The sequence below is a fragment of the Caballeronia grimmiae genome (assembly GCF_000698555.1).
GTDB lineage: Bacteria > Pseudomonadota > Gammaproteobacteria > Burkholderiales > Burkholderiaceae > Caballeronia > Caballeronia grimmiae.
Genome location: NZ_JFHE01000010.1, coordinates 57,672 through 114,927, shown reverse-complemented (window position 1 = coordinate 114,927; position 57,256 = coordinate 57,672). Strand labels below are relative to the sequence as shown.

The window sequence follows — 57,256 nt, the reverse complement described above, 5'->3', positions numbered from 1 at the left end:
CGACGCGTGCGTGCAGTTCGGCCCAGATGCGGTCGTCGGACCAGGCATCGACGGAATCTTTCGGGTCGCACTGGAAGTACATGCGCTGCACGCCCGGCGACCGCGTGCTGATCAGCGCGAAACCACGGTCGTGCCGCGCGTAGATCAGTTCCTCCGATGAAGGCGGCGCTTCGACCAGAATGCCGAACCAGCCGAACGGATACACGCGCTGATAATCCTGCCGCACGGCTTCCGGAATCGACTGCCGCGACACGCCCTGCGAGCCGTCGCAACCGACGATGAAATCGCACTCCAGTTCCTCGTCGCGTCCTTCGTGGCGATACTTGATGCGCGGCTTGCGGTCGCTGTTGTCCCCGAAGTCGTGCAGCGAGACATCCGACACGCCGAATTTCAACGCGCCGTTCGCCGCCATGCGCGCCGCGACCAGATCCTTGATGACTTCGTGCTGCGCATAAACGGTGATCGAATGGCCGGTCAGTTCCGTCAGCGCGATGCGCCGGCGCTGTCCTTCGAACGCCAGCTCGAAGCCGTGATGCAACGCGCCTTCGGCCTGCATGCGCGCGCCGAGGCCCGCTTCGTTCAGCAGGTCCATCGTGCCCTGTTCGAGCACGCCCGCGCGAATGGTGGACTCGATATCGAGCCGGCTGCGCGTCTCGAGCACGACCGATTCGATACCGCGCTGATGAAGCAGATGAGAGAGCAGAAGCCCGGCCGGGCCCGCGCCGACGATGCCGACTTGAGTACGCATGTGTGTCTCCGTTGCGTCGTGATGTTGTGCATACAGTGTCGGCAACGCGGCCTTATGTCGCAACGCGATACGGCGGATAGCGCGTATCGGCGATCCGGATAAAGGCCCGAAAAGCGGCTAAAAGCGGGTCCGGTGCTTGCTGAATGAGGGTAAATCCCGACTCTTCATCAATGAGGACACCCATGAACACAAACGCCTATCCCACCCCGCCTTTCCCCGATCAGCAGCAGGACCGCACGCCGGGCCTCACCGCACCGATGGACCCGAAGCCCGATCACGGCGAGCAGAGCTACAAGGGCAGCGGCAGGCTGGCAGGGAAGACGGCGCTCATCACGGGCGCGGACAGCGGCATCGGGCGAGCGGTGGCGATCGCCTATGCGCGGGAAGGCGCGGATGTCGCCATCTCCTATCTCGACGAACACGACGACGCGAAGGAAACCGCACGCTGGGTCGAGGAAGCCGGGCGCAAGGCGTTGCTGCTGCCGGGCGATATCACCGATCGCGCGTTCTGCAAGGAACTGGTCGCGAAGACGGTCGAGGCGTTCGGACGCGTCGACGTGCTCGTGAATAACGCGGCGTACCAGATGACCTACGACAGCCTCGAGGAAATCAGCGACGACGAGTGGGACAAGACCTATTCGACGAATATCGGCGCGATGTTCCGCATCACGAAGGCGGCGCTCCCGCACATGAAGGAGGGCGGGGCGATCATCAACACGACGTCCATCAACGCGGACAGTCCCAACCCTGGTTTGATCGCTTATGCCAGCACGAAGGGCGCGATTCAGAACTTCACCGGCGGCCTCGCGCAATTGCTGGCCGAGCGCGGCATCCGCGCGAATTGCGTCGCGCCGGGGCCGATCTGGACGCCGCTGATTCCATCGACGATGCCGCCCGAAAAGGTCAAGAACTTCGGCTCGCAAGTGCCGATGAAGCGCGCCGGCCAGCCCGCCGAACTCGCCGCTGCCTACGTGATGCTGGCATCGGACGAGGCGAGCTACATTTCCGGCGCGACAATCGCGGTGACGGGCGGCAAGCCGATCATCTGAGCGGCCTGCCGCATCGAGAGCACGTTACTCGGCCGCCGCTTCCTTCAACTGGTTGCGGCGGTACTCGCCTTGCCGCGTGAACATCCAGCCGGGGTATTCCGACGGCAACTGGCTGACTTCATCGAGCGCGGCGAGTTCGTCGCTATTGAGCTTCACGCGCGTCGCCGCGATGTTGTCATCGAGCTGCTCGACCCGCTTTGCGCCGACGATCACGCTCGTCACCACCTTCTGATGCAGCAGCCACGCAAGCGCGATCTGCGCGACGGACACGCCCTTGCTTTCCGCCATGCGGCGCATCACGTCGATGCAGTCGTACGCACGTTCGACGTTCACCGGCGGGAAATCGAACTTCGTGCGGCGGCTGCCTTCTTCCTTGCCGCCTTCGCGCGTGTATTTGCCCGACAGCAAGCCGCCCGCGAGCGGACTCCACACCATCAGGCCGACGCTTTCGCTTTGCAGCAGCGGCACGATTTCCCGCTCGAGGTCGCGGCCGGCGACGGTGTAATACGCCTGCAATGACTCGAAGCGCGCAAGGCCGAGGCGCTCGGAAATCCCGAGAGCCTTCATGATCTGCCACGCTGCCCAGTTCGACACGCCGATGTAACGCACGTGGCCATGCTGCACGAGCGTATCGAGTGCGCGCAGTGTTTCTTCGATGGGCGTTGCGGGATCGAATCCGTGAATCTGGTACAGGTCGACGTGATCCAGTTGCAGACGCTTCAGGCTTTCCTTCACGCCGTCGATGATGTGAAACCGCGACGCACCGCGCGAGTTCACGCCCTTGGTGCCCGCTTCGCCGAAAATCTTCGTCGCGACGACGACGTTTTCGCGCGGCACCTTCAGGTTTTTCAACGCCTGACCGGTGATGATTTCCGAGCGGCCGTCGGCGTAGACATCGGCGGTATCGATGAAGTTGATGCCCGCGTCCAGCGAGCGGCCGACGAGCGTGTCCGCATCGGCTTGCTGAAGCTGACCGATGTTGTCCCAGATGCCGCCTGTACCGCCGCCGAACGTCATCGTGCCGAGGCACAGCTCCGAGACGAACAGACCGGTATTGCCGAATTTCTTGTAGCGCATGCTTGCTCCTGTGTCCGCGTTAAAGGTCGGCGTAAAGCGCCCGCGAAAATTGACGAGCGTTCGCCAGCCCGTGCAGTATCGTCCGGCAACGCGGACCGTTCATAGCCTGATCCTGTCGGATCCTTGCCTTTTCCTGCAAACGGTGGCCCCTCGTGCGCGCACGATCGCGCTTGCGCGAGTAAGCTATCGACACTCTTCCACGCTTACATTTCCGCGGACATCATGGCGCTGAACGACACGCCCGGCCTCGCCGGTAGAGATGCTCACGATCCACCTCGCGACACCCGCCACGGCGGTTCCCTCGACGCTGCGCTCGACCAAGCGCGCGTCGACCTCGTCTCGCTGCTCGACCGTTTCACGGCCGGATGCGAAGGCTCGCTCGAAACGCCGGTGCCGGGCGTCTACCTGCATCGCATCACGAATCCGGGCGGGCCGAAGCCCGGCATGCAAACGCCCGCGCTCGCGCTGATCGCGCAAGGCAGCAAGCGCGTGATGGTCGGCGACGATGTCTACGTCTACGACCCGATGCACTATCTCGTTTCGTCCGTCGATCTGCCGGTGATCGGGCAGGTCACGGCCGCGAGCGAAACCGAGCCGTATCTCGGCATGCGGCTCGATCTGGATGTCGACGAAATCACCTCGCTGATTCAGGACCAGAACCTCCCGCCTGCAACGCAGACGGAAGCCTCGCGCGGCCTCTATGTGAACCGTCTCGGCAGTTCGATGCTCGACGCCGTGCTGCGTCTGTTGCGTCTCATCGATACCCCCGAAGACGTGCCGATCGTCGCGCCGCTCGTGAAGCGCGAAATCCTGTATCGCCTGCTGATGAACGGCTCCGGCGCACGCCTGCGCCAGATTGCGCTGCAGGACAGCCAGACGCAGCGCATCGCGAAGGCCATCTCGCTGCTGCGCCGGAACTTCGATCAGCCGCTGCGCGTGGAGGACATCGCGAAGGACGTGCATATGAGCGTGTCGTCGCTGCATCATCACTTCAAGGCGGTGACCGCGATGAGCCCGCTGCAGTATCAGAAGCAGTTGCGCTTGCAGGAAGCGCGCCGGCTGATGCTGCTCGATATCGCCGATGCCGCGACCGCGGCGCATCGCGTCGGGTATGAAAGCGCCTCGCAATTCAGCCGTGAATACAGCCGCCTCTTCGGCGCGCCGCCGCTGCGCGACACGCGGCGCTGGCGCGATGCCGCAGCCGGCGCATAGCGGCATGTGAAGGCGCGCAGGACGCCGTAAATTTATTTCATCGCTCGTGGAATAGAACGGCGACGCCGATCGTTCCACGAACACCCCACCGTAGCGCCACGAAAAGGAAGATGAGATGAACAGGCAAATCGTGTTGGCCCTGACCGCGGTCGCGGCCGTCGGTTGCTTCGCGTCGCAAGCGTTCGCGGCGGCGCCGAAGGAATCGAACGGCGTCTTCGTCGACGAAAACGGCATGACGCTCTATACCTTCGACAAGGACACCAAGGGCGGCCCGAGCGCATGCACCGGCGGCTGCGCACAGGCGTGGCCCGCCGCGATGGCGGCCGGCTCCGATCAGCCAGGCGGCAAGTGGACGCTCGAATCCGCCGACGGCGGCAAGCAGTGGGCCTACGACGGCAAGCGCGTGTACCGCTTCGCCAAGGACACCAAGCCCGGCGACAAGAACGGCGACAACTTCCGCGACGTGTGGCACGCGGTCAAGCCCTGAACGTCGTGATGCCCGCGCGAGACGGTTCGGCATGACCGCAAAGAGCTTCGAAAGCGATCTTCTCGCGCATCTTCCCCAGTTGCGCCGCTATGCCCGCGCGCTGGCCGGCGATCGCGCCTGGGCCGACGACCTCGTTCAGGACGCGACCGAGCGCGCACTGAATCGCGCGAGCGCCTTTCGTCCGGGCACGAATCTGCGCGCGTGGCTGTTCACCATCATGCGCAATCTCTATATCGATCAGTTGCGCGGACGCCGCGACATCGCCGTCGACGATGAAACCGCGCCCTGGCGGCATATGGCCGCGCCGCGCGGCGAAGTCGACGGCCTTGTGCTGCGCGACGTGCAGCGCGCGCTCTATTGCCTGCCCGTCGAGCAGCGCGAAGTCATGTTGCTCGTCTGTGTCGAGGAAATGAGTTATCAGGAGGCGTCGCAGGTGTTGAACGTGCCAGCGGGCACGGTAATGTCGCGTCTTTCGCGAGCACGCGAGCACATGCGCGTGATGCTCGGTGAAGATGCGGGACGCAAGGCGTCGTCGCTCAAGGTAGTGAGCCGGTCATGACGAATCACGAGCACGCATCTCACGGCAACGAGCGCGACCTTCAGGCGCTGTCCGCTTATATCGACGATGAACTCGGCGACGCCGAACGCGCCGCCGTCACCGATCGCCTCGCGAGCGATCCCGCCAGCCAAGCGGCGGTCGCCGCCTATCGCGCGCAGGACGGCGCCCTGCGCGCGCTGTTCGCCGCCGATGCACCGGAGCCGCAAGTCATCGTGATGCGGCCACGTGCGCGCGGGCGCTATCTGCTTGCGGCATGCTTCCTCGTCGTCGGCATTGCGTGCGGTTATCTCACGCATCTGCTGTTGCCGAATCTCGACGATACGCGCCCGCGTTTTGCCGAACGCGCGGATATCGCGTACGCGGTGTATGCACCCGAGCAGCGTCATGCGGTGGAAGTTGCGGCTTCGCAGCGCGATCATCTCGTGACCTGGTTATCGAAGCGCCTGAACCGCTCGCTCACGATACCGTCGCTCGCGGAATACGGTTTTCAGCTCGTCGGCGGACGCCTGTTGCCGGGCGAGAAAGGACCGGCCGCGCAGATTATGTATCAGAACGCGGCGGGTGAACGCCTCACGCTGTACATGACGACGGTCGCGCGCAACGACGCGAAAATCCGCTCGTTGCGCGACGGTCCGCGCACTACTTACTACTGGACCTACGACAGCGTGGGCTATGCGATCTCCGGGCAGATCGGTGAAACGAAGCTGCAGGCGATCGCCTACGACACATGCAAGGAACTCGGCGGCGATCCGGCGAAGTGGTAGCGCATGGTTCGATAAAAAGCCGCAACGGACTTAACACGCTGCGGCTCATGCATCAACGATGCGCCGGTTCCATATGACGCGGATGATGGCGCTCCCACTCCGTCCGCTCCCAGTAGCGATGGCCGTCCCAGTAACGCTCGCCGTGCCAGCCCAGCTTGACCGCGTGATGCGGTTCGTGATGCATTGCCGCCGATGCGACGTTCACGAGGCCAAGCCCCAGCGATGCGGCAACCGATGCGATCAGCAGGCTCTTCTTTGTCTTGTCGAACATGATTGTTCTCCTTCGATGGTCATGCGTTTTCGTGCGTGAGCGTATTGGCTGTCTTAACGGTAGTAGTCACGATGATGGTGATAACCGCCGCCATCCCCCGGCAGAATGATGCAGCCGGACAACGTGCTTCCCAGTAAAACGCTCAATACTGCAAGAATCGCTACCTTCTTCATGGGTTTCTCCCTGTGAATCCATGAAGCGAAATTTAGCCGCTCGCCAAATGACAAGCCGTGTTCCTTTGTAAGCAAACGTGTAGCGTGAAATATTTACGAAGGGAGGCTGTGAGCGACGAAGGCGCACATGTGGACAGCGCCCACATTAGAGCGGGCGCAGAGAGAAGCGCGATACGGAGATCGGCTCGCTAGCGAACGATCTTCGGCTTGAGATTGGGCGTGAGCGCTACGCCGACGACATGACCATCGCGGACGCCGCATCGGCTATCGACGCGCGTCCATTGCGCCTTGCCGCGCGCTTTCGCAAACGCGCGCATCACGATGACCTGATCGACCGGAATCGGATTGCCTGCATCGAAGATAGGCGTCTGGCTATCGATCTTCGCGGACAGCACGCGCCGGTCCGGAACGATCAACGTGTCGTACTTGGGCGCGTCTTCGACCCAGCGGTCGAATGCAGCGACGCATTGCACGACGGTGTCCGGAACATGGAGACGGGCGAGATACGAATAGTCTTCCGATGCGTCAGGCGTTTCTTGCGCCTGAACGAGCTGAAACGCAGAAGCCGAAAGCAGGAGCGCGGCGAGCGCCGAAGCGAAAGAGATTTTCATGTGATGACGATGAGGATGGCGGCAGACCGCGCGGCGGAACGAGGCGCGCATCGCGGCAGCACGGCGATGACGACGGCTGGCTCACGAAGCCACGCGCCTTTTCGAGATGGCGCGAAGTATACCGCGCGGCCTTTTTATGCGTCGAGTGAATCATGCATTCTGAATGCAAAACGAAAGCCCACGCGACGCGTTCTCGAAGTGCGCGTTGTATCCTTTCCGGCTGATGACGCAAGCCGGACTCTTTCATGAAAACAGTGCGATGGTCGCAGCAGGACGGGGCAGGGCTGGAGCATTTGCTGTTCGACGCACGGCCCGATGGCGTGCTCGTAGAAAGCGCGGTAGTGGGCGAGGACGATGGGCAGTCCTTCGGGCTCATGTATCGCATTGAATGCAATATGCAATGGCAAGTGACGCGGCTTGCGATTCGTCTTGCGGGCAGCACCGCGCTCGACCTGCGCCGCGAGGCCGACGATCACGGCGTCCTGCACGGATGGACCGACGCCGACGGCGCGCCGCAACCGATGCTCGACGGCTGCATCGACGTGGACATCACGGCAACGCCTTTTACCAACACGCTGCCGATACGCCGCTTGCGCTTGCAACCCGGCGAGCGGCGCGTGATTCGCGTCGTGTATGTGAGCGTGCCGTCGATGACCGTTCGCGCTGTCGAGCAGGCTTATACGTGCCTCGAAACGGGGCGGCGGTATCGCTTCGAAGGACTCGATACGGGCTTCGAAGCGGAGATCACGACCGACGGCGATGGTCTTGTCATCGACTATCCCGGCCTTTTCAGGCGCATCCGGTAAAGGCGCCCGAGGCCGAGAGCGGCGATAATGCAATACACCGACCGAACTTCTCGCACGACACACACGATGAACACCACGCACGACACCACGAACTTCCCACGCCTCACGAGCCTTTCGCATGGCGGCGGCTGCGGCTGCAAGCTCGCGCCCGGCGTGCTCGCCGAACTGCTGAAGCGCACGACGCCGATGGCCGCGTTCCCCGATCTCCTCGTCGGCAACGATACGGCCGACGACGCCGCCGTCTACAGGCTCAACGACGAGCAGGCCATCGTCGCGACGACGGACTTCTTCATGCCGATCGTCGATGATCCGTTCGACTTCGGCCGCATCGCGGCGACGAACGCGCTCTCCGATGTCTATGCGATGGGCGGCAAGCCCATCCTCGCGCTCGCGCTCGTCGGCATGCCAATCAACGTGCTGCCGCATGAGGTGATCGCGCAAGTGCTGAAGGGCGGCGAAGCCGTTTGCGCGGAGGCGGGCATCCCGGTCGCGGGCGGTCATTCGATCGATTCCGTCGAGCCGATCTACGGGCTCGCCGCGCTTGGCATCGTGCATCCGTCGCGGGTGAAGCGAAACGCAGCGGCGCGCCCCGGCGATGTGCTCGTGCTCGGCAAGCCGCTCGGCGTCGGCGTGCTGTCGGCGGCGCTGAAAAAGGACAAGCTCGATGCGGCCGGCTATGCCGCGATGATCGCCGCGACGACGAAGCTCAATCGTCCGGGCGCGGACCTCGCGCAACTCGACGGCGTTCATGCGTTGACCGACGTAACCGGCTTCGGCCTGCTCGGCCACACGCTGGAACTTGCGCGCGGTGCGGGTTTGACGGCGCGCATCCGTTATGCGGATCTGCCGTGGCTGCCGCAGGTGCGTGACTTCGTGAGCGAAGGCATTTTCACGGGCGCATCGGGGCGCAACTGGACGGCGTATGGCGCGGATGTCTCGCTCGCCGAGTCGATCGGCGGTTCCCTGGAAGCGGCCCGCGCATTGCTTACAGATCCGCAAACATCCGGCGGGCTGCTCGTCTCGTGCGCCCCCGAATCCGTCGACGACGTGCTCGCGATCTTCCATGCCGATGGCTTCGACCATGCGGCGGTGATCGGCGAAATGACAGACGGAGCGGGCCGCGTCGAGGTGAGATGAGCCGTCAACATCGACGACCAAGGTGGACATGAAGGAAGAATCGCCGAAAGCCATTTTTTACGCGCTGGCCGCGAACCTGGGCATTGCCGTGTGCAAGTACGGCGCGGCTGCCTACACCGGCTCGGGGTCGATGTTTGCCGAAGCCATCCATTCCACCGCCGACTGCTGCAATCAGTTGCTGCTGCTTTTGGGCCTTAAGCGGTCGCAGGCGCCGGCCAGTGCGCTGCATCCGCTCGGTTCGGGACGTGAGGTCTATTTCTACTCGCTGATCGTTGCGCTGCTGCTGTTCTTCGTCGGCGGGGCGTTTTCGGTGTACGAGGGCGCGCATCGCCTGATGCATCATGAGCCGTTGTCGAATCCGATCGTCGCGCTGGTGATATTGGGCGTGTCGGTCGTGCTGGAGGCGCTTTCGCTGGCGGGCGCGTTGCGGGAGATTCGCAAGGGCGCGCCGAACAAGACGCTATGGCGATGGTTCCGCGAGACCCGCGAGTCGGAATTGCTGGTCGTCGCGGGCGAGGACGTGGCGGCGCTGGCTGGACTGGCGATCGCGTTCGCGGCGGTCCTCATGACGATGCTCACCGGCAACGCGGCTTACGATGCGGCGGGTTCCATCGGCGTGGGCGTGCTGTTGATGGTGATTGCGTTTCTGGTGGCGCGTGAAGTGAAGTCGATGATCGTCGGCGAATCGGCGAGTCCGGAAGTGCGCAAGGCGATCGACGCGCACTTGAGAGGACGGCCGGAGGTGACGCGCATCATCAGCCTGATCACGTTGCAGTGGGGCAAGCACATCGTGGTGGCGGTGCAGGCCGAGATGATCGACTATCCGAGCGGCCGCGCGATGATCGATGCGATCAACGTCATCGAGGAAGACTTGCAGAATGCGTTTCCGCAAGTGCGATGGGTATTTTTCGAGCCGGACGTGGCGAACGAAGCGAGTAAGCGCGCGGCGGCGTGAATGTTCCGCAACGTCGTCTCAGCGTTTCGTGCTTCGGCCCCGATCGGGGCCTTCCAATGAACCGGCGCGATCCAGCGCCCAGGTGCGGTTAGTGCTATACCGACACGAGCGGTCACTGGCCGCCTCGTGCACCGCACGATGAGCCTTCAATCAAGTTGACCCTTACAGAAGCGCACCCGGAGTTCGCGCGAAAGCGCCTCCGTGCATGGCGACACCCATCGCGTTAGCCTGCAGCATGCACCCCCTCGCATCGAGTCCCCGAAATTTCGAGATCTTCATCCGACCCATGCGCAAACTATTTCTTGCTTTCTATCTGATCGTCGTCGCGATCAACTTTCAACAAGCCAACGCAGCCACATCGCAACCGGCCTCGCAGCCCGCTGTCGCGCTGACGCCGCAGCAAGCCCGCGATGCGCTCTCGGTGCTCAACGATCCGCAACGCCGCGCGCAAGTCGCCGACACGTTGCGTGCCGTCGCCGCAGCCGGCGCGCTGGCCGCACCCGCGAGCGCAGCGCAGCCGGCATCGGCGGCAGCGCCGGCATCAGGTGCTTCCGGCGTGCTCGCCAATTCATTGACCGCGAACGGACTCGCGTCGCAATTATCGCGTCAGGCGGGCAACTGGCTGGTGCATTTCGGCGCCGGTCTGCGGCACTCGGCGAGCGCGTTGCTCAACGTACGCTCGGTCGTGTACTGGTGGCGTGACCGCATCAACACGGAGCAGGAACGCGCGCTATTGGTCCACGTCGTATGGACCGTCCTGTTGTCGCTCGTGCCTGCGCTGCTGATCGAATTCTTCGCGTCGAGGCTCCTGCGCAAACCGCGCGAGAAGGTCGCGGCACGTGGAATCGCGGATACCAAAGCGAACGAGCCGCAACTCGTGCACGAACAACGCGCGGCCGAGCGCGCCGAAGACACGGCGCAGCGCACCGGCGATGAAGTCGCGATGCACGTCGCCGAGCGCAAGGTCGACGCGGCGCGCGGAAAGCGTCACGCCGCGCATCACTGGACCTTGCTGCAGCGCCTGCCGAACGCGCTTTTGTATCTGCTCTACAACGTGATTCCGCTCGGCGCGTTCATGGGCGCGGTGGCGATCCTGATGTCCATCTTCATCGACGACAACACGACCGAAGCGCACGTCGCAGGCGCGCTCATCGACGTTTACCTGGTTTGCCGCGCCGTGATGATCGTCTGCACGTTCCTCGTCGCACCGCGTGCGCGCGGACTGCGCCTGATCCAGATGCGCGACCAGTACGCCATTTACACAACGCGCTGGCTGCGCCGCATCGTGATCGTCGGCGGGGCGGGCATTGCGTTCGCGAACGGCTGCGAGCCGCTCGGGTTGTCCGATGCGGCGCATATCGCGATCCTCAAGATCGTGACGCTCGTCGTGCATGTGATGATCGCGTGGGTCATCTTCGAATCGCGCAATGTCGTGGGCGAGAGCATTCGCCAGCGCATGTCGGCGCATCGCTCGGTGGCGCTCGTCGGCAGTTGGGTCGCGGATGTGTGGGCCGGCGTCGCGATCTTCTTCGTGATGGCGATGTGGTTCGTATGGGCGCTCGGCGTGGAGAACGGCTACGCGACGCTGTTCCATCTGGGCGGCGTGTCGCTGCTGGTGCTCGTCGTGTCGCGCGTCGCGGCCATCGTCGCGTTCGGTGCGCTCGGACGCCTCTTCCGCGATAACGACGAAGAGGACTTCGCCAGCAAGTCCATTGCGCATCGGCACGCGTACCGCTACTACCCGGCGCTGCGCCGCATCGTGCAGACGGTGATCGGCGTGGCGACCGTGATCGCCCTGCTCGAAGTGTGGGGCGTGCACATCTTGCGCTTCTTCACCTCGGGCGGGGTTGGCAACCGGCTCGCGTCTGCACTGCTGACGATCGCGGTCGCCGCCGTGTTCGCGGTGCTCGTGTGGGAATCGGCCAACGTGTTCGTCGAACGGCGTCTGGAGCAGTGGAACACAACCGGCGATCGCGTGCGCGCGGCCCGCCTGCGCACGCTCCTGCCGATGATGCGTACCGGTCTGTTCATCATCATCGCGATGGTGGTCGTGCTGACCGGTCTCTCGGAGATCGGCGTGAACACGGCGCCGCTGCTCGCGAGCGCCAGCATCTTCGGCGTGGCGCTTGGCTTCGGCTCCCAAAAGCTCGTGCAGGATTTCATCACCGGCATTTTCCTGTTGATGGAAAACGCGATGCAGGTCGGCGACTGGGTGACGGTTTCGGGCGTTTCGGGAACGGTCGAGTATCTGTCGATCCGCACGGTACGCCTGCGTGGCGGTGACGGCTCGCTCTACACGGTGCCGTTCAGCTCGGTGACGACGGTGAACAACACCAATCGCGGCATCGGCAATGCGGCGGTGCGTGTGTCGATCGCGCTTGGCCAGGACGTCGATCTCGCCATTTCGACGCTCAAGGAAATCGGCGCGGCGCTGCGCGAGGACGAAGCGTTCCGCGACGGCATCTTGTCCGACTTCAGCTTCTGGGGCGTCGACGCCGTCGACGGTTCGACCGTCACGCTCGCCGGCCAGATCCAGTGCCGGGATAGCTCGCGCTGGCCGGTGCAGCGTGAGTTCAACCGCCGCATCCTGAACGAGTTCACGGCGCGCGGCATCGAGATCGCGAATCCGCAGCGCAATTTCGTGATCGTCAACGGCACCGGGCAGGATTCGACACTGGACATCCAGGACGACAGCGAGAAGGCGGGCGCGGATCAGCGCGCTGAGCCGTCGAAGGCGGCGCAGCATCCGACGAACGAAGCGGCCGCCGGCAACGATGCCGCGTCGAGCGCGCCGCCGCCGCGCGGCGCGCAGAGCGGGACGTGAGTCGATGGACCGCGCCGTTTGATAGAACGGCGCGGTTCGTACGGGCCGTGAACGTCTTGCAGACACGCTTGGATCGCTGCCGGTATCGGCGCGTTGCCGGCGCTCAGCGTACCCGCGTCAGGCCCAGTTCACCGCAATTTCCCGCTTCCGGCTCGTCTAGCTGAACAAGCGCACGACGCACATTTTGCTGAACCGCTGCCGCGCAACGCGGCTTTGCGCCCGCCATTCGGAATTTGTAACTGGGGGGCAGCCGCCTCGCACATGAAATCGTCATGTATGGCGAAGCGGCGTTCGAATGCACGGAGTCTGCCGAAACGCTCGGCATGGGACACATGTAACGTGCACAGCGAAAAAATTGCGCCATCTCCCGTTAATCGGTAAAACAGGTTTTCACGGCGTTTTTACCTGTTTTTTACCGTCGATATACCTCTCGAAAATACCCGCGAAACGTGTCAACGGAATCCCGCAATCGCCCGTTGATGCGGGCGTCAGGCGATTACTCCCATCAAAAACCAGCCTGTATCGCGCCGTCCTGAAAGTCCCATCATCCTACAAAACGACGCGGTCAATTTTGCAGGTCCAAAACTTACCGAGTCGAAGTGTTGTTTGCAACAAAATATTATTGAGATGGGCTTGCGTTCGTTTCAGGCCGTACTTAGAATCCGTTTCACAGAGTTTGTTACGAGTTGTAACGGCTGTATCAAAGTACGTAGCCGGTCCAAACCGGCACGGCGACGGAATAAAAAAGAAAGCGGCAACAAGCCGGCGGGATATTCGGGGATTTACTGGAAGCAGCAACCATGAACGGTCGCGAAACGCTGGAATCAATCCGGGAAATCAACTTGTCTTACATCATGCTCGCTCAGCGTCTGCTGCGCGAGGACCGGGCCATCGGCATGTTCCGGCTCGGGCTGTCGAAGGAACTGGCTGACTTGCTGTCCGGGCTCACGCTCGCACAGGTCGTCAAGCTCGCGCAATCCGACAACCTGCTGTGCGCTTTCCGCTTCAACGATCACACGATGCTGTCGGCACTGACGCAGCCGGCGAAGAACGCCGACATCGCGCCGACGCATGCAGCAATCCTGCTGGCTGGCCAGCCGGCTGAACAGTTCGCTTAAGTGATGACGGAGCGAGCCATGCTTAAGAAGAGCCTCACCGAAGACGCCCAGGAAGTATTCCGCGCCATCGCGCTGATCGAGCTTGGCGCGCGCATGCAAGTGCTGGAGAGTGAACTGACGCTCTCGCGCGACCGCATGATCCGTCTGTATCGCGAAGTGAAGGGTGTATCGCCGCCCAAGGGCATGCTGCCGTTTTCGGCGGACTGGTACATGACGTGGCTGGCCAACATCCACGCATCGCTTTTCTACAACACCTATACGTTCCTCAAGAACGAAGCCGGTTGTTCGCATCTCGATGCGTTGACCAAGGGGTATCGGCTGTATCTCGAGCACTGCAAGCATAGCGGCGCCGAGGCGGTACTCGATCTTACGCGGGCCTGGACTCTTGTGCGCTTCTTCGACGCGGGCATGCTGCAGATGACGCCCTGCTGCCGCTGTACCGGGAAGTTTGTCGCACACAAGCATGATTTGCAGAACAACGTGGTGTGCGGGGCCTGCCAGCCGCCGTCACGCGCGGGGAAGACCAAGAAAGCGGCGGCCGCGAAACAGGCCGTTCAAGAAGCCGCTCTGGAGGGTGTGTCCATCAAGAACGAAGTGCCGCAAGCGCCGGATCATCTGGAGCAGATCGCACTCGAGAACGTTGCGGCTATGCAGTCGCAGCGCGCGAGCCTGGTCGCACAGGCTGCTTAGGCGGTAGCGGCGCCGGTCGCCCAGCGAGGGCCATCCGCTGGATGGTGGACGACCGGCATGCCGCTACCGTTTTTTAGTTCTCTTTGCAACGCGCCATTCGTGCGCGGAGCAGACATCTTCCGGCCCCAAGTAAAATGCTTCGACAGCACGCGCTATCGAAGGAAACGCCTTGGCTCAGGCCGCACAGACATCAAAGCAAGGCTTCTTGCTGACGCGTCATTGGCGCGATACGGCAACCGGCACGGAGGTCGAGTTCTGGCTCGCCACCGATGACGGCCCGCGCAAGATCCGCATTGCCCCACAAACGCCAGTTGCATTCATTCGCGCGGAAGATCGCGAGCGAGCCGAGCCGCTCGTTCGCACTGTGCGCGATGCGCAACTGCGTGAACTGCCGCTCAAGGACTTTCGTCGGAAGCCGGTGCTTGGGCTGTATTGCCCTCAGTATCGCCAGTTGCTCGGGCTCGAAAAGACACTGAAGAATGCGGGCGTCAATGTCTTCGAAGCCGATATCCGCCCGACCGAACGCTATCTGATGGAGCGCTTCATCACCGCGCCCGTTTCATTCGATGGCGAAGCAAGCGGCGGTGTCGTTCATAGCGAACTGAAGCCTGCTGCCGCTTATCGTCCGTCGCTGAAGCTCGTCTCACTCGATATCGAAACCAGTGCCAAGGGCGCGCTCTATTCGATTGCGCTCGAAGGCTGCGGCGCGCGTCAGGTTTTCATGCTCGGACCGCCGAATGGCGATACCGAAGCCGAACGCGATTTCGCTCTCGACTATTGCGCGACCCGCGCCGAGATGTTGCAGCGTTTCAACGCGTGGATAGTGCAACACGACCCAGATGCGATCATCGGCTGGAACGTCGTGCAGTTCGATTTGCGCGTGCTGCAGAAACATGCCGACGATTACGGCGTGCCGCTTGCATTAGGCCGGGATGGCAGCGTCGTCGAATGGCGCGAGCACGGCATGAAGCGCAACCATTTCTTCGTGTCGATTGCAGGACGGCTCGTGATCGACGGCATCGAAGCGTTGCGTTCGGCGACGTGGAATTTTCCGTCTTTCAGTCTCGAATACGTATCGCAGTCCCTGCTCGGCGAAGGCAAGGCGATCGACAGTCCCTATGCCCGCATGGACGAGATCGAGCGGCGCTTTCAGGAGGACAAGCCCGCGCTTGCGCATTACAACCTGACCGATTGCGAACTGGTTACGAAGGTCTTCGAGAAGACGGAACTGCTGCCGTTCCTGCTCGAACGCGCGACCGTCACGGGACTGGCGGTCGATCGTAGCGGCGGATCGGTGGCCGCGTTCACGCATCTGTATATGCCGCGCATGCATCGGCTTGGCTACGTCGCGCCGAATCTCGGCGACGTACCGGAAGAAGCGAGCCCTGGCGGCTTCGTCATGGCCTCGCGGCCCGGTCTCTATGACTCGGTGCTCGTGCTCGATTACAAGAGCCTGTATCCGTCCATCATCCGCACCTTCCTGATCGATCCCGTTGGTCTCGCGCAAGGCATGAGCGAAACGGATGCGACACGCACCGTGCCCGGCTTTCGCGGCGCGCTGTTTTCGCGCGACAAGCATTGCCTGCCCGCGATCGTCGAGCAGGTATGGCAGGGGCGCGAGGCTGCGAAGCGTCAGCGCAACAAGCCGCTTTCGCAGGCGCTCAAGATCATCATGAATTCGTTCTATGGCGTGCTGGGATCGAGCGGATGCCGCTTCTTCGATCCGCGCCTCGCGTCGTCGATCACCATGCGCGGCCATGAAATCATGCATCGCACGCGCGAACTGATTGAAGCGCGAGGTTATGGCGTGATTTACGGCGACACGGATTCGACCTTCGTCTGGCTGCGCCGCGCACGCGATGAAGCCGACGCCGCGCGCATCGGCCGCGCGCTCGTCGATTACGTGAACGACTACTGGCGCAAGCATCTGCATGAAACATTCGGACTCGAAAGCGCGCTCGAACTGCAATTCGAAACGCACTTCACGCGCTTTCTGATGCCGACGATCCGCGGCACGGAAGAGGGCAGCAAGAAGCGTTACGCCGGTCTCACGCAACGTGCGGACGGCAGCGAAGAAATCATCTATAAAGGGCTTGAGACGGTACGCACGGACTGGACCCCGCTCGCGCAGCGTTTTCAGCAAGAGCTTTATATGCGCATCTTCAAGGGCGAGCCGTATGCGGACTACGTGCGCGATTACGTCGACCGCACGCGGCGCGGCGAACTGGATGCGCTGCTGATCTATCGCAAGCGCCTTCGCCGCAGCCTCGCCGAGTATCAACGCAACGTGCCGCCGCATGTGCGCGCTGCGCGCAGCGCCGACGAGTTCAACGCACGGCAGGGCCGCCCGTTGCAATATCAGAACGGCGGATGGATAAGCTATGTGATGACGCTCGGCGGTCCCGAGCCGGTCGAAGCGCGTTCCGCACCGATCGACTACGAGCATTACGTGAGCAAGCAGCTGCAGCCCGTGGCGGATGGCATCCTGCCTTTCATGCGCGACGATTTCGCCGCGTTGATGTCGGGACAGCAAGAGCTGTTCTGAGCGTAACCGTTGCTCGCCTGGAATGCGGGCGCGGCATTTGCTGCCGCATCTCACGTTGCCTGCATCGGGAAAATCGACAATGGAAGCACGCACATGATGATGGCGTCCACGGAAATCAGCCGCTCGCAACTGCGCAACCGCATCGTGAGCGATCTTGCGCAGGCGATCTGGAAGTATCGCCTGCAAACGCTTGCCGCCGTCACGCTGATGATCGCATCGCGGCTCGCCGTCGTGTCGGTCCCGCTGATGCTGAAGCATGTGATCGACGAATTCAGCCGGCCGACGGCCAACGCCGTGTTTCCGGTGTTCGTGATCCTGACGTACGTGCTGATGCGCTATCTCGGCGACGTGCTGAACGAAGCACGCGACATCATATTCAGCATCGTCACGCAGCGCACCGTTGCATCGTTCACCGAACGTACGTTCTCACATTTGCACGGCATGGGTGCGCGTTTTCATGCGCAGCGCGAAACGGGCGGCGTCGTGCGCGACGTGCAGAAGGGCGCGGATGGCATCGGCTTTCTGCTGGGCGTTGCAATCTTCACCATCGTGCCGACGTTGATCGAGATCGCCACGGTCGTCGCAATCATGATGAGCCAGTATGCGCGCACGTTCACCATCGCCATCGGCATCACTTTCGTGTGCTATGCGGGCTATACGCTGATTTTCACGCGCTATCGCATGCGCTTTCAGCGCGCGGTGAACCGGCTCGAAGCGCAATCGGACAGCCGTCTCGTCGATAGTCTGCTCAACTATGAAACGGTGAAGCTTTTCGCGAGCGAAGACGTCGAGCGCAAGCGCCTTTCGACGGTGCTCGACAAATGGGTCACGGCGCGCACCGCGAACCAGCGCGCGTTGACCATTCTGCACGTGGGGCAGAGCACGGTGATTGCGATCGGCATTGCCGCCGTCATGCTGCTGGCTGCGCAAAACGTGGTGGCGGGCACGATGAGTGTCGGCGATCTCGTGCTGGTCAACGCTTATATCGTGCAGGTGTGCGCGCCGCTCAATACGCTCGGCTTCGTGTTTCGCGAGACCAACGATGCGATCGTCAATGTCGAACGCATGTTCGAAATACTGCTTGCACGCGGGCGTCGCGGCGAGGATGTCGATGAAGTCGATGCCAAGCCGCTCGAAGTTACAGCGGGCGAGATCGAATTCAAGCACGTCGATTTCGGCTACGATCCGGCGCGTCAGATTTTGCGCGATATCGATTTTCGCGCGCATCCGGGCAAAAAGCTCGCAGTCGTGGGCGGTAGCGGCTCGGGTAAATCCACGCTGATGAAGCTGCTTTTCAGGCTCTATCAGCCGACTTCCGGCGTTATCACCATCGACGGTCAGGACATCCGGCACGTCACGCAAAAGAGCCTGCGTGAAGCGATCGGCATCGTGCCGCAGGACACCGTCCTCTTCAACGATACGATCGCGTACAACATCGCGTATGGGCGTCCGTCGGCCACGCGCGCGGACGTGGTGCGCGCGGCGCGTGCGGCACAGCTCGATAGCTTCATCGAACGCCTGCCGGATCACTACGAGACGCGCGTCGGCGAGCGTGGCGTGCGGCTCTCTGGCGGCGAACGGCAACGCATCGCCATTGCGCGCGCTATCCTGAAGGACCCGCGCATCATCGTGTTCGACGAAGCGACTTCCGCGCTCGATACACGCTCGGAGCGGGCGATTCAAAGCGAACTCGACAGACTCGCGCAAGGGCGTACGTCGATCGTGATTGCGCATCGGTTATCGACCGTGGTCAATGCGGACTGGATTCTCGTGATGGAGCACGGGCGTATCGTCGAGCAGGGGCAGCATTCGGAACTGATCGAACGTGGCGGCGTTTATGCGCGCATGTGGTCGCTGCAATCTCAACAGGGCGAACTCGCGCAAGTGCAGCGCAAGGTGTCGGCGCAACCGGTCCATCTCGGCGCGTTGATCGCGGGCGTCGTCGATGGCTTGCACGAAGAGATCGTCGAACATGGCGTGCATCTCTACACGATGCTGCCCGAAGACGATCTGCGCGTGACCGGCGATCCGGGCGTGCTGCAACTCGTGATCGCGGACCTGTGCCGCACGGAAATACATGCGGCGGATCGCGGCGAACGCGTTGAATTGCGCGTGGAGCGTGAAGCGAACCAGGTGCGTGTTTGCGTACTCGGCCGCCGCGCGCAGCCAGCGCCGCTATCGCAAGAGCAGGCGCGCAAGCTCGAACAAGCGTTGAGCGAAATGGGCGGCACGTTCACCGTCGGCTATGTGGACGGTCACCTCGCGTACGTCGCGATGATGCCTCTGCGTCCCGTCGTCGACGCCGATGGGCAGGCAAGCCCGCAAGCGGATGTCACCGGCAATCTCGACGGCCTCTGCGTGATGGTCCTCGACGATCAGGAAGCCGCGCGGGAAGCACTCGGCGCGGTGCTCGAAACGACGGGAGCAGGCGTGCGCCTCGTGGCATCGGGCAAGGAAGCACTCGAATGGCTCGCTGCTACGCCGACCGAACAGTGGCCCGATGCGTTTCTATGCGACATCGTGCTTGGCGAGGAAGACGGTTATCAGGTGTTGCGTCGCGTGCGGGAACTGGAGGCGAGCCGGCGCGTATCGCTCGATCAGCGCATGCCTGCGATAGCGTTGACGGGTCACACGCAGACCGAAGACCGCTTGCGCGCGCAGATGGCGGGCTTCCAGATGCATATGACGAAGCCTGTGCCTGCGGAACGGCTGATCGCCGCGATCAGGCAGGTCGCCGTTCGTACCGAAGCGTGAAAGATGACGAGGGCGCATCAGGTGGACGAGAAGACATCCGCACGCATCGATGAACTCAAGCCGACGCAAGGCGCATTAGGGATGGAGCATGTGCGCGAGAAGATGCGTTTGACGAGCGAGCAGCCCGATGACAGGCGTGCGGCCTTCATGGACGAACATGCGCTGCGCCTCGTGCGCGGCCCGGGCGGGACGCTCCATGTGATCGATCATCATCACTGGGCGCGCGCGTGGCATGAGCTTGGCATCGCAGTCGTGCCGGTATCCATCGCATGCGATTTCAACGATCGGGACCACGACGCCTTCCTTGCGGCGATGCGCGAGCACGGCTGGATTCATCCGTTCGATGCTCAGGGAAACGAAACATCGGTCGAAGCGTTGCCGCCTTCCATCGGCGCGATGCCCGATGATCCTTATCTGAGCCTTGCCGCCTTCGTGCGCATGGCGGGCATGTTCGAAGATTCGCCGGAGTTCAACGCGAAGTTCGCATGGGCCGAGTACTTCCGCGAGCGCATACAGGGCGATTTCGCATCGACTGCGGGCTTCGCCAAGGCGCTCGCTCAGGCAGTCGCGGCTTCGCGTGAGGACGAAGCGCGCGAGCTGCCGGGCTTCAAAGCGTAGCCATCGCGGAGCGCGTTTGCTGCGCCTCGATGATTTGCCGAAAGTACGCGGCGGTGCGCCGCAAGCCTTCATCGAGCACGGTCACCGGCTGCCAGTCCAGCAGCGTGCGCGCCTGCGTGATGTCAGGCTGACGATGCCACGGATCATCCATCGGCAGCGGACGGAACACGATCTCCGACTTCGAACCCGTCAGCGCCACGATGCGCTGCGCGATTTCGAGCATCGACAGTTCATGCGGATTGCCGAGATTGACCGGGCCGGTAATGTCATCGGGCGTGTTCATCAGGCGAATGAACGCATCGACCATGTCGTCGACATAGCAGAATGAACGCGTCTGCGAGCCTTCGCCATAGACGGTGATCGGCTCGCCGGCGAGCGCCTGCATCATGAAGTTGGACACCACGCGGCCATCGCTCGGATGCATGCGCGGACCATACGTGTTGAAGATGCGCGCGATCTTGATGTTGAGCCCATGCTGCCGGCGGTAATCCATGAAAAGCGTCTCGGCGCAGCGCTTGCCTTCGTCGTAGCACGAACGCGGACCGATCGGGTTCACGTTGCCCCAATACGCTTCCTGCTGCGGATGCACGCGGGCATCGCCATAGACTTCGCTCGTCGATGCCTGGAAGATTTTCGCCTTCACGCGCTTGGCGAGTCCCAGCATATTGATCGCGCCGTGCACGCTGGTCTTCGTCGTCTGCACGGGATCATGCTGGTAATGTACCGGCGATGCGGGGCACGCGAGGTTATAGATTTCGTCGACTTCCACATACAGCGGGAACGTCACGTCGTGGCGCATCAACTCGAAGTTGGCGCTGTCGAGCAGATGCGCGATGTTGTCCTTGGTGCCGGTATAGAAGTTATCGACGCACAGCACGTCGTGCCCTTGTGCGAGCAGGCGCTCGCACAGATGCGAGCCGAGAAAGCCCGCCCCGCCAGTCACCAGAATGCGCTTGCGAAATGCTTCTTTCATGACGATTCCCTTTGATGTGATTGCATCCTGATGCCCTAATTGCAGACGTGCCGCAACGTTGCTTCCCATTCGGCGGCGAAGCGGTCGATATGAAAACGCTCGAGCGCGAGCCTTCGCGCGCCTTCACCCATGCGTCGCGCCTCGGCGGGATCGCGCAGCAGGCGCTGCATTGCATCGACGAGCGCGTTCGTATCGGTATGGATGAAGCCGCTGTCGCCATTGCGAATGACGGTGGCAAGCTCCGTCGTCGCCAGGCCGATGATCGGCATGCCGATGGTCATCGCTTCGACGATCGCAAGGCCGAGACTCGTCCAGCGAATCGGATTGAAGAAGAAGCGATATTGCGCGGTGAATGCCGCGAGTTCCAGATTGCCGACTTCGCCGAGGCCGCCCGCCGATTCGGCGTCCATGCCAACGAGATCGAGCGGAACGCGTTGTGCCGCATCCGCGAACACGTCGTTGCCGAGCCTGCGCCCGCGTTGCCGCAAATGATTGATGACGACGATGCCGCGTTCCTTCTCGCCGCTATAGCGCACGCCTTCGGGCAAGACCACACCATGCTCGATCACGCGCGTGGGCGTCTCGCCGCTGTCCCACATCAGGCGGTTGAAGTGCGTCACGTGCACGAGCAGGGTATTCGGATCGTTGACCCAATGGCGCTGCTCGAAGGGATTTTCTTGCGGCGGATCATGTTCGATATAGACACGCGGCAAGCGTCGTTGCGCATCGGAAAGAAGGTTGATGCGATCGTCGTCCCAGTGCGTGCGATGCTGAAACAGCACGACATCGAACTCCTGTGAAGCCACTTGATCGGCGGGTACCTCATGCACGTTGTCGCCCCACGGCAGCACGCCGACCTTACCCGCATAGCCCGGCGGATGACCGGGCTTCGTCACGAGATAGAAGTCGTGCTTCGCCTGGCTCAGGTAATACATGTAATTTCCGTGGACATGCCACGTAAGCACGCGCAGGCGTTTTTGATTAGCAGTGGGCATCGGTTTCCAGTTTTTCTGCGGGCAATTGGATTCGAGCAGCATCGAGCACTTGCCCGACGGTGATGTTCAGTGCGCAGGGATGCCCATAAGGGCAATCGCGGAACGCACAGGGGCGGCACGGCGGGTAGTCCGCGAGTACGCGATGACGTTCATGATCGAGCGGCGCCCAGCGTCGCGTGTCGCTGCCCGATGCAATGACGACGCTCTTCGTGCGCATCGCCGCCGCGACGTGGGAAAGGCCCGTGTCGTTGCATACGATGAGCCGCGCACGCGCAACGAGCGCGGCGAGTCCGCCGAGCGATGTCTTGCCGGTCAGATCGATGGCGTGAACGCCAGGCGTGTTGGCGATGCTCGCCGTGATATCCGCCTCACCCGCGCTGCCGGTAAGCGCAACCTGCCATCCATCGTTTGCCAGCGCGGCTGCAACTTGCGCGAATCGTTCGGCAGGCCAGCGGCGCGACGGCAATTGCGAACCGGCATGAACGAGCACGAGGCGGGATGGTTCGAGTGCGTATCGGTCGATCAGGGCGTCGCACTCGCGCGTGTCGTCTCGCGTCAGCGGAATTTCAAGCTGCATATCGCTTGCATCGATGCCGAGCGCATCCATCAGCGCGTTATAGCGAGCGACCTCCTGCAACGCATCGGGCCACGCAATGAACACCCCTTCGCGCGCTGCTTCATCCGGCTTCAGAAAGCCAGCGTTGATGCGCGCAATCATCTGCTCGACGATGTCATTGGCCACGCCGCCGCTGCCATGCAACTGGATCGCCAGATCGAAACGGCGCGCACGCATCGCATCGTAAAAAGCGGGCAAGTGCGCGTCCGTTTCCTCTTGCTCGGGAAAACCGATCGCGCCGGGAAACACGATCAGTTCATCGAGCAGATGCGCATATCGTTCGACGAAGCTGCGCGCCCAGGGCAGGCCGATCAACGCGATATGCGCTTGCGGATACGCACGACGCAACGCGCGCAACGCTGGTACGGCGCACAGCATGTCGCCGAGCTGAAGCGCCCTGAAGATGGCGATGCGTTCGACGTTCGCGGGTCTCATACGAACAGCACGCGGAATTTCACCGCGCCATAGAGCCGCCAATAGATCGAGAGGAATGGAATCCATAGGGACGTCCACGCCATTTCGAGTATGTGCGTGCGGGTCAGCGCCGTTGTTTTGAGGCGCTTCAGGCAGAACCACGCACTCAACGCTAACCACACTTCCAGACCCAGCAGTCCCAGTGTGGCGTTGCCGTTGACGAATGCGAGCAAGGCGATCACGACCACCGCGAGTATCGCGTAATAGAGCAGAGGCGGCGTGCTTCTGATGCGTTCCTTGAAGAGCGTGCGATGCTTCTTGTAAAGCAGCGCGTCGAACTGGCTCTTCTTCTGCTGCGAAAGACTCACGCCCCAGCGCGCGGGACGCACGGGATGCAGCACTATCGCGTGTTCGGAACGCACGATGTCTGCGCCGGTGCGCATCAGCTTGAACTGAAGGTCGGAGTCTTCACGCCACGCCGACGTGAAGCGCGCATCAAAGCCGCCGACACGCTTCAACGCCGATCGCGTGACGAAAGTATTGGCCGTCGCGAACTCCGTATGCGCAAGTCCCGCGGCGTCCTGTTCATAATCGGTCGGTCGCGGGCCGAGCGGCACCACGATCCGGCCGGACACCGCATCCGCGCCCGCGCGCAGTTCTGCGACGCCACTGGCGAGCCACTGTGGATCGGGGATCGTATCGTCATCGGTGAATGCGATCCATGCGGCGCCCGACGCGCGCCATCCCGCGTTGCGTGCGCCGGCTGGTCCCTGCGTCGCCGTCACCGGCACATAGCGGATGCGCGGACCCTGCTCGCATTCGCGTGCAAGCGATGTGACGCGTGAGCGCGTTGCATCGTCCGGACCGTCGTCGCACACGATGATCTCGTAGCGCGTCTTGTCATAGTCCTGCGCGATGATCGCGCGCAAACAACGCTCGAGCATGTCGGGCCGCTGATACGTCGGCACGACGACCGACACGTCGAACGCAGCACCCGTCCCAGTGCTCGCATCTTGCGCTGCGGCGTCGCGTGCAGCATCGCCTGCGCCGTCGTAGGAAAACGAGCCTGAGATGGTGCTCATGCAGGCACCCCCGGCTTCTCGATGAGGAACGGGCCGATCACGAGCGCATCGAGCGGCGACGTCCAGAACGATTCGACCGCATCGCGCGGCGAGTTGACCATCGGCTCACCACGCGTGTTGAACGACGTATTCACGAGCACAGGCACGCCGGTGCGCGCATTGAACGCGGCGAGCAGGTCATAGTAAAGCGCATGCTGCGAGCGATTGACGGTCTGCACGCGAGCCGTGCCGTCGATATGAGTGACCGCCGGAATGCGCGCTTTCATGTCCTCGCGCACATCGAAGACGAAGAGCATGAACGGCGCGACGCGTGCGTCCACGAACCAGTCGGCTGCGTGCTCTTCCATCACGACGGGCGCAACCGGGCGGAAATCCTCGCGATCCTTGATTTCGTTGAGGCGCGCCTGCATCGACGGATCGATCGGTGAAGCGAGAATCGAGCGTGCGCCCAATGCTCGCGGACCGAATTCCGTACGGCCCTGATACCAGCCGATCACGCGGTTCGATGCAAGAATATCGGCGGTTTCACCGGCGATATCGTTGAGCCTGCGATACGGCGTCTTGGACCACTTGAGGAATGATTCGATGTCCTCTTCGCTATAGCACGGTCCGAGATACGCATGGTTCATACTCCAGCGGCGGCTGCGATCGCCTTGCTTCACGCGTTGCTGATAGTCGGTCCAGAGCGCGGCGCCGAGCGCGGTGCCTGCATCGCCCGCAGCCGGCTGGACCCAGATGTCTTCGAACGGGCCGCGATCTCGCAGGCGTGCGTTCATTACGCAGTTGAGGGCGACGCCGCCTGCCATCGCAAGATGCTTGAGGCCGGTGCGCTCATGCAGCCAGCGCGCCAGTTCCAGCGCGGTCTCTTCGAGCACCGCCTGCAGCGAATGCGCGATGTCGTAGTGATGCTGCGTCAGCGGTCCGCCGCGCTCGCGTCGCGGGCCGAAGCGTTCGACGAGACGCGGTGCATCGACGGTATAACTGCCGTCATTGCGATACTTGACGATCTCGCGGAACTGATCCACGTAGGCGGGCTTGCCGAAGGACGCCAGCGCCATCACCTTGTACTCGTCGGACGAGTGCAGAAAGCCGAGATAGTCCGTCACGGCTTCATAAAGCAGCCCGAGCGAATGCGGCAATTCCACTTGCTTTACGCGCTGATATTCGCCATCGACGAATTGACCAAGGCTCGTTGTCACGCCTTCGCCGCGGCCGTCCATCGTCAATACAGCGGCGTTTTCATAGGGCGCGGCGAGAAACGCGCTGGCTTCATGCGAAAGATGATGATCGACATAATGCCATTCGAAGCGCGGCGCACGGCCGCCGCTGATGAAGCGCTTCTTCAAATGATGCGGCGCGCCGTCGATCAACTGGCCGCGCGCATTGGCGATATAGCTTAGAAACAGCGGGTCCCACGGCGACTCGGAAGGATTGGTGCTGACATGCTCGGACGGCATGAAGGGCAACGTGATGGTCGCCTTCGCCTGCTTCGGCATGCCCGAGAACAGATGCGGATCATACGAGTAGGCAATGTGATCCACATCCGCCAGTTCGATGCCCGTTTCCTTGAGGCAGTAGTCGATGGCGTCGAACGGAAGCTGCCACGTCGAGAAGGGCACGGGACGCTTTGCGTGCTTCACATGCGTGAAGCGCTCGTCTTCCGCTGCCGCGATTACGACGCCGTCGTGAACCAGCGCCGCTGCGCTGTCGTGATAGACCGCATTGATTCCGAGTGTGTACATAAGGCGCGTCTCTCAGGGTAATGTCAGATGAGCAGGATGGTGTTCGGTGCGGGCATCGAGGAGCGAGAGGGCGGCATCGACGACTTCATCGACACTCACGCCAAGCAGGCAAAGATGATGCCCTTCGGGACATACGCTGCGATAGCACCAGCGGCAAGGCACATCGTGATAGAGCACACGATGCGTCGTCTGCCACGGCATGTGCTGCGGATTCGTCAGCGCGTAGAGATCGACGACGGGCGCGCCGAGCGCCGACGCGATATGCACCGGACCACTGTTGTTCGAAATCAGCACGCGGGCCTGCTTGATGAGCGCCGCGAGTTCGCCTAGTTGCAATGCGCCCGCCAGATCGACGATGCGCGCATCGCCCGCACTCACTGATTCGCACAGCGCCGCTTCGCTCGACGAGCCGGTGACGAGCACGGGCCAGCCGGTTCGCGTTGCGAGCTCGCGTGCGGCTTGCGCAAAACGCTCCGGCGGATAGCGGCGCGATGCGGCGGTCGCGCCGGGATGCATGACGAAATAGGGCGCGTCTATATCGATGCCGCGCTCGCCCAGCTTGCGTTGAAGCGAGGCTTCATCGGCTGTGCGCAAGTCGAATCGCATGCGCGTATCGCTTGCATGTGCGCCGACGCTTGCAACGAGCGCAAGCTGGCGCTCCACTTCATGCCGCGTACCTTGTTGCGGCTCGCATTCCGCCACCCAATCCGTCAGTAGCCCGTATGGATTCTCCCGGCAATGCGCCAGCCTTCGCGGTATGTTCGATAGATGGCACAGCATCGCAGCGGGCAGCGGATTCTGGCTATAGACGCTGAAGATCACCGCGGCATCGAAGCCGAGCGATTCAAGACGCTCGCGCATCGCGAGATCGGCGGTTGCGTCGATCGGCTTGTCGTGCTTGACCCACGGCGCGTGATATTCGATCACGTCATCGATATCGTCGATGAAACGCGCCGCCTGCGCGCCTGAACCCGACGCAAGCAGCGTGAGATGCCGTCCCGGATACGCATGCTTCAACGCATGAATCGCGGGCGTGGTCATCAAGACATCGCCGAGGTTGTCGGGACGAATGCAGAGAATGCGACGGACGTCCTCGCCCCACACGCGCTGCGCAGACGTGGCCGGCGCGCGTGCATGAGCGATGGCGGGCTGGATCGTGACCGGAACCTCGCGCTTCATGTCGACAGCTCCGTCTCGTGCCACGCCCGCTCGATGATGCGCGCGGCTTCATGCATGTCGCTCGCGACTGCATCCGGCTCGCGCAGCGGGCCGCGCTGCCACACCGTCTCGTTGCCGTTATCGATGAGCACCGCGCGGCAGCCCGCGCGATGTCCTGCCTCGATATCGTCGAGGATATCGCCGACGAACCAGCTTCGTTCGAGATCGAGTCCGAGCTCACGCGCGGCGCGTTGGATCATGCCGGGTGCAGGCTTGCGGCAATCGCACGCCAGCGCATAACGCGCCACCGTCCCTTGCGGATGATGCGGACACCAGTAGACGCCCGCGAGCGTCGCACCCGCCTCAGCGGCAAGCGCATGCAGCTTGTGTTCGACATCGATGAGCGCGGATGCATCGAACTTTCCCAGCGCGACGCCGCTTTGATTGCTGATGACGACGATCGGCGCCTTCATTCGCGCGAACGTCGCGAGCGCATCGAATGCGCCGGGCGCCAGACGCATCCTGGCGGGATCGACGTTATAGGGCACGTCGTCGAGCAGGGTGCCGTCCTTGTCGAGAAAGACAGCAGGCTTCATGCGCTCGCACCGCCGTAGGCCGCGCGGCGGCTTTGCACATCGCTGGCCGTATCGACATTCGCCACGCGCGCATAGACGCGCTCCAGCGATTGCGCAACGCTCGCCCATGTGAACATCGCACGTGCGCGTTCGAGTCCGGCCTCGCCCATGCGTTCGGCGAGCGCGGCATCGCGTTTGATGGCGGCGAGTGCATCAGCGAGCGCGGCCGGGTCTTTCGGCGGCACGAGCAAGCCCGTCTCGCGATGCGCGACCGAATAGCGAATGCCGCCCACGTCCGCGCCAATCACGGGCCGGCCGCAAGCCATCGCTTCGAGCGGGGTGATGCCGAACGGTTCATACCACGGCGTCGTCACGAATACGTCCGCCGCGTTATAGAAGATTTTGAGGCGTTGGCGTCCATGACGGCCAAGGAAGTTCACCTTGTCGGCGACGCCGCACTCGTCGGCGATGCCGCGCAAACGGCCGATCTCGGGCGTCGCGATCTCATTGGCTTCGTCGGAGTTGCCGCCGATGACATACAGATGCGCTTCTTCGTTCAGCTCACGATTGCATATGCCGATGCCGCGCACCACGTTATCGATGCCCTTGCGCGGAACCATGCGCCCGAGCTGCAGCACGATGAAGCGATCCTGCGGCCAGCCGAGGCGTTCGCGGGCTTCGGCCTTCTTCATCGGATGAAACTCGGTGCTGTCGAAACCGCACGGCACGAGATCGATGCGCGAGGCATCGGCGTGATAGAGCGAGAGCAGATCGGCTTCATCCTGCGGGCATTCCGCGATGACGGAGTCCGACTCGCGCACGAGCGCGTCTTCGATATCGAAGCGTTCATCGGGAAAGCCGTCGCCTGCGCCCTGATGAATGCGGCGCACGCGGCCAAGCGCATGGAATGTCGTGACGAGCGGCGTGCCGAGCGCTTCCTTGATGCGCATGCCGACGAGCCCGGACATGAAGAAATTCGCATGCACGACGTGATAAGGCGTCGCCTGCTTCTTGAAGTAGCCGATCATGAAGCGCGCGAATTCGTCCATGTGCGGCAGAAGCTGCTCTTTGGGCAACTGCACGGGCGGCCCCGCCGGAACATTGATCACGCGGATGTTCTGGATGCCTTCGAAGCGTGATACGAGCGGCAGCAGCGAGCGGTCGCGGCGCGTAAAGACATCGACTTCATGGCCGTTGCGCGCCAGATGACGCGCGACGTGCGCGACGTAAATATTCTGCCCGCCGCTGTCGACACCGCCCGCCACCGCAAGAGGCGACGCATGCTCACTGATTAGTGCGATCTTCACGTGATGGCCCCTTGATCCGCGTTGTTTGGAATGAGCCTGGAAGCGCTCGCGGCTCAAGGATTGCGGCGCGCTTCGAAGCCTTCACGGCTTTGAGCATTCGTTGTGCCACGCTCGGAAAAATGCGCAGAATCGTTTGTTCGTCGGGAGACGAAAGCAATTTCGTTGAAACGCTTCTTAGCCAAGGACGCGGTTTTACACGCTGCTTGTAGTTATGCGTGGTTTCGTGCGATGGCGCTCATCGTGGATCGCGGCGGCGGTCGTCATCACGAACGATCGCGCGCATCATCTGAACATGGCGGCCTACTACACGCCGCCGGGTCAAGGCCCACGGCAGCGCGCGCAGCATGTCCAGCGCATCGCGCGACAAAGTGCGTTCACGATGCATCACGTTCAACGCACGCAGGCTTGCGCCGATGGCTTCGCGCAACGGCAGCCGCAGCCATGCGACCCACGCCGCGTTACGCGCAAGCAGCCGTCGACGTAACGCGCTGTCGCGTATCGGCGAAGGATGATGATGAAGCACCAGCTCATCGGCATACACGAGCGCGTGGCCCTGATCGAGCATGTCGAGCGCGAGCAGGGATTCCTCGCCGCCGATGAAGAGGCGCGGTTCATAGCCGCCCATCGCTTTGAATATGCTCGTGCGAAAGACGCTTGCGCCGGCCATATAGCCGACGAGCGAGGGCCCCGGCAAACCACGCGCGCCGAGCGGGCTCACGCGCATGCGTTCGCATGTTTCGTCGGCAGCGCCGTCTTCACCGACGACCACGCGCGCACTCAGCACCGCGACGCGCGGCGCGGCATCGAGCATCTCGACTGCGCGAGAGAGCGAACCCTCGCCCCACCATGTATCGTCATCGCAAAAGGCGACGTATTCGGTACGCACGCGGTCCACGCCGAGATTGCGGCCAGCGGCACCCATGTTCGACGGCGCGACGACGAGTTCTACGAACGGAAAGGCCTGCGTGACGCGTTCGGCCGTGTCATCGGTGGACGCGTTGTCGACCACGATGATGTCGATGCGGTCCGGCAACGCGGCGAGTCTCGCCAGCGTGTCGAGCACCTGATTGACGCGGTTATACGTGAGCACGACGACGCTGATGCGGGCTGCCCGCGCGTCATGCGAAAGCGGCGACGGTTGCGGGACCGCGCTCATCGGCGGTCCTCTGCGAGTTTCAGTGTCCAGTAACGTTCGGGCATGAAAACGTCGTCGTATCCATCGTCGCCGAAGGCCTTCAACTGGCTGGCATAGACGCGCACCGCTTCGCGCTTGAGCGCATCGCGGCGCTGCATCTCGGCCGCTGCGGGAAGCGGCGGGTTGTACGGCGTGGCTTCGATGCCACGTTCGAGGAGATCGGCCATGCGTTGCTGCACGATGCCAGGCATCCGGCGATACAGCCCTTCCTCATATCCATAGCACGGTACATCGGGGCGCTTCAGCCATGCATCGCAAGCGGCTTCATGCACGAGGATATGATCGGAATGAAAGAGGCCGAGCGGCATCAGCAGTGCATCCGGGCGATGCTCGTCGATCGCATCGATCAACGCCTGCGCAATCGCGTCGCGCGTCGGCCTGGCGGACTCGGACGCATCGGGAGCGTATTGCGAATCGAGAAAGCCGAGATGGTAGGGCGCGGCGCCGAGGACGCCGAGCGCACGCTTGTCCTCTTCGATGCGCGCGGTCATCGCTTCGAGCGCGCCGGTAAAGCCGCATTGCGCGTCCCAGTCGGTATGGAGGTCGTTGGCGGGAAGGGCGGTGAAAACCGTGCAGACGCGCGGCCGGGACGCGCCCGCGAGCGACGCGCCGCAACCGAATACGGCATCATCGAGATGCGGGGAAATCACCAGAAGTCTGGGCGTGGCTTCGAACATGGGCGAGCGTCGAGTGCTGGGAACGGCTCGTTCTTGTGCAAATAACGGGCCACGTCCCGTTGCACGCGGAAGCCGGCGCGTTAGAAGCGCATGCCGACGCCCGCCGCGATGATGTCCGCATCGCGGTCGTATCGCGTCACCATGCGGTTCCACGTGACCCGCGCGAGCCAGCGGTTCGTGAAGCGATAACTCGCCGACAGCGATACCAGCCCCGCGAAGCGTCCGTCGCCGGTGCGGCTCTGCGGAAGATCGTCGTTTTGCGTGATGGACAGATACGGCCCCGCGCCGACGCCGAGCGTGAGGCGGTCGTCGAAGAATGCGCGCGTCGCCCAGAGTTGCGCCGCCACGCCATCGCGCCGCGACTGCACATGCCCGCTTTCATGCAGATACGACGCGGTGAAATCGACATAACGCCAAAGCCCGCGACGATACTCGATGCCTGCCGCGAGATTCGTTTCCGAGTCGAGGCTGTTCAGCACGGTTGTGCCGAGCATGACGGTGACTTCGTTGCCGGTGACGTTGGTCGTGCGCGAAGGCGCACTATCGCGCGGGCCGTGACCGTTCGGCGCATCGAGCTGATAGCCGATGCCGAAGAGCAGGGCCGTGGTGTCCGGGCCGCCGAACGCCTGCACGTGATTGAGCTTTACTTGCGCGATCCATCGATTATCGAAGTAATACGCCGCGCGCAGCGTCAACATCGCGCCCCAGCCGTGCGTGTTCGAATAGTCGCCGCCCGCCTGCGCCTCGCTGGTATCGAAGTACCGATACGGCCCCGCGCCCGCCGACAACTCCAGCCGGTTGTTCATCAGCGGCAGCCGGCCCCACAACTGTACCGCCTGACCATCCCGATGATGATTCGGAATATGGCCTTCGTTGAGCCACGAGAAGCTCCACGCGGCATAGGGTCCGAGGCCTTCGCGATAGTTCGCCTCCCATGAATACGTGTTCTGACTATTGCTCTTGAGCGGCCCGGCGAGGACGGAAAATTCCTGAGCGTGCGCGTTGGCGCTGATGAAGGCGACAGCGGCGCAGGCGAGTGCCCAGCCGATAATTTTATGTTGTCGTTGCGGTCGAATTGGTGTCATCGAGCAGGGATTCATGGCGAATGTGGAGCGTCCTCGTCCTGGACGCTAGGTCGAGCTTAGCGGCTAAATGAGAAGCATGCACAAACGAGCCTGTCCGGTCGCGGCGAATGTTCGTCGACGCACGGGCGGATCACGCGATCAGCGCTACATATGAGGCTTACCGACCCGCTTCGCGAAACCGCGCAGGCACGCTCGACCGACGAGCGGCTTTCGCGTCGAATGCCTGCATGGTTCGGCCACATCAATCGTAACGAGGTCAGCAATGGACTCCATTCCAGTCGACTATCAAGGCTGCGAGTTGTCGGCGGTCGTCGTGCATGCGGCGGGCGAATTCGTATCGACGGTATTGATCGAGCGACCCGGCGGCGTACGGCGCGCGGTCGGGCCGTTCCGGCCTTTCGACACGGCGCGGGCGGCCGAGCAGTTCGCCATCCAGTATGGGAAGGACGAGCTGGACGGCCGGCACGTGCCGAAAGAGCTGCAAATGGCGGCGGGGTGATCGCGGCGTCCACGTTCAGGCTCGACGGGCGCCGCCAAGGGCGCTGTCGAGCCACGCCATCAGCGCGACAGCCGAGCAGTCGCCGCTTCTGAAGCCGATATGTCCGTCGGGCCGCACGGCCCACATCATGCCGCTTCGTGCGCCGAATGCGCCGGCGAATTCTCCAGCAGAATCGGTGAGCACGCGATACGCTTCGCTCGCGTTGCACGCCGTCCCCGGCGCTGCGATCAGTACCGCATTCGATGCCGCGCCGAGCGCGCCGCGCCACGCATCGGCGACGGCGTCGAACGAAGCAGCGGCGCGGTCGCCCGTATCGTCCGCGCAATAGCCGATGAGCGTGTGTCTTGCGTGGCCGATATGCGCCGCAAGCCGCTGTCGATGGCCGATGAAATCCTCCAACAAGCCGCCGATCTCCGGCACGCGATCGCCCGGCGCGGGCAACTCGGGCGCGAGGTGGTCGCACGCATCCGCGACGATCGGGCTGCCGCGATAGCCAACGAGCAATTGCGTCTCGCGCATCGCGGGCCTCACTTCGCCATGAGCGAGTACGGTGTTGAGCGCGCGGCTCGTCGATTCCACCACGTCCAGCCCGACTGGACGCCGTTCCGCTTCGTAACTGTCCAGCAGCGACCGGCCCGCGAGTCCGCGCGCCGCGAGCGTCAGTTTCCACGCGAGGTTGTGCGCGTCCTGCACGCCCGTGTTCATGCCCAGGCCGCCGACCGGCGGATGAATGTGCGCGGCATCGCCGGCAAGGAAGACGCGTCCTTGCACGTAATGCGCCGCAATCCGATGACTCACGCGATACACCGACGACCAATGCATCGACGACAAGCGCGTGCCGCCGGGCAGGACCGGCAGCATGATGCGTTCGATCTCCGCGAAATCCGGCGCGGCGACGGCTTGGAGGCGGGCGGCGTCGTCGGGCGGCAGCACTATCGACATGCGATACCGGCGCGGCGATCCGCGCACCGGCACGGCTGCAAGCGTCGCCGCGCCGCGACCGTCGGCAGCCGCCGAGTGACTGATGCGGATCATCGGGCCGCGCGGCAGATGCCAGTCGACATCGAGATCGGCGAGCATGAACGTCTGCGGATAGCGGTCGCCGTCGAACGGGACATTCAGATGCCGGCGCACGGTGCTGCGCGCGCCGTCGCAACCGACGAGCCATCGGCAGCGCAACACGCTCGCCGCGCCATCGGGCGATTGCAGGTTGCATGTCACGCCGTCCGCATCTTCTGCGAAATCGATGAGCGTCGTGCCGTACTCGACGCGCCCGCCATGCCGCGCAAGCGCGCGCTCGAGGATGCGCTCCGTCTCATGCTGTGCAAGCGACAAGGCCCCGTACGGCAGACCTTCGCGCGGCACCGGCGTGCTCGACGCAAGCTCGCCGTCACGATAGGCGTCCGCGCCGGTCAGCCAGATGCCAGCATCGATCGCCTCGTGGACGACGCCCAGATCCTCGAACAGTTCGAGCGTGCGCGCAGTAACGCCCAGCGCCTTCACGAAGAAGGTGCGCCCGGTATGGGCGTCGATCACGCGGACATCGACGCCATCGCGGCGCAATTCGGCGGCGAGCATCAGGCCGACCGGGCCTGCGCCTGCAATCAACACGTCGGTCGTATCGGGCATGCGCGGGCTCCTTGTCGAATGGAGAAGGATGTCGTGTTCGAAGGATAACCGCGCGGCGGACCGGCGTGGGCGCTTTTTGATAGCCGGGAGGCAAGGCGCGGCGCAGGCCCGCGTCCGCTACCATGCGTTGCGCCGCAAGATGCGACGGAGAGGTCAGCGTGATCGCAGGAAACGGAAGAAGGATGAAGACTCAATGACGCTGCTTTGCGCGCCGCATCGCGTCCTACAATTCTGTGCGGGACGATTGCGCCGCTGACTATCAGTGCTTCGAATGACGCAATAATTTGCAAGTCGGTTCACGCTGACGGATATGCTGAGTCCCTCTTGCGCGGCGGCATGCGCCGCGCGTCACGCTTTCGCCTATCCGATCCTGATCCGACATGGTCACACTCCATAGCTGCTTCTCCAGCCGCCACGCGATCCATTCTCGCGACAATCACGTCGAGTTCTGCCGCAGGACGCATGCGGCTTACGTCGAAGAACTTATTTCCAGCAGCGCCGATTCGCTTGAACTGGGCGTGCTTTTCAAGTATCAGATGATCAGTGACCGTCTCGCCCGCGCGGCAGACGGCGAGATTCTCATCTTTGCGACCGAGCACGCGCTCTTTGTCCGATTCGAGGATTTCGCGCGAATCATGGAAGGACGCGACAGTCTCGTGACTCAGGGTCACTTCGGCATCAATACGGAAATATTCGTTATCCGAAGCAATGATGAAACGCGGCGCATTGCTCGCGACATGGCCGCGAAATGCCGCGCGTACTTTGAATTCGGCAAGTTCGTGACGGAGAAGGAACTGCTCGAAGCGTTTCCGACCGTGCCGGACTGGGACTATCTCAACGGCGTGATTCCGCTTGCATCGATGTGGTCGGGTCAGCATCCGGATCTTCTTGGCATGCCGGTCGTTGCGGTGTCGCTCATTTATACGCCGCAACTTTATAGCAAGTATGGTCCGCGCTGGCGTGCCGTGTTCGCGCGACACCTCAACGAGTGCCATGCGGCGGGCGATCTCCGGCTCTTCGACATGCCGCCGCCCGGGCACGTGACCGATGAGCCATTGACGGTGTATCAGCCGGGGAGACCAATTGCTGTCGTCTCGTTATACACGCCGAATATCGCGAGTTATGCGCGTTATGGAGAGGCCAGCCTCCGCGCCTATTGCGAACGAAACGGCTATACGCTCTATCAGCATCGCGATGTTCCCGCTGATTTCCCGCGCGAGGCGTGCGGCAACTGGTCGAAGCCATTTCTGCTGGACAAGTATCTGCCACATCATGAGTGGGTTTTCTGGGTGGACGCCGACATTCTCGTGACCGACCCTACGGTCAGGCTCGAACGGTTCACCGAAGGCCGCGACCGCATCTTGACGGCCGATATCTGCGGCTGGCGTTTCAACTCTGGCGTGATGGGTTTTCGTCGCACGGAAGCGAATCAGAACGTCTTGCAAAGCGTGCTCTCACGCGTGCTTCGAATCGACGACGTTAAATACACATTCTCAAGCCACGGCGACCAGTTCATATTCCTCGAGGAAACGCTCTCTCACGGTCTATGCCCCGAGCCGGACTCGCCCGACCTTCTGAGCTTCCACGAACTGAATACGCCGTGGTACTTCGCCAATCCGCGCACCTTCATGTGCCACTTTCACGGATTGAGCACGGAATTGCGGACGCTGTTCATGTCGATGGGCGCGGTGCCCGAGGGCGGCTTCGAAGCAATCGAGGACCGCGGTCGATAACGACGGGACCGAGGCTTGCTGCGCTATTCGGAGAACGTTGTCTCAACCGAAGGAGGTCAGCATGACTCGAACGCCGGGCGAAAACCCCGTGCCCCGCACGACAGCCGATGACATGGACGAACCGCTCAGCGAAGCGACTCCCGCGAGCGATAGGCGTCAGGAGAACCTCGACGCCGAAGAGAAGCGCAAGCACGAAGCCAGCGAGAATGCGCTGCCGTCATCGCAGGACAAGAATCCGGTCCCGCCAGATTCGACGCAACGATAACGCAAGGAGTGAATGATGAGCGAATACATCGACTGCATCGAGAAACTGGATCGCTGCGCGGCGGCCTGTCACAACTGCGCATCCGCGTGCATTGCGGAAGGGCATCTTCCGGAGATGGAGAAGTGCATCCGGCTCGATCTCGACTGCGCTTCACTGTGCCGCTTCACCTCAGAAGCGCTCGCACGCGATACCCAGTTCATGCGCGATTTCTGCGACCTGTGCGCGCGAATTTGCGATGCTTGCGCCGACGAATGCAGCCGTCATCCCGCCGATCACTGTCAGGCGTGCAGCGACGCCTGCCGTCAGTGCGCGGAAGCTTGCCGCGCGATGTAGCGGCGGGACGCGGCCGAAGTTCCGTCAGACTGCTTGCGCGATGTCTTTCAGCGCGGCGTCGGATGAGCCCTCGAACGCATGGCTGCGGGCGCGCACGCGTCTCGTCGGCCGCATACTCTGGCGCTTGCGCACGAGCGTTCGAACCGCGCGGGCGAGAGCGAGATCGATCGCGCCTCGCCAGTCCCGTGCAATGGACGTCGCGACAACCTTGTGGTCGCGAGTCACTTGCAGTTCGACCTGGCATCGCTTGTCGATTCCGCCGCGCGGTCCATTGATGTCCGACAGGCTGACTGTGGCCCGCGAGATGAGCCACGCCAGACGGCGAAACACGAATTCGCTGCGTGCCTTGGCGAGGTCGTGCATCGAAATGGCTTCGGGATCGCGCGATTTGAACAAGAGTTTCATGTATGCCTCCGTGTTGAACGTGAGTCCAGCGTAGGGGCAGGTGCGAATCGGAAAAAGCAGACGCTCTCGAAACGGTACTTCGAAAAAACCGAAGTTACCCATCCACGCCTGCAAGCACGCGCTGCGTCAGCGGATGATGCCGCCCACGACGCGATACGATCGCGTGCACTTCTTCCTTGACTTCCGGCGATCGTCCAAGCCAGCGCAGGCCGCGCAGCAGCGGGACATCGCCGGCGCCGAACTCCGCGAGTGGAAAGACGCCGAGACCGCGCGCGCCGAACACCGCCATGAGCGCGCTGTCTTCGAATTCGCCGACGACGCGCGGCGCGATGCGCTGCGTTTCGAGCCATCGATCGAGCCGTGAGCGCAACGATGAATGTCCTGTTGGCAAGAGAATTGGCAGCGAGGCGAGGCTTTTCGGGAAGTGATCGATGGCGCTCTTGCGCACGATCGACGCGGGGCCATACCAGTCCACGGGCGACGCAACGAGTCTTTCGCTCGTCAACCGCATGTTCTGGTTATGCGGCGCGGGCTGGCTGGCGAGCACGAGATCGAGACGATGCAGCGCCAACTCACCGAGCAGTTCGTCCGTCTCGCCTTCGTGACACAAGAGACGCAACGATGCATCGCCGAGGACGGGCGCGAGCAGGGCTTGAGCGGCGAGTTTGGAAATACCATCGGAGAGGCCGACGGCGAAGCGCGCGAGCGTGCCGCTTGCCGCTTCGCGCACTTCGTCGTGGATAAGCTGGCCGATTTCGAAGATCTCTTCGGCACGTGCGAACGCGGCCTGGCCTGCGTCGGTCATCGTCACGCCGCGCCCGGCGGGTTTGAGCAGTTGATGACCGAGGGATTTTTCGAGTTCGCGGACTTGAGCGCTGATGGTCTGGACGGCCATGTCGAGGCGCTCTGCTGCGCGGGCGAAACCGCCTTCCTTTACGACAACCCAGTAATAGTGGAGATGGCGGTAGTTGAGCATTTTTTGCGCGCCTTGGCCGGTTTGGATTGGTTCGGAGAAACCGAAGTTTTGGGGCGATTATCGCTGATTTTTCGGGGGCGCTGGATGGTGATGGTGGTGGATTAGTGCACGGTAGGTTTCCTTCTACCGGGTTATCGACCAGACTATTCGGTATGGTTCGTCGTGCTTGATCGGTTCGCACAAAGGCGAGGAGCCAAAGCATATCGACGTGGCATTGCGTCCCATGATCTCGAGCGTGTCCGCTACCTTATGCGAAGGGTCTTCACTGTGAGGCTACTTCTCTCGACCATGCAGGTGTTAAAGCGCTCGATGAGCGTCGGCACTTGCACGCTCAGGTATTTGATGTGCTCACCGTCTCTATGTTCGCGAAGAAGGAACCGCAAAGTCATACAAACGCGTGCGGTGAATGTTGGCGCGCGTTACGTGCTTGCCATGTTGTCGCTTTGTTTTTCTTCCGTGCGGGGTGTTCAAGAACAACTGTATGGTCATGGCGAGCCGTAAACGACCAGTCCGAAGCGTCGAGCACGGAAAACTATCCACAATTTCTGTTCACAAGCCTGTGGACAAACCGGGGACCCAGGCGCTATCCAATTGAACCGACAGCGAAACTTCGAAGCGCACTCCAATGCGCGCCCGCACACCGACAGCCTCACGTTTCGCTGATACAGTCACGCGCCTGGGCCAGGTCCAACAGCATCGAAGGAGCAAGCATGAAAAGCAAATCGTCGGGCGTGACAGTGGTAGCGGTGCTGATCGGCGTCGCGGTGGCAGTCACGCTCTATATCGCGAGCTACGGCAGGTCGTCGGGACACGCGGACATATCGCCCGCTTCCAGCCAAGCTGTGGCGACACAGGATTTGTCCACGAGCGATGCCGCATTCAGCGCCGCGCCGATGCAGTCAGCATCTGGTCCGCACGAACAAACCGCGGGCCGCTAGTTTCAGACGGACATCGACGGGTATAGCCCTTGCTTGACCGCTTGCCAAAGTCAAGCCGGAGCACGTCACTATGGGCCACCCGTCTCAGCAAGTCTCACACGCCGCATTGCCCGTCGATGCGCGCGGCGTGATCGGTAACATGAAGACGGCTGCGCTCGTTTCGCTGCGCGGTGCGATTGACTTCATGTGCTATCCGCGCATCGATTCCCCAACCGTTTTTGCGTCCCTCCTCGATAACGAGCGCGGAGGCGCCTTCTCCATCGCGCCGCAAGACGCCGGGGCGAACGTCAAGCAGATGTATCTGCCCGAAACGAACGTGCTCCTTACACGCTTCATGACGGGCGACGGCGTATGCGAGTTGCTCGACCTGATGCCGGTACCGTCATCCGATGCACGCGTAGAGGACGTGCCGAACTGCGTGATGCGCATCGTAAGAATCGTGTATGGACGCATGACGGTCAACGTGCGATGCGATCCGCGCTTCGACTACGCGCGTGCGACACATACCGCCCATGCAGTGGAGAAGGGCGTCGAATTCAGACAGACCGGTGACGCTCCGCCGTTACAGTTGCGAGCGAGCGTGCCTTTGTCGATCGAAAACGGCGGTGCCCGCGCGACGCTCGAGATGAGCGAAGGCGACTCGGCGTGCTTCGCGCTCGGCGCCGTCGATGAAATGTCGAAGCTCGATTCGAAAGAGAAGTTCGACGGCATGCTGCAGGAGACGATCGATTTCTGGAAGGCATGGTCGTCGCAATCGACGTATCGCGGACGATATCGCGAGGTCGTTCTTCGATCGGCGCTTACGCTCAAGCTGCTCAGTTCGGATGAGTTTGGCGCAATCGTCGCTGCGCCGACCTTCGGCTTGCCCGAAGCGCAGGACGGTTCCCGACGCTGGGATTATCGCTTCACGTGGATACGCGACGCCGCATTCTCTGTCTATGCGCTGCTGCGGCTCGGCTACACGGGCGAAGCAGAGCGCTTCATGCGATGGATCGCCGAGCGAAATCGCGATTGCAGTTCGGACGGCTCGCTTAGCGTGATGTATGCGGTGGACGGCGAGCCGCCGATGGAGGAAACGGAGTTGTCGAGCCTCGCACCATCGTCGTCGCCGGGCAAGGTTTTTATCGGCAATGGTGCGCGTGACCAGACGCAACTCGATGTCTATGGCGCGCTGCTCGATTCGGTCTATCTGTACAACAAGTACGGCGCGGCGATTTCTTATCAGGGCTGGCGGCATGTGACCCGCACCGTCGATTATGTCGTCGCGCATTGGCGGGAGGCGGACCACGGCATCTGGGAGTTTCGCAACGGCACACGGCCGCTGCTGCATTCACGGCTGATGTGCTGGGTGACGGTGGATCGCGCGCTGCGGCTTGCGCAGAAGCGTTCGCTGCCCGCGCCGCTCGCGACGTGGTTTCAGACGCGTGACGACATCCATCGCGACATCCACGAGCAATTCTTCAACGAAGAACTGCAAGCGTTCGTGCAGACGCCGGGTTCATCGACGCTCGACGCATCCGCGTTGATGATGCCGCTCGTGCGCTTCATCGGGCCAAAAGATCCGCGCTGGACCAGCACGCTCGATGCAATCGGCCGCGACTTGCGCGTCGATCCGCTGGTTTTCCGATACACGCGCGGGGACGAGCTGGATGGCTTGCCGGGTATGGAGGGCGGCTTCAGTGCGTGTTCGTTCTGGTATGCGGAAGCGCTGGCGCGCGCGGGCCGTGTCGATGAAGGGCGGCTCGTGTTCGAGAAGATGCTGGCTTATGCGAATCACGTCGGGCTTTTTTCCGAGGAAGTCGCGACGAATGGCGAGGCGATGGGGAATTTCCCGCAGGCATTGACACATCTCGCGTTGATCAGTGCTGCGTATCAATTGGACAGGGATCTGGATCGGACGCACGTGGCTTGGACTTGAAGTGTTTCGGGCAAGTGGAAATAGCAGGCTTCGCTTCTTACGTCGTTGCCACCGTGCTCGATGAGAAAGCGTGACACGCCACGAAAGTGTTCTCCGGGTCAGCTATCGCGCGAGTGCAAGATTGAGTGAACTTCAGCGCGTGGAGTTTGTGCTGTCTTCGTAAACCGCCACTCGGCGCAATGAGAGAGCCACCGTCGTCCTTTGCTGCGTTCTGAATAGACATCGGAATCAGAGAGCCTTGAATGACGCTTCGATTCCGACGTCTTACGTATGCAAGAAATTCGCTCACGCATCCGATGGTCAAAAGGCGGCGAAACCGCGACCACATCACTACGAGGTAACCACGTTGACTGGCGTCGTGCCGAGTTAGCCGTTGCATGACGTGTGTGCCGTTGCGCGCGATTGCTGCCTTCTTGGCCGCCGAGGGCAACGCACACGCCTTTTAAAAATGGCAGACCCGGGATAAAGCCGATTAGAACTGACTGCGCACGCTGCCAAAGCTGGCTCCCGCCTGAATAGGTTCTCCCCTTTCCTCCGCGCCCGATCGTGAATAGCCGGCGATCCGTCATATCTTTTCCCGGATTGAGCAAACTGCCGAGCGTACAACATGCATTTTCTGGAAAAAGATCGGTATTGCCTTCAGCAATGGCCCTATTGAAGCCATTGCATTGCCGACATGTCCACAGCGTCGTATCTTCGTCTCCAGTTCAAGGAGACGCAAATGAAGATCGCATTTCTGGGCGCTGGCGCGCTGGGTTGCGCCATCGGCGCCGCGCTGACCGAAGGCGGCCATGAGACGTGGCTCGTCGACCGGTTCGCCGCGCACGTCGAGACCATGTCCCGCGACGGCCTGCAAGTCGACGACGAGCGCGGCACGCGCCGCGTCGAGGTGCGGGCGACGATGAACCCCGCCGAAGCCGGTCCTGTCGACCTGGTCATCGTGCTGGTCAAGTCCTTTCACACTGATCAGGCGATGCGCGGCGCACTCGATCTCGTCGGTCCTGAAACGGTCGTGCTGTCGTTGCAGAACGGCCTCGGACACGAAGACGTGCTGAGCGGCATCGTCGGACGCGAGCGCGTGCTCGCGGGCAAAACCTATGTCGGCGGGGTGCTGCGCGCGCCCGGTCATATTCAGTCCGGCGTCACGGGCAAGCTGACGATCATCGGCGAACTCGACGCCCGCATCACGAACCGTGCGCGTGCGATCGCGGACGCGTTCAACAGCGCAGGTCTGACGACTTCCGTCAGCGACAACATCATGGGCACGATGTGGGACAAGCTGCTGATCAACGTCGCGACCGGCGCGATCACGGCTATCACGCGCCTCACTTACGGCCAGCTCTACGACGAGCCGGTTCTGAAAGCGACGTCGCTCGCGGCGATTGAAGAAGCGATGGCCGCCGCCAAAGCCGCCGGCGTCACGCTGTCCATCACCCATGCTGAAGAAGCCTGGAACATGGCCGCCGAAGGGCTTTCACCCGCATTCAAGACGTCGATGCTGCAAAGCATAGAGAAGTCCTCGATTACCGAAATCGACTTCATCAACGGTGCTGTCGTGCGCTGGGGCGAACGCCTTGGCGTGCCGACGCCGGTGAATTCGACGCTCGTCGCCTGCATCAAGGGCATCGAGCGCGCGATGACGGATCGCCAGAAAGAAGAAGGAGCCGCAGCGTGAGCCCGCCGAAAGCCTATCTTGAGCACGTCGCCATCTGGGTGAAGGACATCCACTGGCATATCCGCTTCTTCGAAGACGTGCTCGGCATGACGATGCGCGAAGTCGACGGCACGCGCGAACAGCCGCGTCAGTATTGGACGCTCGGCGGTCTGCAGTTCATCAGCGCACCGCAGCACGAAGAGCCCGAGGGCCGGCTCGCGCATCTCGGCGTCATGTGCGAAGACCTGGAAGCCGCGCTTGCCGCCGCGCAAGCCTTTGGCGTGACCGAGATGCCACAGGGTCGCAACTGGCTGCGTCTGCCCGACGGACTCGCGGTTGAACTCATTCAGGCCAAGCCTGCCACATGCGTCGCGCAGGCGCTGGCGATCAACCCACGCGCGGAGGCGTGAGCATGAGCACCATCACCACCACTGAGAAATACTGGGACGATGCGCGCGAAGGGGACGAGTGCGTCAGCCCGACTTACACCGTTACCAAAGAACGCATTCTCGCTTACGCAGATCTCACAGGCGATCACACGCCTGTGCATGTCGATGAGGAATACGCGAACGCGAGCCACTTTGGTTGCATCGTCGCGCACGGGCTGTTCGGATTGTCCATTGCCGATGGCCTCAAGACGCAGAGCGACTATCGCTTCCTGCCCGGCATGTCGCTCGGCTGGACATGGGACTTCCTGCTGCCGATCAAGGTCAACGACGTGCTGCACGTGAAGTTTCGCGTCGGCACGATGCGCGCAAGCAAGAGCAAGCCCGAGTGGGGCATCGTCGTGTTGCCTTCCGAGTTGATCAATCAAAACGGCGAGGTCGTTCAACGCGGGGAGCATCGTCTGATGATCCCGCGTCGGCCGGGAGCGAACTGATGCAAGCCCGTCCTTTAGAAGGTATCCGCGTCGTCGATTACAGCCACTTTCTCGCCGGCCCCTATGTCGGACGATGCCTCGCCGCACTCGGTGCGGAAGTCATCAAGGTCGAGCGCCCCGGCAGCGGCGATGCAGGCCGTCAGCACGCCACGATCCTCGACGATCAGCAAAGCGCCTATTTCCTGCAGCTCAACATGGGCAAGCGCGGCGTGAGCGTCAACATGAAGGATCCGCGCGGCAAGGCGTTCATGCAGCGTCTGTGCGATTCGGCGGATGTGTTCATCGAAAACTATCGGCCGGGTGCGCTGGACAAGCTCGGGCTCGGATATGCCGCGTTGTCCGAGCGCAATCCGGGCCTCGTCTATTGCTCGATCTCGGCGTACGGACACACTGGACCCGATGCGCATCGCGCGGGCTTCGGTCTCATAGCCGAAGCGAAGAGCGGCATCATGCAGATGATCGGCAACCCGGGCGAACCGCCGCCTCTCATGCGCATTTCGCTCGGCGACATGTACACGGGCATTCATGCCGTTGCCGCCATCAACGCAGCGTTGCTCGGCCGTGTGAAAAGCGGCCGTGGCCAGCATATCGACATGGCCTTGTACGACACCCTCGTGTCGATGCACGAATACGCCGTGCAGTGCTACACGATGCAAGGCGTGGTACCCGAGCAGACGGGCCATGACATGCCGACTTCGACCTTGTACGGCGTATTCCGCGCAGCCGATGGCGATCTCGTCATCGCGGCGCAAGTGGACGATTCGTGGAAGCGCTTCGCTGCACTCGTCGAGCAACACGGCGGTCCGGCTGGCTTCGGCAACGACGAGCGCTTCTACAGCCTGAACGGACGCAATGCGAATCGCGAGGCCATTCTTGCGGTGGTCAAACCGTGGGTGGCGGGGCGGCCCGTCGCGGATGTGCTGGCTTTGCTCGACAGTGTCGATGTGCCTTGCGCCAAGGTGCAACGTATCGACGAGGTCGTGGCCGATCCGCAGATCGTCGCGCGCGGCATGGTGATCGAGCAGGAGCATCCGCGCTTCGGAAAACTGCGTTTGCCGAATCTGCCGTTCCGCTTCTCCGACTGTGATACGTCGATCCGCGAAGTCGGACCCGACCTCGGGCAGCACAACGAGGAAGTGGCGCAATCGCTGGGCTTCAGCGCAGCCGAAATCGACGCGATGCAGACCGACGGCGTGCTCTTTTCGAAGCCGGGTGCGTGATGAACGATCGATACGCGGTAATTGGCAATCCGATCGGGCATACGAAATCGCCGCTGATTCACGGTCTTTTCGCGGAGCAGACCCAGCAGGACATGACGTACGTTGCCATCGAAGGACCGCTGGAACCGGCCGATGCCTTCGACGATACGGTGAGAACTTTCATCGCAGAAGGTGGCAAGGGCATGAACGTCACCGCGCCCTTCAAGCTGCGAGCGTTCGCCATGGCCGACGAACGCAGCGAAAGAGCGTCGCTGGCGGGCGCCGTCAACGCGATGACGTTCGAGAATGGCCGTATTGTCGCGGAGAACTTCGACGGCGTCGGCCTCGTGCGTGATATCGAAAGCAACCTGCAGCAGCCGATGGCGGGCAAGCGCGTGCTCGTTCTCGGCGCGGGCGGTGCGGTGCGCGGCGCGCTGCTACCGTTCATCGCGGCTCGGCCAGCAGACATCGTTATCGCAAACCGGCACGTCGATAAGGCGAGGGCGCTCGTCGAACAGGTTGGGGCCGAAGGCTCGCTCACCGCGTGCGGTTATGCGGAACTCGAATCGATGGGACAGTTCGATCTTGTCGTTAACGCGACGTCCGCGAGCCTGACGGGGCACTTGCCGCCCGTTCCGCCGAGCGTTTTCAGCGCGAACGGCACAGCCTATGAACTCGCCTACGGCAAGGGCCTCACGCCGTTTCTGCGGCTCGCGCGTCACGCGGGCGTGCAAGGTATCGCCGATGGCGTCGGCATGCTGGTCGAGCAGGCGGCCGAAGCGTTCGCATGGTGGCGAGGCGTGCGTCCGCGCACGCGCGCCATCATCGACCAGCTCACCGTTCCGCTCGATTGACGCGACGAGGAAGCGCCGGATGCAAACCGAGACTTATCGCTATTGCCGCTACGAAGTCGAAGGGCCGTTGCTCACGCTGACGATCGACCGGCCCGAGGTGCTCAACGCGCTGCATCCTGATGCGCACCGTGAACTGGCCGATGCCTTCGACCGCTACGCCGCCGATCCGACATTGCGCGTCGCCATCGTGACCGGCGCGGGCGAGCGGGCGTTTTGTGTCGGCACGGATTTGAAAGCACTCGATGCCACCAGTGACCACACGAAACCATCGACGGGATTCGCGGGCATCACGCATCGCTTCGATTTGTGGAAGCCGTTGATCGCCGCCGTGAACGGCCTGTGCCTTGGAGGCGGCATGGAGATTCTCGCCGCATGCGATCTCGCGGTTGCAGCCGATCATTCGCAATTCGGCCTGCCCGAACCGCGCGTCGGTCTCGCCGCGCTGGGCGGCGGCCTCTTGCAGCGCTTGCCGAGGCAGATCGGCATGAAAGACGCCATGGCGCTCGTACTGACCGCTAAGCGTATTTCCGCCGAAGAAGCGAGGCGCATTGGATTGATCAACGAGATCGTGCCCGCTGGTGAACTGATGACCCGTGCGCGGGCGCTTGCCCAAGAGGTTCTGGCGTGCGCGCCCCTCGCAATTCAGGCATCGAAGCAAGTGATGTTGACGAGCCTCGCGCACGCGAATCTTGCATCGACGATGCACGAGGACTATCCGCTCGCGCAACGCATGCTCGCAAGCGACGACGCTCGCGAAGGCCCGAAGGCATTCGCGGAGAAGCGCCCGCCGAAGTGGACCGGGCACTAGGGACGCATTCCTTTATCGAACCGCTCGAAGAAGCGGCCATTAATACAGACAGGAGACGCAATGACGCCGCAAGAAAACACGATGAACGGCGATGCCGCCGTTCGCGCGCAGCATTCCGACGAGAAGCAAATGGCGAACCGGGCGGCGCTCAGCAGCATCGCCGGTTCCGCGCTCGAATGGCTGGATTTTGCCGCTTACGGGGCCATCGCGGCCACGGTTCTGCCTCAGCTATTCTTCTCCAAGACAGACACGACGACAGCCGCGCTCGCTGCGTTCGCGACCTTTTCCGTGGGTTTCATCGCGAGGCCGCTCGGCGGTCTGATATGCGGCTATCTGGGCGATCGTGTCGGCCGCCGCAACATGCTGGTCTTTACGTTTCTGCTGATGGGCATTTGCTCGTTTCTGATCGGCATTCTGCCCACTTATGCGTCGATCGGCGTGCTCGCGCCCATTGCGCTCGTCGTGTTGCGCTTCATGCAGGGCTTCGCGCTCGGCGGCGAAGTAACTGGCAGCCAGTTGCTCACGATGGAACACGCGCCCAGGAACCGGCGCGGCTTCTATAGCTCGTTCATCGCGATGGGCTCGCCGCTCGCACAAGTGCTGGCGAATGGGGTGCTATTCGGCGTTGCCGCGCTCGTGACCAATGAGCAGTTCCTTCGGTTCGGCTGGCGCGTGCCGTTTCTCTTCAGCTTCTTGCTGGTGGCGATCGGCCTGTTCATCCGTATGCGCATCTCCGAGACGCCCGCGTTCGAAGCGCAACTGAAGCAACGACGCTCGGGCCGCGTGCAACCGGCGTCGGGTTTCTCCAACCACACCGGAACGATTCTGCGCCTTATGATGGTATGGGCCGCTGTGTCGATCGCGTACTTCATCGCGACGGTGTTCATCCTGTCGTACGTGACGGGCAAGCTCGGCGTATCGAAGCAGACGGCGTTTGCGATTCTGATCGTCGCGCATCTCTGCTCCATGGTCGCGATGGGCTTCGGCGGGGCCTTGTGCGATCGCATCGGACGCCGCCGCGCTATGCTCATCGGATCGCGTTCGATGCTCGCTGCGTTCATCGTGTTCTTTCCGTTGATTCTGAGCGGGCACGTAGTGTTGATCGGCGTCGCTATCGTGTTTCTGCTTTGCGCGGCGCAGTTTCATGCGGGCGTGCAGCCTGCCTATTTTGCCGAGGCTTTTCCGACGGAATTCCGTTATCGCGGTTCAGCCGTGGCTTATAACCTTGCAGTCGTCATCGGGAGCAGCGCGCCGTTCGCCGCGACGTTGATTCAGGCGCATACGAATGGCGCGACCTGGCCGATCGTCGCGTTGGGTATCGTGTTCAACCTGATTTCGATGTGGGCGATTCACGCTGGCCCCGAAAGCCGTGGAGAGTGACATGGAGAAAACCCGTATCGCCGTGGCGGGTGCCGGCTACATCGGTCTCGAACATATTCGTGTCGTCCGCGAAAGCGCGACGTGCGTCTTGTCGGCGGTGGTCGATCCTTCCGATGCGGCGGCCGGCATTGCCGCGAAAGCACACGTGCCGCATTACCGCTCGCTCGATGAACTCTTCGAGAAAGACCGTCCTGACGGTGTGGTCCTTGCAACGCCGAACACACTTCACGTGGACCACGCTCGCTTGAGCATGCAGGCAGGCGTGCCGATGCTGCTGGAGAAGCCCATCGCGCCCACGGTGGAGCAGGCGGAAGCACTCGTCGCCGATGCGGATCGCTACGGCGCGAGCGTGCTGATCGGTCATCATCGTGCGCATAGTCCGATCATGGCGCGCGCGAAGGCGGTCATCGACGAAGGCAGGCTCGGCTCGCTCGTCGCGGTCATGGGCAGCGCAATGTTCTTCAAGCCCGACCAGTATTTCGCGGACGCGCCCTGGCGCAAGCGGCCGGGCGCAGGCCCGATTCTGCTCAACATGATTCACGAGATCCACAACTTGCGGATGCTGTGCGGCGATATCGTGGCGGTGCAGGCGTTTTCGTCCAACGCGACGCGCGGCTTTGCAGTCGAGGACACCGTCGCCATCAATCTGCGTTTCGCTAGCGGCGCACTCGGCACTTTCCTTCTGTCCGATACCGCCGCCAGCGCACGCAGCTGGGAACAAACCTCGCAAGAAAACAAGGCCTACACGTCTTATGCCGACGAAGACTGCTATGTGATTGGCGGCACGTTCGGATCGTTGTCCATTCCCACGATGCGCCTCAAGACCTACGGAAACGCCGAGGACAGATCGTGGTGGAAGCCGTTCGATGTCAGCGTGGCGGACGTGACGCGCGACGATCCGCTCAAGCATCAAATGGAACACTTCGGGCAAGTCGTGCGAGGGGAAGCGAAACCGATCGTCACCGCGCGCGACGGCTTGCAAAATCTTCGCATCACCGAAGCGATCGTCAAGGCTGCTAAAACCGGCGCAGTCGTCGAAACGGCTTACTCCTGAACATCATACGGATAACTGATGAAAACCTTTCTCATGCTGCACGGTGTCAATCACAACATGTTCGGCAAGCGCGATCCGGTTCAATACGGAACGGCTACGCTCGCCGACATCGATGCTCAACTTCAGGCACTGGCCAAAGAGCTTGGCGTCACGGTGGAGAGCTACCAGACAAACAGCGAAGGGGACATGTGCGCGCGAATCCATCAGGCGTTCGTCGATAAAGTCGATGGCGTGCTGATCAATGCCGGCGCATGGACGCACTACAGCTATGGTATTCGCGATGCGCTCGCCATATTGACGGTACCCATCGTCGAGATTCATATGTCGAACATCCACGCGCGTGAAGCGTTTCGCCATCATTCGGTGTTCGGCGAAATCGTGAAGGGACAGATTTGCGGCTTCGGTATCGACAGTTATTCGCTTGGACTGCGGGCGGCAGTGTCGGCTGCTTCCTGATAACTCATGCGTCGGCCGGTGACGGGATGCATTTACACGCGCAATGCAATGAATAGAATGGCGATATTGCCTTCGACAATACCGCCATGAACCGGTCTGAACTGCCCGATCTCAAGCTGCTTCAGCTTTTCGACCTCCTGTATGACCTGCGCAGCGTGACACGCGCGGCAGAGCAGCTTGGACAGAGTCAGCCCACGGTCAGCATCTGGCTGGGCCGTCTGCGCGAGCATTTGCAAGACCCATTGTTCGTCCGCACGCCGGGCGGCATGACGCCGACGCCTCAGGCGGACGCGCTGATCGGACCGTGCCGGGAAATTCTGGAATCGATTCGCCGGTTCTCCGCATGGGAAATTTCATTCGATCCGACCACGGCAAAGCGCCGCTTCCGTATCTGCATGACCGATGCGAGTCACATTACGCTGCTGCCAAGGATGCTGGCGCACGTGCGCTCGCATGCACCGGGCATTCGGCTGGAAGCCGCAAGAATCGATGGAAACACGGAGCGCGCGCTCGAATCCGGCGAGGCCGATTTGGCGATAGGACATGTGCCTTGGCTCGGCAGCGGCATGTATCAACAACAACTCTATATGCAGGATTGGGTCTGTCTCGCCAATCCTGATCATCCGCGAGTGCGTGCGAGGCTCAGCACAAAGCAGTACGGTAGCGAGGGGCACGTGATCATCGCCGCCGGGACGGGCGCGCAATTGCTCGAGCAGGCGCTATTGCGCGAGAACATAGAACGCGACGTCGTGCTCGAGCTTCCGGGCATGCTCGGGCTTGGGTCGATCATCAAGTCCACTGACCTGATCGCCACGTTGCCGCGAAACATCGGGGAAACGCTGGCGAGAGTGAACGGCCTCTCGGTCCATTCGTGTCCTTTCCCTGTCGACAGATTCGCAGTGCGGCAGCACTGGCATGCGAAGTACCATCACGAGGCAGGGAATCGCTGGTTGCGATCCGTTGTGGCCGACCTGTTCTCGACCAGAAGCTAGTGTCGCGAGCCGCACACGACGTGGCGTGCGGTGTTCGGGCAGCCGCCGCTTTGCAAAAAGGCAGGCGGCGGGTGATAGAAGGCATTCCCTTAGGGAATGGGCGGCGGGTCGGATTGATTTTTGATCAGCGTTGACAAGCAAAAATTCGGCGCTTTAGACTTAGTCATCCCACGTGGCCTGACAAAGATGTCCGCCCGAGGACCCGGCACAGAAGCCCCCTGACGAACCAGCGGTTCGTCAGGGGGCTTTTTTTTGTCCGCGTTTTTCCCCTTGTTCTAGCGCTCACTTCTGGAGAATCCGCATGTTGCTGAAGCCGTCGGGCTGGACGCGTCTCGCCCTCACCGCAGGACTTGCACTCACTTCGCTCGCATCGAGCGCCGCTGATCCCGTGAAAATCGGCCTGCTCGAAGATGCCTCAGGAAACTTCGCACTGGCGACCATTCCGAAGATTCACGCGACGCAGCTGGCAGTCGATGAGATCAACGCCAAGGGCGGCATTCTCGGACGTCCCGTATCGCTGATCGCCTACGATACGCAGTCCGACAACACGAAGTTCCAGGAACTCGCGCGGCGTCTCGTTCAGACGGACAAGCCGGACGTGATCTTCGGCGCCTTCTCGAGCGCCTCGCGCGAAGCGATCCGGCCGATCATGGACCGCGCGCATCAGCTTTATTGGTACGACAACCAGTACGAAGGCGGCGTATGCGATACCAACACCTTCGTGACGGGCGCCGTCCCCGAACAGCAATTCTCGACCCTGATCCCCTGGATGATGCAGAAATACGGCAAGAAGGTGTACACCATCGCCGCCGACTACAACTTCGGGCAAATCTCGGCGGAGTGGGTGCGCAACATCGTCAAGGAGAACGGCGGCACCATGGCCGGAGAAGAATTCATTCCGCTCTCCGTATCGCAATTCGGACAGACGATCCAGAACATTCAGAAGGCGAAGCCTGACTTCGTGGTCACGTTGCTGGTCGGCGCGAATCAGGCGTCGTATTACGAGCAGCAGGCTTCGGCGCACCTGAACCTGCCGATGGCGAGTTCCGTGAACGTCGGTCAGGCGTATGAGCACAAGCGTTTTAAACCGCCTGCATTGAAGGACATGTATGTGACGGCGAACTATGTCGAAGAAGTCGATACACCGGCGAGCAACGACTTCAAGAAGCGCTTCCACGCAAAATTCCCGAACGAGCCGTACATCAATCAGGAAGCCGCGAACGCTTACGACGCCATCTATCTCTACAAGGCCGCCGCTGAAAAAGCGAAGACGACCAATCAGGATGCGGTGCGCAAGGCGCTCGAAAGCGGCATCTGCACCGAAGGCGCGCAGGGCAAGGTCTGCATCGATCCGAAGAGCCATCACGCAAGCCACACGATCTACCTGGTGCACGTGAAGGAAGATCATTCCGTCGAGATCCCGAAGGTCTGGGACGATGTGCAACCGTACTGGCTCGGCAAAGTGGGCTGCGATCTGCCCAACAAGCCGGATCATCGCCAGTACACGCCGTCGAACCTGCCCAAGAAGTCCTGATCCGGGTCCGCGCGCTCGCTGAACGCCGCGAGCGCGCGGTTGCCCTCGAACGTGGAGCATGCATGGCCACCTTTTCGGTTCTCTATTCGCTGATCTATCAGTTCGGCGACAGCTTCGCCTATCTGGTGCTCGCGGCGCTCGGTCTCGCGGTGATCTTCGGCATGATGGGCGTCATCAATCTCGCGCATGGCGAGTTCATCATGTGCGGCGCGTACGTCACGATCATCACGGCCAAGCGCGGTGTGCCGCTGCCGCTCGCGATGCTGCTCGGCGCGGTCGCGGCGGCGCTTGCGGGTGTCGTGATCGAACGGCTCGTCATCCGTCATCTGTATAACCGCCTGTTCGATTCCGTCGTCGCCACCTGGGCGATCAGCCTCATCGTGCAGCAGACGATGCTGCTCGTCGCCGGACCCTCGATAGAGGGCATCGGCACGCCGTTCGGATCGTTCTCGCTCGGCGACTACTCTTTCTCGACGTATCGCGCGGTGCTGCCGGTCATCGCGCTGGCGATTCTGTTCGGCCTCTATCTGCTGTTCTTCAAGACGAACTACGGCGTCTGCGCGCGTGCGACGATCCAGAACGCAAACATCGCGCAGTGCCTCGGATTGCGCACGGACCGGCTCTATACGTTGACCTTCGCCCTCGGCGCGGGACTGGCCGGGCTGACCGGCGCGCTCTATGCCCCCACCATGACGGCGGTCCCGACGATGGGCAGCAACTTCATCGTGCAGGCGTTCGTGTCGGTAGTCGTCGGGGGCGCGAACGTGATCGCGGGAACGACGCCCGCAGCCGCGGTGCTCGCCGTCATCCAGACCGGGCTCACGGCGTCGTACGGCCAGTTGTTCGGGCAGATCGGCTTGCTGGTGACGGTCATCGTCGTCATTCGGCTGATGCCGCAAGGCCTCGGCAATCTATTTTCCCGCTCGCGCTAGGAGGCAGACGTGAATCAAACGAATGTGTCCCCTAACGGCGCTGCCGCGCGTGCGCTGCATTGGGCGCCCTGGCTCGTGGCGCTCGGCCTGCCGCTCGTCGTCGATGCGAACACCAGCGGCAACCTCGCATACTGCCTGCTGTGGGCGTTCGGCGCAGTGGGGCTCGCCGCGATGTGGGGTTATGGCGGCATCCTGTCGTTCGGGCAGACCGCCTTCTTCGGCCTCGCGGGTTATAGCTACGGCATCTTCACGCTCAACTACGGCGATGCCTGGTTCGATTCATGGCTCGGTCTCGCTGCGGGGCTGGCCGTGAGCGTCGTGGTGGCGGCGCTGATCGGCTACATGATCTTCTATGGCCGGATCAAGGGCGTGTTCATCGGCATCGTCACGCTGTCGGTGACGCTCGTGCTCGAAACGTTCATGTCGCAGACGGCAGGACCGCAGTGGGCCATCGGCGAGGCGCGGCTGAACGGCTACAACGGCATGGGCGGCATGCCGCCGCTGACGATTCCCTGGCCGGGCGGACCGCTCACGCTAGAGAACGCGAGCTTCTATTACCTCGTGCTGATTCTGTTGCTTGTGGTGTACGTTGTGATGCGCAGGCTGCTCGACGGCCCCTTCGGCCTGACGCTCATCGCCATTCGCGAGAACCCGCAACGCGCGGAGATGCTGGGCGTCGACATCCGCCGTCATCAGTTGCTCGTGTTCGTGCTGGGCTGCACGCTCGGCGGCCTGTCGGGCGCGCTGTACACCATCTGGGGTTCCTACATCACGCCGTCGACGATGGGCCTCACGTCTGCCGCGATGCCCGTCATCTGGGTGGCGACGTCGGGCCGCAAAAGCATCGGCGGGACGATGATCGGCACGGCCTTGCTCGTCTGGCTCTCGCAGAATCTCGCGGTGTACGGCAGCCAGTACGCGCTGATCCTGCTCGGCGCAATTCTTCTGATCGTCGTGCTCGCGGCGCCGGAAGGCCTGCTGCCGTTCGTCACGCGGCATCTGCGACGGGTTCATCGCGGGGCGAACGAAGGCGCGCATCGAGGCGGCGCATGTCTCAAGCGAGAGGAGGGCAAGTCATGACCACGCTGCTCGAAACGCGCGGACTGAAGAAGCATTTCGGAGGCGCGCATGTCATCAACGGCATCGACTTCAGGATTGATGCAGGCGAGATTCGCTGCGTGATCGGCCCCAACGGTGCGGGCAAGAGCACGTTCTTCAAGCTCATCACGGGGGAACATCGGCCGTCGGAGGGCAGCGTGATGTTCCTCGGCCAGGACATGAGTCATGTGCTGCCGCACGAACGCATCCGTATGGGCATGAGCATCAAGTTCCAGATTCCGGGCGTGTTTCCGGATTTGAGCGTGCGCCAGCATCTGCAACTGTCGCTGCATCGCGCGAAGGACGATCGCCCCGAAAGCCTCGACGAGCTGTTGCATCGATTCAATCTGGAAGACGAAGCGCCGGTGCTCGCGCGCAATCTCTCGCACGGCAAGAAGCAATGGCTCGAGATCGCGATGGCCGTTTCTCTTCGTCCGAAGCTGCTCTTTCTCGATGAACCGGTGGCGGGCATGTCGGTCGAGGAAACGCATGCGACCGGCGAACTCATCAAGCGTCTTTCGGCGGCCGGTCTCACGATGATGGTCGTCGAGCACGACATGACCTTCGTCAAGCAGATCGCGTCGCGGGTGACGGTGCTGCATGGCGGAAGCCTGCTCGCCGACGGCCCGCTCGACGAGATCCTCGCACGCGACGATGTCGCCGAAGTCTATCTGGGGAAAAAGAAATGAGCGCGTTGCTTCAGGTGTCGGGCGTGGAAGCGGGTTACGGCGGCGGACGCGTCCTCAACGGCGTGTCGTTCGACGTCGAGCGCGGCGAAGTGCTCGCGCTGATCGGACGCAACGGCGTCGGCAAGACAACACTGATGCGCGCGTTGATCGGCCTCGTCGGCCTCGATGCGGGCAGCATCGAACTCGAAGGCGATCCGATCGGCCACGAGAAGCCCTATGTGCGCGCACAGAAGGGCATGGGCTACGTGCCTCAGGGCCGCGAGATCTTCGGCGCATTGACGGTCGCCGAGAACCTTCAGGTCGGCGCGCAGGCGAATCGCGCGCAGGCGGCGCAAATGAGGGATAAGGTGGTCGGCTACTTTCCCATTCTGAAAAAGCGCTACGAGCAGAAGGCGGGAACGATGAGCGGCGGCGAACAGCAGCAGCTTGCCATCGCGCGGGCGCTGATCAGCTCGCCCAAAGTGCTGCTGCTCGACGAGCCGTCCGAAGGCATTCAGCCTTCCATCGTCGATCTGATCGGCGAGACGCTGCAGCACATCGCCCGCGAGACCGGCATCGGCGTGGTGCTGGTCGAACAGGACATGGGGATGGTCGAGCGCATCGCGACGCGCTGCTGCGTGATGGACAAGGGCCGTATCGTCGACACGCTGACCCCGGCGCAACTCGCCGACGAACAACTGATTCGCCAGTATCTGGCACTGTGACGGAGAACGGAAAGATGAAATGGCTCGAAGACTCGATCATGATGAAGCGCGGCGTCGGCGCCGGTCGTGAACCCGTGGAACATCATCTCACCGAGGAGATGCAGAAGACCTATCACTACACCATCGGTCCGTACTCGCAGCCGGTGCTGCACGTGAAGCCGGGCGACCGTGTCGTGGTGGAAACACGCGACGCCTTCGAAGGCAAGATCAGGGAAGAGACGGACAAGCCCTCCGAAGTTTTGCAGGTGCCGTTCCTGAATCCGCAGAACGGGCCGATCATGATCGAAGGCGCGGAGAAGGGCGATGTGGTCGCTGTCTACATCGAAAAGATGGCGCCGCGCGGCGACGATCCGCATGGCTTCTGCTGCATGATCCCGAACTTCGGCGGACTGACGGGCACGGACTACACCGCGCTTCTCAACGAGCCGTTGCCCGAAGTGGTGCGGAAGATCAAGATCGACGAGGAAAACGTCTACTGGAGCAAACGCAACACGCTGCCGTACAAGCCGCATATCGGCACACTGAGTCTTTCGCCCGAGATCGATTCCATCAACTCGCTCACGCCCGACAATCACGGCGGCAACATGGACGTGCCCGACATGGGGCCGGGCAGCATCACGTATCTGCCGGTGCGCTCGCCCGGCGGGCGGCTTTTCATCGGCGACGCGCACGCCTGTCAGGGCGACGGCGAAGTCTGCGGAACGGCCGTCGAGTATCAGAGCACGACGACCGTGCGCGTCGATCTCATCAAGCAGTGGCGCATCGACTGGCCGCGGCTCGAGAACGAAGATGCGCTGATGAGCATCGGCAGCGCGCGGCCCCTGGAAGACGCGACGCGCATCGCCTATCGCGAACTGGTGCTGTGGATGGCCGCGGAGTACGGCTTCGACAAGTGGGACGCCTACATGATGCTGAGTCAGGTCGGCAAGGTCCGCCTCGGCAATTTTGTCGATCCAAAATACACCGTTGGCGCGATGGTCGCGAAGCATTACCTGAAGTAACGCACCGGCCGACAAGAAGCGAAGACAGTACAACCCGCGGGGCGTCCGCTCCCCGCGCATTCGAGAGCGTGTTACCCATGGCTTTGTCCGATCCCATCCGAGTGGGTCTGCTTTGCTCGACGAGCGGCTCGACCGCCTTGCTCGAGCAGTCTCAATGGCGCGGTGCGCAACTCGCCATCGCGGAGATCAATGCGCGCGGCGGCATCGGCGGCCGCGAGCTGGTCGCGATTCACTACGATCCCGCCTCGGACCCCGCCGCGTTTCGCGAGCTGGCCGAGCGTCTGATCGTCAAGGATGGCGTGAACACCATCTTCGGGGGATACACGTCGACTAGCCGGAAGGCGATGCTGCCTGTCGTCGAGAAGCACAACCGGCTTCTGGTTTACGGGCAGATGTACGAAGGCTTCGAGTATTCGGACAACATCATCTACAGCGGCGCGTCGCCGAACCAGAACGGCGTACAGCTCGCGGACTTCATGACCGAGACTTTCGGCGCCCGCGTGTACTTCGTCGGTTCGAGCTATGTGTATCCGTACGAATGCAATCGCACCATGCAGGAGTTGCTGCTTCAGCATCCCGAAGGCGCGATCCTCGGCGAACGCTATCTTGCGCTCGACGCCACGCGCGAGCAATTCGAGCAAGTGGTCGCGGATATTCGCCGCAAGTCGCCGGACTGGATCTTCAGCACGGTCATCGGTGCGACCGTGCCTTATCTCTACGATGCCTTCGCTCACGCGGACCTCGATCCGTCGGGCATGCCGATCGGCAGCCTCAATACATCGGAGACGGAGATTCACGCGATGCAGCGCGGCATCGCGGCGGGGCACTACACGGCAGCGCCTTACTTCCAGAGCCTCGACACGCCAGAGAATCACCGCGCGGTCGCGCATCATCAGTCGCGCTTCGGTTCCGACACCCCGACGGACATGAACTGGGAGGCTGCGTACTATCAAGTGCACATGTTCGCTGAAGCATTCGCACGCGCGGGCTCGGACGAGATCCGCACCATCATGCCGCAGCTCCTTGGCTCAGAGTTCGCCGCGCCGCAGGGCCGCGTGCGTATCGACCCCGTCAATCATCATATGGCGCTTTATCCGCGCATCGGCCG

At 62.3% G+C, this 57,256-nt stretch carries 55 protein-coding genes (2 of these 55 only partly in view); 37 read left to right on the top strand and 18 right to left on the bottom strand.

Translation table 11 applies throughout. The annotated features are described in order from the left end of the window. Positions 1–748 carry the 5' portion of a 4-hydroxybenzoate 3-monooxygenase gene (locus BG57_RS13440; protein WP_035963797.1) on the bottom strand. The gene continues 434 nt to the left of window position 1, outside the view, so the window shows 748 of its 1,182 coding nt (coding positions 1–748); its start codon is at positions 746–748; its stop codon lies beyond the left edge, outside the window. A gap of 182 nt (positions 749–930) precedes the next feature. Between BG57_RS13440 and BG57_RS13435 the strand changes: the two genes are divergently transcribed. Then, positions 931–1,797 carry an SDR family oxidoreductase gene (locus tag BG57_RS13435; RefSeq protein ID WP_035963795.1) on the top strand — a complete coding sequence of 289 codons (867 nt, stop codon included), beginning with the start codon at positions 931–933 and terminating at the stop codon, positions 1,795–1,797. A 24-nt stretch (positions 1,798–1,821) separates the two neighbouring features. Here BG57_RS13435 and BG57_RS13430 read toward each other — a convergent pair whose 3' ends face one another. Next, positions 1,822–2,874 carry an aldo/keto reductase gene (locus tag BG57_RS13430; protein ID WP_035963794.1) on the bottom strand — a complete coding sequence of 351 codons (1,053 nt, stop codon included), beginning with the start codon at positions 2,872–2,874 and terminating at the stop codon, positions 1,822–1,824. A 222-nt stretch (positions 2,875–3,096) separates the two neighbouring features. Between BG57_RS13430 and BG57_RS13425 the strand changes: the two genes are divergently transcribed. The 4 genes from BG57_RS13425 (at position 3,097) to BG57_RS13410 (ending at position 5,896) form a co-directional block, all read left to right on the top strand. After that, positions 3,097–4,086, top strand: coding sequence for an AraC family transcriptional regulator (locus BG57_RS13425; protein WP_035963792.1), 990 nt, complete (start codon positions 3,097–3,099; stop codon positions 4,084–4,086). A 115-nt stretch (positions 4,087–4,201) separates the two neighbouring features. Continuing rightward, positions 4,202–4,573, top strand: coding sequence for a COG4315 family predicted lipoprotein (locus BG57_RS13420; RefSeq protein ID WP_035963790.1), 372 nt, complete (start codon positions 4,202–4,204; stop codon positions 4,571–4,573). Positions 4,574–4,604: 31 nt separating this feature from the next. Further along, the gene (locus BG57_RS13415; RefSeq protein ID WP_035963788.1) at positions 4,605–5,132 is read left to right on the top strand and encodes a sigma-70 family RNA polymerase sigma factor; all 528 of its coding nucleotides are present in this window, start codon (positions 4,605–4,607) and stop codon (positions 5,130–5,132) included. Then, positions 5,129–5,896, top strand: coding sequence for an anti-sigma factor family protein (locus BG57_RS13410; RefSeq protein ID WP_035963785.1), 768 nt, complete (start codon positions 5,129–5,131; stop codon positions 5,894–5,896). The genes BG57_RS13415 and BG57_RS13410 overlap by 4 nt, the downstream gene beginning before the upstream one ends. A 52-nt stretch (positions 5,897–5,948) precedes the next feature. Here BG57_RS13410 and BG57_RS13405 read toward each other — a convergent pair whose 3' ends face one another. Both BG57_RS13405 and BG57_RS13400 read right to left on the bottom strand, forming a co-directional pair. After that, positions 5,949–6,167, bottom strand: coding sequence for a hypothetical protein (locus BG57_RS13405; protein WP_035963783.1), 219 nt, complete (start codon positions 6,165–6,167; stop codon positions 5,949–5,951). Positions 6,168–6,528: 361 nt separating this feature from the next. Next, positions 6,529–6,951, bottom strand: a complete 423-nt coding sequence (locus BG57_RS13400; protein WP_035964025.1) for a BspC domain-containing protein — start codon at positions 6,949–6,951, stop codon at positions 6,529–6,531. A 245-nt stretch (positions 6,952–7,196) separates the two neighbouring features. On the opposite strand from BG57_RS13400, the gene BG57_RS13395 reads away from it, so the two are divergent. The 9 genes from BG57_RS13395 (at position 7,197) to BG57_RS13355 (ending at position 20,398) form a co-directional block, all read left to right on the top strand. After that, the gene (locus tag BG57_RS13395; protein WP_035963782.1) at positions 7,197–7,757 is read left to right on the top strand and encodes a putative glycolipid-binding domain-containing protein; all 561 of its coding nucleotides are present in this window, start codon (positions 7,197–7,199) and stop codon (positions 7,755–7,757) included. A gap of 66 nt (positions 7,758–7,823) precedes the next feature. Then, positions 7,824–8,894 carry a selenide, water dikinase SelD gene (selD, locus tag BG57_RS13390; RefSeq protein WP_035963780.1) on the top strand — a complete coding sequence of 357 codons (1,071 nt, stop codon included), beginning with the start codon at positions 7,824–7,826 and terminating at the stop codon, positions 8,892–8,894. Positions 8,895–8,922: 28 nt separating this feature from the next. Continuing rightward, the gene (locus BG57_RS13385) at positions 8,923–9,849 is read left to right on the top strand and encodes a cation diffusion facilitator family transporter (RefSeq protein WP_035963778.1); all 927 of its coding nucleotides are present in this window, start codon (positions 8,923–8,925) and stop codon (positions 9,847–9,849) included. A gap of 286 nt (positions 9,850–10,135) precedes the next feature. Next, positions 10,136–12,673 (top strand): mechanosensitive ion channel family protein, encoded by a 2,538-nt coding sequence (locus BG57_RS13380; RefSeq protein WP_035963776.1) that lies wholly within the window; start codon positions 10,136–10,138, stop codon positions 12,671–12,673. Between the two features lie 800 nt (positions 12,674–13,473). Further along, complete coding sequence (flhD, locus tag BG57_RS13375; RefSeq protein WP_035963774.1) at positions 13,474–13,791, top strand: flagellar transcriptional regulator FlhD; 318 nt, start codon at positions 13,474–13,476, stop codon at positions 13,789–13,791. 18 nt (positions 13,792–13,809) lie between these two features. After that, positions 13,810–14,481, top strand: coding sequence for a flagellar transcriptional regulator FlhC (gene flhC / locus BG57_RS13370; protein ID WP_035963772.1), 672 nt, complete (start codon positions 13,810–13,812; stop codon positions 14,479–14,481). Positions 14,482–14,650: 169 nt separating this feature from the next. Beyond that, positions 14,651–17,026 (top strand): DNA polymerase II, encoded by a 2,376-nt coding sequence (locus BG57_RS13365; RefSeq protein ID WP_035963769.1) that lies wholly within the window; start codon positions 14,651–14,653, stop codon positions 17,024–17,026. A gap of 96 nt (positions 17,027–17,122) precedes the next feature. Continuing rightward, positions 17,123–19,780 (top strand): ATP-binding cassette domain-containing protein, encoded by a 2,658-nt coding sequence (locus tag BG57_RS13360; protein ID WP_035964018.1) that lies wholly within the window; start codon positions 17,123–17,125, stop codon positions 19,778–19,780. A 3-nt stretch (positions 19,781–19,783) separates the two neighbouring features. Beyond that, positions 19,784–20,398 carry a ParB/Srx family N-terminal domain-containing protein gene (locus tag BG57_RS13355; RefSeq protein WP_052005797.1) on the top strand — a complete coding sequence of 205 codons (615 nt, stop codon included), beginning with the start codon at positions 19,784–19,786 and terminating at the stop codon, positions 20,396–20,398. Here BG57_RS13355 and BG57_RS13350 read toward each other — a convergent pair. The 11 genes from BG57_RS13350 to BG57_RS13300 all read right to left on the bottom strand — a co-directional run bounded on the left by BG57_RS13350 (position 20,388) and on the right by BG57_RS13300 (position 32,217). Further along, positions 20,388–21,371, bottom strand: a complete 984-nt coding sequence (locus tag BG57_RS13350; RefSeq protein ID WP_035963767.1) for a UDP-glucuronic acid decarboxylase family protein — start codon at positions 21,369–21,371, stop codon at positions 20,388–20,390. The genes BG57_RS13355 and BG57_RS13350 overlap by 11 nt on opposite strands. Before the next feature lie 35 nt (positions 21,372–21,406). Continuing rightward, on the bottom strand, positions 21,407–22,366 hold the full coding sequence (locus BG57_RS13345; RefSeq protein ID WP_035963765.1) for a glycosyltransferase family 4 protein: 960 nt from the start codon (positions 22,364–22,366) through the stop codon (positions 21,407–21,409). Then, complete coding sequence (locus tag BG57_RS13340) at positions 22,353–23,417, bottom strand: glycosyltransferase family 9 protein (RefSeq protein ID WP_035963763.1); 1,065 nt, start codon at positions 23,415–23,417, stop codon at positions 22,353–22,355. The genes BG57_RS13345 and BG57_RS13340 overlap by 14 nt, the downstream gene beginning before the upstream one ends. Then, complete coding sequence (locus tag BG57_RS13335; protein WP_063934936.1) at positions 23,414–24,478, bottom strand: glycosyltransferase family 2 protein; 1,065 nt, start codon at positions 24,476–24,478, stop codon at positions 23,414–23,416. The genes BG57_RS13340 and BG57_RS13335 overlap by 4 nt, the downstream gene beginning before the upstream one ends. After that, entirely contained in the window at positions 24,475–26,220 is a 1,746-nt protein-coding gene (locus BG57_RS13330) for a carbamoyltransferase family protein (RefSeq protein ID WP_035963761.1), read from the bottom strand. Before BG57_RS13330 ends, BG57_RS13335 begins: the two co-directional genes overlap by 4 nt. 12 nt (positions 26,221–26,232) lie before the next feature. Beyond that, the gene (gene waaF, locus BG57_RS13325; RefSeq protein WP_035963759.1) at positions 26,233–27,399 is read right to left on the bottom strand and encodes a lipopolysaccharide heptosyltransferase II; all 1,167 of its coding nucleotides are present in this window, start codon (positions 27,397–27,399) and stop codon (positions 26,233–26,235) included. Continuing rightward, positions 27,396–27,974 carry a D-glycero-alpha-D-manno-heptose-1,7-bisphosphate 7-phosphatase gene (locus BG57_RS13320; RefSeq protein WP_035963757.1) on the bottom strand — a complete coding sequence of 193 codons (579 nt, stop codon included), beginning with the start codon at positions 27,972–27,974 and terminating at the stop codon, positions 27,396–27,398. Before BG57_RS13320 ends, waaF begins: the two co-directional genes overlap by 4 nt. Continuing rightward, complete coding sequence (locus BG57_RS13315) at positions 27,971–29,260, bottom strand: glycosyltransferase family 4 protein (protein WP_035963755.1); 1,290 nt, start codon at positions 29,258–29,260, stop codon at positions 27,971–27,973. Before BG57_RS13315 ends, BG57_RS13320 begins: the two co-directional genes overlap by 4 nt. Before the next feature lie 235 nt (positions 29,261–29,495). Next, entirely contained in the window at positions 29,496–30,416 is a 921-nt protein-coding gene (locus tag BG57_RS13310) for a glycosyltransferase family 2 protein (protein ID WP_052005796.1), read from the bottom strand. Then, on the bottom strand, positions 30,413–31,132 hold the full coding sequence (locus tag BG57_RS13305; RefSeq protein ID WP_035963753.1) for a PIG-L deacetylase family protein: 720 nt from the start codon (positions 31,130–31,132) through the stop codon (positions 30,413–30,415). The genes BG57_RS13310 and BG57_RS13305 overlap by 4 nt, the downstream gene beginning before the upstream one ends. An 80-nt stretch (positions 31,133–31,212) precedes the next feature. After that, positions 31,213–32,217 carry a hypothetical protein gene (locus tag BG57_RS13300; protein ID WP_081850900.1) on the bottom strand — a complete coding sequence of 335 codons (1,005 nt, stop codon included), beginning with the start codon at positions 32,215–32,217 and terminating at the stop codon, positions 31,213–31,215. Positions 32,218–32,479: 262 nt separating this feature from the next. On the opposite strand from BG57_RS13300, the gene BG57_RS13295 reads away from it, so the two are divergent. After that, a complete protein-coding gene (locus BG57_RS13295; protein ID WP_052005795.1) occupies positions 32,480–32,716 on the top strand; it encodes a hypothetical protein in 237 nt (78 codons plus the stop codon). A 15-nt stretch (positions 32,717–32,731) separates the two neighbouring features. Here the strand turns inward: BG57_RS13295 and BG57_RS13290 are convergent, their stop codons facing one another. Beyond that, positions 32,732–34,345, bottom strand: coding sequence for an FAD-dependent monooxygenase (locus tag BG57_RS13290; RefSeq protein WP_035963749.1), 1,614 nt, complete (start codon positions 34,343–34,345; stop codon positions 32,732–32,734). A gap of 380 nt (positions 34,346–34,725) precedes the next feature. On the opposite strand from BG57_RS13290, the gene BG57_RS13285 reads away from it, so the two are divergent. The 3 genes from BG57_RS13285 (at position 34,726) to BG57_RS13275 (ending at position 36,676) form a co-directional block, all read left to right on the top strand. Beyond that, positions 34,726–36,078, top strand: a complete 1,353-nt coding sequence (locus BG57_RS13285; RefSeq protein WP_035963748.1) for a glycosyltransferase family protein — start codon at positions 34,726–34,728, stop codon at positions 36,076–36,078. Positions 36,079–36,139: 61 nt separating this feature from the next. Further along, complete coding sequence (locus BG57_RS13280; protein WP_035963746.1) at positions 36,140–36,343, top strand: hypothetical protein; 204 nt, start codon at positions 36,140–36,142, stop codon at positions 36,341–36,343. Positions 36,344–36,355: 12 nt separating this feature from the next. Next, positions 36,356–36,676, top strand: coding sequence for a four-helix bundle copper-binding protein (locus BG57_RS13275; protein WP_152562583.1), 321 nt, complete (start codon positions 36,356–36,358; stop codon positions 36,674–36,676). Positions 36,677–36,700: 24 nt separating this feature from the next. On the opposite strand, the gene BG57_RS13270 is transcribed toward BG57_RS13275, so the two are convergent. Together BG57_RS13270 and BG57_RS13265 are read right to left on the bottom strand one after the other, a co-directional pair. Further along, the gene (locus tag BG57_RS13270; protein WP_035963985.1) at positions 36,701–37,081 is read right to left on the bottom strand and encodes an HPF/RaiA family ribosome-associated protein; all 381 of its coding nucleotides are present in this window, start codon (positions 37,079–37,081) and stop codon (positions 36,701–36,703) included. A gap of 94 nt (positions 37,082–37,175) precedes the next feature. Continuing rightward, entirely contained in the window at positions 37,176–38,057 is an 882-nt protein-coding gene (locus BG57_RS13265) for a LysR family transcriptional regulator (protein ID WP_035963745.1), read from the bottom strand. A 710-nt stretch (positions 38,058–38,767) separates the two neighbouring features. Here BG57_RS13265 and BG57_RS13260 point away from each other — a divergent pair. The 19 genes from BG57_RS13260 to BG57_RS13170 all read left to right on the top strand — a co-directional run. Beyond that, a complete protein-coding gene (locus BG57_RS13260) occupies positions 38,768–38,995 on the top strand; it encodes a hypothetical protein (RefSeq protein WP_035963743.1) in 228 nt (75 codons plus the stop codon). 70 nt (positions 38,996–39,065) lie between these two features. Beyond that, a complete protein-coding gene (locus BG57_RS13255; RefSeq protein ID WP_035963741.1) occupies positions 39,066–40,913 on the top strand; it encodes a glycoside hydrolase family 15 protein in 1,848 nt (615 codons plus the stop codon). A gap of 721 nt (positions 40,914–41,634) precedes the next feature. Continuing rightward, a complete protein-coding gene (locus tag BG57_RS13250) occupies positions 41,635–42,588 on the top strand; it encodes a ketopantoate reductase family protein (RefSeq protein ID WP_035963979.1) in 954 nt (317 codons plus the stop codon). Next, positions 42,585–42,977 carry a VOC family protein gene (locus tag BG57_RS13245; protein ID WP_035963739.1) on the top strand — a complete coding sequence of 131 codons (393 nt, stop codon included), beginning with the start codon at positions 42,585–42,587 and terminating at the stop codon, positions 42,975–42,977. Before BG57_RS13250 ends, BG57_RS13245 begins: the two co-directional genes overlap by 4 nt. A 2-nt stretch (positions 42,978–42,979) precedes the next feature. Continuing rightward, positions 42,980–43,447 carry a MaoC family dehydratase gene (locus tag BG57_RS13240; protein ID WP_035963738.1) on the top strand — a complete coding sequence of 156 codons (468 nt, stop codon included), beginning with the start codon at positions 42,980–42,982 and terminating at the stop codon, positions 43,445–43,447. Then, positions 43,447–44,667 carry a CaiB/BaiF CoA transferase family protein gene (locus BG57_RS13235; RefSeq protein WP_035963735.1) on the top strand — a complete coding sequence of 407 codons (1,221 nt, stop codon included), beginning with the start codon at positions 43,447–43,449 and terminating at the stop codon, positions 44,665–44,667. The genes BG57_RS13240 and BG57_RS13235 overlap by 1 nt, the downstream gene beginning before the upstream one ends. Further along, positions 44,667–45,500 (top strand): shikimate dehydrogenase, encoded by an 834-nt coding sequence (aroE, locus tag BG57_RS13230; protein ID WP_035963733.1) that lies wholly within the window; start codon positions 44,667–44,669, stop codon positions 45,498–45,500. Before BG57_RS13235 ends, aroE begins: the two co-directional genes overlap by 1 nt. A gap of 19 nt (positions 45,501–45,519) precedes the next feature. Continuing rightward, complete coding sequence (locus BG57_RS13225; RefSeq protein ID WP_035963731.1) at positions 45,520–46,308, top strand: enoyl-CoA hydratase-related protein; 789 nt, start codon at positions 45,520–45,522, stop codon at positions 46,306–46,308. Between the two features lie 60 nt (positions 46,309–46,368). Beyond that, complete coding sequence (locus BG57_RS13220; RefSeq protein WP_152562582.1) at positions 46,369–47,688, top strand: MFS transporter; 1,320 nt, start codon at positions 46,369–46,371, stop codon at positions 47,686–47,688. 1 nt (position 47,689) lies between these two features. Beyond that, the gene (locus tag BG57_RS13215; protein ID WP_035963729.1) at positions 47,690–48,742 is read left to right on the top strand and encodes a Gfo/Idh/MocA family protein; all 1,053 of its coding nucleotides are present in this window, start codon (positions 47,690–47,692) and stop codon (positions 48,740–48,742) included. Between the two features lie 18 nt (positions 48,743–48,760). Beyond that, positions 48,761–49,198, top strand: a complete 438-nt coding sequence (gene aroQ, locus BG57_RS13210) for a type II 3-dehydroquinate dehydratase (RefSeq protein ID WP_035963727.1) — start codon at positions 48,761–48,763, stop codon at positions 49,196–49,198. A gap of 86 nt (positions 49,199–49,284) precedes the next feature. Further along, a complete protein-coding gene (locus BG57_RS13205) occupies positions 49,285–50,190 on the top strand; it encodes a LysR family transcriptional regulator (RefSeq protein WP_035963724.1) in 906 nt (301 codons plus the stop codon). Between the two features lie 301 nt (positions 50,191–50,491). After that, positions 50,492–51,724 carry an urea ABC transporter substrate-binding protein gene (locus BG57_RS13200; protein ID WP_035963722.1) on the top strand — a complete coding sequence of 411 codons (1,233 nt, stop codon included), beginning with the start codon at positions 50,492–50,494 and terminating at the stop codon, positions 51,722–51,724. Between the two features lie 62 nt (positions 51,725–51,786). Beyond that, positions 51,787–52,656 (top strand): ABC transporter permease subunit, encoded by an 870-nt coding sequence (locus BG57_RS13195; RefSeq protein WP_035963720.1) that lies wholly within the window; start codon positions 51,787–51,789, stop codon positions 52,654–52,656. Positions 52,657–52,665: 9 nt separating this feature from the next. Beyond that, the gene (locus BG57_RS13190; RefSeq protein ID WP_035963718.1) at positions 52,666–53,736 is read left to right on the top strand and encodes an ABC transporter permease subunit; all 1,071 of its coding nucleotides are present in this window, start codon (positions 52,666–52,668) and stop codon (positions 53,734–53,736) included. After that, positions 53,733–54,443, top strand: a complete 711-nt coding sequence (locus BG57_RS13185) for an ABC transporter ATP-binding protein (RefSeq protein ID WP_035963716.1) — start codon at positions 53,733–53,735, stop codon at positions 54,441–54,443. The genes BG57_RS13190 and BG57_RS13185 overlap by 4 nt, the downstream gene beginning before the upstream one ends. Then, the gene (locus BG57_RS13180) at positions 54,440–55,147 is read left to right on the top strand and encodes an ABC transporter ATP-binding protein (protein ID WP_035963714.1); all 708 of its coding nucleotides are present in this window, start codon (positions 54,440–54,442) and stop codon (positions 55,145–55,147) included. Before BG57_RS13185 ends, BG57_RS13180 begins: the two co-directional genes overlap by 4 nt. A 14-nt stretch (positions 55,148–55,161) precedes the next feature. Beyond that, positions 55,162–56,148, top strand: coding sequence for an acetamidase/formamidase family protein (locus BG57_RS13175; RefSeq protein WP_035963975.1), 987 nt, complete (start codon positions 55,162–55,164; stop codon positions 56,146–56,148). 77 nt (positions 56,149–56,225) lie between these two features. Continuing rightward, positions 56,226–57,256, top strand: the 5' portion of a protein-coding gene (locus BG57_RS13170; protein WP_035963712.1) for a transporter substrate-binding domain-containing protein. 124 nt of this gene lie beyond the right edge of the window; only the first 1,031 of its 1,155 coding nucleotides appear in the window; the start codon lies at positions 56,226–56,228; its stop codon lies beyond the right edge, outside the window.

Bases quoted from the DNA above. Each gene is read 5' to 3' on its own strand.
- BG57_RS13435 (WP_035963795.1), top strand. From the start codon at position 931: ATGAACACAAACGCCTATCCCACCCCGCCTTTCCCCGATCAGCAGCAG.
- BG57_RS13430 (WP_035963794.1), bottom strand. From the start codon at position 2,874: ATGCGCTACAAGAAATTCGGCAATACCGGTCTGTTCGTCTCGGAGCTG.
- BG57_RS13425 (WP_035963792.1), top strand. From the start codon at position 3,097: ATGGCGCTGAACGACACGCCCGGCCTCGCCGGTAGAGATGCTCACGAT.
- BG57_RS13420 (WP_035963790.1), top strand. From the start codon at position 4,202: ATGAACAGGCAAATCGTGTTGGCCCTGACCGCGGTCGCGGCCGTCGGT.
- BG57_RS13415 (WP_035963788.1), top strand. From the start codon at position 4,605: ATGACCGCAAAGAGCTTCGAAAGCGATCTTCTCGCGCATCTTCCCCAG.
- BG57_RS13410 (WP_035963785.1), top strand. From the start codon at position 5,129: ATGACGAATCACGAGCACGCATCTCACGGCAACGAGCGCGACCTTCAG.
- BG57_RS13405 (WP_035963783.1), bottom strand. From the start codon at position 6,167: ATGTTCGACAAGACAAAGAAGAGCCTGCTGATCGCATCGGTTGCCGCA.
- BG57_RS13400 (WP_035964025.1), bottom strand. From the start codon at position 6,951: ATGAAAATCTCTTTCGCTTCGGCGCTCGCCGCGCTCCTGCTTTCGGCT.
- BG57_RS13395 (WP_035963782.1), top strand. From the start codon at position 7,197: ATGAAAACAGTGCGATGGTCGCAGCAGGACGGGGCAGGGCTGGAGCAT.
- selD (WP_035963780.1), top strand. From the start codon at position 7,824: ATGAACACCACGCACGACACCACGAACTTCCCACGCCTCACGAGCCTT.
- BG57_RS13385 (WP_035963778.1), top strand. From the start codon at position 8,923: ATGAAGGAAGAATCGCCGAAAGCCATTTTTTACGCGCTGGCCGCGAAC.
- BG57_RS13380 (WP_035963776.1), top strand. From the start codon at position 10,136: ATGCGCAAACTATTTCTTGCTTTCTATCTGATCGTCGTCGCGATCAAC.
- flhD (WP_035963774.1), top strand. From the start codon at position 13,474: ATGAACGGTCGCGAAACGCTGGAATCAATCCGGGAAATCAACTTGTCT.
- flhC (WP_035963772.1), top strand. From the start codon at position 13,810: ATGCTTAAGAAGAGCCTCACCGAAGACGCCCAGGAAGTATTCCGCGCC.
- BG57_RS13360 (WP_035964018.1), top strand. From the start codon at position 17,123: ATGATGGCGTCCACGGAAATCAGCCGCTCGCAACTGCGCAACCGCATC.
- BG57_RS13355 (WP_052005797.1), top strand. From the start codon at position 19,784: ATGACGAGGGCGCATCAGGTGGACGAGAAGACATCCGCACGCATCGAT.
- BG57_RS13350 (WP_035963767.1), bottom strand. From the start codon at position 21,371: ATGAAAGAAGCATTTCGCAAGCGCATTCTGGTGACTGGCGGGGCGGGC.
- BG57_RS13345 (WP_035963765.1), bottom strand. From the start codon at position 22,366: ATGCCCACTGCTAATCAAAAACGCCTGCGCGTGCTTACGTGGCATGTC.
- BG57_RS13340 (WP_035963763.1), bottom strand. From the start codon at position 23,417: ATGAGACCCGCGAACGTCGAACGCATCGCCATCTTCAGGGCGCTTCAG.
- BG57_RS13335 (WP_063934936.1), bottom strand. From the start codon at position 24,478: ATGAGCACCATCTCAGGCTCGTTTTCCTACGACGGCGCAGGCGATGCT.
- BG57_RS13330 (WP_035963761.1), bottom strand. From the start codon at position 26,220: ATGTACACACTCGGAATCAATGCGGTCTATCACGACAGCGCAGCGGCG.
- waaF (WP_035963759.1), bottom strand. From the start codon at position 27,399: ATGAAGCGCGAGGTTCCGGTCACGATCCAGCCCGCCATCGCTCATGCA.
- BG57_RS13320 (WP_035963757.1), bottom strand. From the start codon at position 27,974: ATGAAGCCTGCTGTCTTTCTCGACAAGGACGGCACCCTGCTCGACGAC.
- BG57_RS13310 (WP_052005796.1), bottom strand. From the start codon at position 30,416: ATGAGCGCGGTCCCGCAACCGTCGCCGCTTTCGCATGACGCGCGGGCA.
- BG57_RS13305 (WP_035963753.1), bottom strand. From the start codon at position 31,132: ATGTTCGAAGCCACGCCCAGACTTCTGGTGATTTCCCCGCATCTCGAT.
- BG57_RS13300 (WP_081850900.1), bottom strand. From the start codon at position 32,217: ATGACACCAATTCGACCGCAACGACAACATAAAATTATCGGCTGGGCA.
- BG57_RS13295 (WP_052005795.1), top strand. From the start codon at position 32,480: ATGGACTCCATTCCAGTCGACTATCAAGGCTGCGAGTTGTCGGCGGTC.
- BG57_RS13290 (WP_035963749.1), bottom strand. From the start codon at position 34,345: ATGCCCGATACGACCGACGTGTTGATTGCAGGCGCAGGCCCGGTCGGC.
- BG57_RS13285 (WP_035963748.1), top strand. From the start codon at position 34,726: ATGGTCACACTCCATAGCTGCTTCTCCAGCCGCCACGCGATCCATTCT.
- BG57_RS13280 (WP_035963746.1), top strand. From the start codon at position 36,140: ATGACTCGAACGCCGGGCGAAAACCCCGTGCCCCGCACGACAGCCGAT.
- BG57_RS13275 (WP_152562583.1), top strand. From the start codon at position 36,356: ATGATGAGCGAATACATCGACTGCATCGAGAAACTGGATCGCTGCGCG.
- BG57_RS13270 (WP_035963985.1), bottom strand. From the start codon at position 37,081: ATGAAACTCTTGTTCAAATCGCGCGATCCCGAAGCCATTTCGATGCAC.
- BG57_RS13265 (WP_035963745.1), bottom strand. From the start codon at position 38,057: ATGCTCAACTACCGCCATCTCCACTATTACTGGGTTGTCGTAAAGGAA.
- BG57_RS13260 (WP_035963743.1), top strand. From the start codon at position 38,768: ATGAAAAGCAAATCGTCGGGCGTGACAGTGGTAGCGGTGCTGATCGGC.
- BG57_RS13255 (WP_035963741.1), top strand. From the start codon at position 39,066: ATGGGCCACCCGTCTCAGCAAGTCTCACACGCCGCATTGCCCGTCGAT.
- BG57_RS13250 (WP_035963979.1), top strand. From the start codon at position 41,635: ATGAAGATCGCATTTCTGGGCGCTGGCGCGCTGGGTTGCGCCATCGGC.
- BG57_RS13240 (WP_035963738.1), top strand. From the start codon at position 42,980: ATGAGCACCATCACCACCACTGAGAAATACTGGGACGATGCGCGCGAA.
- BG57_RS13235 (WP_035963735.1), top strand. From the start codon at position 43,447: ATGCAAGCCCGTCCTTTAGAAGGTATCCGCGTCGTCGATTACAGCCAC.
- aroE (WP_035963733.1), top strand. From the start codon at position 44,667: ATGAACGATCGATACGCGGTAATTGGCAATCCGATCGGGCATACGAAA.
- BG57_RS13225 (WP_035963731.1), top strand. From the start codon at position 45,520: ATGCAAACCGAGACTTATCGCTATTGCCGCTACGAAGTCGAAGGGCCG.
- BG57_RS13220 (WP_152562582.1), top strand. From the start codon at position 46,369: ATGACGCCGCAAGAAAACACGATGAACGGCGATGCCGCCGTTCGCGCG.
- BG57_RS13215 (WP_035963729.1), top strand. From the start codon at position 47,690: ATGGAGAAAACCCGTATCGCCGTGGCGGGTGCCGGCTACATCGGTCTC.
- aroQ (WP_035963727.1), top strand. From the start codon at position 48,761: ATGAAAACCTTTCTCATGCTGCACGGTGTCAATCACAACATGTTCGGC.
- BG57_RS13205 (WP_035963724.1), top strand. From the start codon at position 49,285: ATGAACCGGTCTGAACTGCCCGATCTCAAGCTGCTTCAGCTTTTCGAC.
- BG57_RS13200 (WP_035963722.1), top strand. From the start codon at position 50,492: ATGTTGCTGAAGCCGTCGGGCTGGACGCGTCTCGCCCTCACCGCAGGA.
- BG57_RS13195 (WP_035963720.1), top strand. From the start codon at position 51,787: ATGGCCACCTTTTCGGTTCTCTATTCGCTGATCTATCAGTTCGGCGAC.
- BG57_RS13185 (WP_035963716.1), top strand. From the start codon at position 53,733: ATGACCACGCTGCTCGAAACGCGCGGACTGAAGAAGCATTTCGGAGGC.
- BG57_RS13180 (WP_035963714.1), top strand. From the start codon at position 54,440: ATGAGCGCGTTGCTTCAGGTGTCGGGCGTGGAAGCGGGTTACGGCGGC.
- BG57_RS13175 (WP_035963975.1), top strand. From the start codon at position 55,162: ATGAAATGGCTCGAAGACTCGATCATGATGAAGCGCGGCGTCGGCGCC.